This window comes from Deltaproteobacteria bacterium (assembly GCA_016208165.1).
In the GTDB taxonomy this organism is placed as follows: domain Bacteria; phylum Desulfobacterota; class Desulfarculia; order JACQYL01; family JACQYL01; genus JACQYL01.
In genome coordinates this window covers 1-57,671 of record JACQYL010000051.1, presented here as the reverse complement: position 1 = coordinate 57,671, position 57,671 = coordinate 1, and the positions used below count along the sequence as shown (strand labels likewise).

General features: G+C 55.1%; 47 protein-coding genes (1 of these 47 running past the window's edge). 30 read left to right on the top strand and 17 right to left on the bottom strand.

Annotated features, from left to right (window positions below; genetic code table 11):
- From miaB to HY788_10875, 5 genes are all read left to right on the top strand, one after another.
- Positions 1 to 491, top strand: partial view of a tRNA (N6-isopentenyl adenosine(37)-C2)-methylthiotransferase MiaB gene (miaB, locus tag HY788_10895; GenBank protein MBI4774668.1) — the 3' end only. It extends 856 nt beyond the left edge of the window; only the last 491 of its 1,347 coding nucleotides appear in the window; its start codon lies beyond the left edge, outside the window; its stop codon occupies positions 489 to 491.
- Positions 488 to 985 carry a bifunctional nuclease family protein gene (locus HY788_10890; protein MBI4774667.1) on the top strand — a complete coding sequence of 166 codons (498 nt, stop codon included), beginning with the start codon at positions 488 to 490 and terminating at the stop codon, positions 983 to 985. The genes miaB and HY788_10890 overlap by 4 nt, the downstream gene beginning before the upstream one ends.
- Positions 986 to 1,101: 116 nt before the next feature.
- On the top strand, positions 1,102 to 1,755 hold the full coding sequence (locus tag HY788_10885) for a histidinol phosphate phosphatase domain-containing protein (GenBank protein ID MBI4774666.1): 654 nt from the start codon (positions 1,102 to 1,104) through the stop codon (positions 1,753 to 1,755).
- Positions 1,756 to 1,911: 156 nt separating this feature from the next.
- On the top strand, positions 1,912 to 2,508 hold the full coding sequence (rsmD, locus tag HY788_10880; GenBank protein ID MBI4774665.1) for a 16S rRNA (guanine(966)-N(2))-methyltransferase RsmD: 597 nt from the start codon (positions 1,912 to 1,914) through the stop codon (positions 2,506 to 2,508).
- A gap of 274 nt (positions 2,509 to 2,782) precedes the next feature.
- A complete protein-coding gene (locus tag HY788_10875) occupies positions 2,783 to 3,076 on the top strand; it encodes an integration host factor subunit alpha (protein MBI4774664.1) in 294 nt (97 codons plus the stop codon).
- Between the two features lie 6 nt (positions 3,077 to 3,082).
- Here HY788_10875 and HY788_10870 read toward each other — a convergent pair whose 3' ends face one another.
- Positions 3,083 to 3,859, bottom strand: coding sequence for a septal ring lytic transglycosylase RlpA family protein (locus tag HY788_10870; protein ID MBI4774663.1), 777 nt, complete (start codon positions 3,857 to 3,859; stop codon positions 3,083 to 3,085).
- Positions 3,860 to 4,095: 236 nt separating this feature from the next.
- Here HY788_10870 and HY788_10865 point away from each other — a divergent pair, with 236 nt between their 5' ends.
- The 8 genes from HY788_10865 to HY788_10830 all read left to right on the top strand — a co-directional run bounded on the left by HY788_10865 (position 4,096) and on the right by HY788_10830 (position 12,385).
- A complete protein-coding gene (locus HY788_10865; GenBank protein ID MBI4774662.1) occupies positions 4,096 to 4,848 on the top strand; it encodes a 3-oxoacyl-ACP reductase FabG in 753 nt (250 codons plus the stop codon).
- A gap of 187 nt (positions 4,849 to 5,035) precedes the next feature.
- Positions 5,036 to 6,145 carry a 6-hydroxycyclohex-1-ene-1-carbonyl-CoA dehydrogenase gene (had, locus tag HY788_10860; GenBank protein ID MBI4774661.1) on the top strand — a complete coding sequence of 370 codons (1,110 nt, stop codon included), beginning with the start codon at positions 5,036 to 5,038 and terminating at the stop codon, positions 6,143 to 6,145.
- A gap of 28 nt (positions 6,146 to 6,173) precedes the next feature.
- Positions 6,174 to 7,304, top strand: coding sequence for a 6-oxocyclohex-1-ene-1-carbonyl-CoA hydratase (gene oah / locus HY788_10855; protein MBI4774660.1), 1,131 nt, complete (start codon positions 6,174 to 6,176; stop codon positions 7,302 to 7,304).
- A gap of 355 nt (positions 7,305 to 7,659) precedes the next feature.
- Positions 7,660 to 8,424 (top strand): enoyl-CoA hydratase/isomerase family protein, encoded by a 765-nt coding sequence (locus tag HY788_10850; GenBank protein ID MBI4774659.1) that lies wholly within the window; start codon positions 7,660 to 7,662, stop codon positions 8,422 to 8,424.
- A 251-nt stretch (positions 8,425 to 8,675) separates the two neighbouring features.
- Positions 8,676 to 9,350 carry a hypothetical protein gene (locus tag HY788_10845; protein ID MBI4774658.1) on the top strand — a complete coding sequence of 225 codons (675 nt, stop codon included), beginning with the start codon at positions 8,676 to 8,678 and terminating at the stop codon, positions 9,348 to 9,350.
- Positions 9,351 to 9,373: 23 nt separating this feature from the next.
- The gene (locus HY788_10840; protein MBI4774657.1) at positions 9,374 to 9,934 is read left to right on the top strand and encodes a flavodoxin family protein; all 561 of its coding nucleotides are present in this window, start codon (positions 9,374 to 9,376) and stop codon (positions 9,932 to 9,934) included.
- 407 nt (positions 9,935 to 10,341) lie between these two features.
- Positions 10,342 to 10,911, top strand: a complete 570-nt coding sequence (locus tag HY788_10835) for a response regulator transcription factor (GenBank protein ID MBI4774656.1) — start codon at positions 10,342 to 10,344, stop codon at positions 10,909 to 10,911.
- Complete coding sequence (locus tag HY788_10830; protein ID MBI4774655.1) at positions 10,904 to 12,385, top strand: GHKL domain-containing protein; 1,482 nt, start codon at positions 10,904 to 10,906, stop codon at positions 12,383 to 12,385. Before HY788_10835 ends, HY788_10830 begins: the two co-directional genes overlap by 8 nt.
- 23 nt (positions 12,386 to 12,408) lie before the next feature.
- On the opposite strand, the gene HY788_10825 is transcribed toward HY788_10830, so the two are convergent.
- The 5 genes from HY788_10825 to HY788_10805 all read right to left on the bottom strand — a co-directional run bounded on the left by HY788_10825 (position 12,409) and on the right by HY788_10805 (position 18,606).
- Positions 12,409 to 13,701, bottom strand: a complete 1,293-nt coding sequence (locus HY788_10825; protein ID MBI4774654.1) for a pyruvate carboxyltransferase — start codon at positions 13,699 to 13,701, stop codon at positions 12,409 to 12,411.
- A 166-nt stretch (positions 13,702 to 13,867) separates the two neighbouring features.
- Positions 13,868 to 15,601 carry a glutaconyl-CoA decarboxylase subunit alpha gene (locus tag HY788_10820; GenBank protein MBI4774653.1) on the bottom strand — a complete coding sequence of 578 codons (1,734 nt, stop codon included), beginning with the start codon at positions 15,599 to 15,601 and terminating at the stop codon, positions 13,868 to 13,870.
- A gap of 3 nt (positions 15,602 to 15,604) precedes the next feature.
- Positions 15,605 to 16,813 carry an enoyl-CoA hydratase/isomerase family protein gene (locus tag HY788_10815; GenBank protein ID MBI4774652.1) on the bottom strand — a complete coding sequence of 403 codons (1,209 nt, stop codon included), beginning with the start codon at positions 16,811 to 16,813 and terminating at the stop codon, positions 15,605 to 15,607.
- 187 nt (positions 16,814 to 17,000) lie between these two features.
- A complete protein-coding gene (locus HY788_10810) occupies positions 17,001 to 17,411 on the bottom strand; it encodes a carboxymuconolactone decarboxylase family protein (protein MBI4774651.1) in 411 nt (136 codons plus the stop codon).
- Between the two features lie 727 nt (positions 17,412 to 18,138).
- The gene (locus HY788_10805) at positions 18,139 to 18,606 is read right to left on the bottom strand and encodes a ferritin family protein (GenBank protein ID MBI4774650.1); all 468 of its coding nucleotides are present in this window, start codon (positions 18,604 to 18,606) and stop codon (positions 18,139 to 18,141) included.
- Positions 18,607 to 19,526: 920 nt separating this feature from the next.
- On the opposite strand from HY788_10805, the gene HY788_10800 reads away from it, so the two are divergent.
- Positions 19,527 to 20,324: a hypothetical protein gene (locus tag HY788_10800; GenBank protein MBI4774649.1), complete on the top strand. Its 798-nt coding sequence runs from the start codon at positions 19,527 to 19,529 to the stop codon at positions 20,322 to 20,324.
- A 310-nt stretch (positions 20,325 to 20,634) separates the two neighbouring features.
- Positions 20,635 to 21,429: a sugar phosphate isomerase/epimerase gene (locus tag HY788_10795; GenBank protein ID MBI4774648.1), complete on the top strand. Its 795-nt coding sequence runs from the start codon at positions 20,635 to 20,637 to the stop codon at positions 21,427 to 21,429.
- A gap of 14 nt (positions 21,430 to 21,443) precedes the next feature.
- Here HY788_10795 and corA read toward each other — a convergent pair whose 3' ends face one another.
- Both corA and HY788_10785 read right to left on the bottom strand, forming a co-directional pair.
- Positions 21,444 to 22,508 (bottom strand): magnesium/cobalt transporter CorA, encoded by a 1,065-nt coding sequence (corA, locus tag HY788_10790; GenBank protein MBI4774647.1) that lies wholly within the window; start codon positions 22,506 to 22,508, stop codon positions 21,444 to 21,446.
- A 94-nt stretch (positions 22,509 to 22,602) separates the two neighbouring features.
- A complete protein-coding gene (locus HY788_10785; protein MBI4774646.1) occupies positions 22,603 to 23,091 on the bottom strand; it encodes a zinc ribbon domain-containing protein in 489 nt (162 codons plus the stop codon).
- Between the two features lie 101 nt (positions 23,092 to 23,192).
- Here HY788_10785 and HY788_10780 point away from each other — a divergent pair, with 101 nt between their 5' ends.
- The gene (locus HY788_10780) at positions 23,193 to 23,498 is read left to right on the top strand and encodes a hypothetical protein (GenBank protein MBI4774645.1); all 306 of its coding nucleotides are present in this window, start codon (positions 23,193 to 23,195) and stop codon (positions 23,496 to 23,498) included.
- Between the two features lie 29 nt (positions 23,499 to 23,527).
- Here HY788_10780 and HY788_10775 read toward each other — a convergent pair whose 3' ends face one another.
- On the bottom strand, positions 23,528 to 24,055 hold the full coding sequence (locus HY788_10775) for a cob(I)yrinic acid a,c-diamide adenosyltransferase (protein MBI4774644.1): 528 nt from the start codon (positions 24,053 to 24,055) through the stop codon (positions 23,528 to 23,530).
- Between the two features lie 175 nt (positions 24,056 to 24,230).
- On the opposite strand from HY788_10775, the gene HY788_10770 reads away from it, so the two are divergent.
- The 6 genes from HY788_10770 to ligA all read left to right on the top strand — a co-directional run bounded on the left by HY788_10770 (position 24,231) and on the right by ligA (position 33,784).
- Positions 24,231 to 25,016: an SAM-dependent chlorinase/fluorinase gene (locus tag HY788_10770; protein MBI4774643.1), complete on the top strand. Its 786-nt coding sequence runs from the start codon at positions 24,231 to 24,233 to the stop codon at positions 25,014 to 25,016.
- 215 nt (positions 25,017 to 25,231) lie between these two features.
- On the top strand, positions 25,232 to 25,867 hold the full coding sequence (locus HY788_10765) for a TetR/AcrR family transcriptional regulator (protein MBI4774642.1): 636 nt from the start codon (positions 25,232 to 25,234) through the stop codon (positions 25,865 to 25,867).
- 99 nt (positions 25,868 to 25,966) lie between these two features.
- The gene (locus HY788_10760) at positions 25,967 to 29,248 is read left to right on the top strand and encodes a cobalamin B12-binding domain-containing protein (protein MBI4774641.1); all 3,282 of its coding nucleotides are present in this window, start codon (positions 25,967 to 25,969) and stop codon (positions 29,246 to 29,248) included.
- Positions 29,249 to 29,449 carry a hypothetical protein gene (locus HY788_10755; GenBank protein MBI4774640.1) on the top strand — a complete coding sequence of 67 codons (201 nt, stop codon included), beginning with the start codon at positions 29,249 to 29,251 and terminating at the stop codon, positions 29,447 to 29,449.
- 194 nt (positions 29,450 to 29,643) lie between these two features.
- Complete coding sequence (locus HY788_10750) at positions 29,644 to 31,605, top strand: DUF4445 domain-containing protein (GenBank protein ID MBI4774639.1); 1,962 nt, start codon at positions 29,644 to 29,646, stop codon at positions 31,603 to 31,605.
- Positions 31,606 to 31,777: 172 nt separating this feature from the next.
- Positions 31,778 to 33,784, top strand: a complete 2,007-nt coding sequence (gene ligA, locus HY788_10745; GenBank protein MBI4774638.1) for an NAD-dependent DNA ligase LigA — start codon at positions 31,778 to 31,780, stop codon at positions 33,782 to 33,784.
- A 263-nt stretch (positions 33,785 to 34,047) separates the two neighbouring features.
- Here ligA and aspS read toward each other — a convergent pair whose 3' ends face one another.
- Positions 34,048 to 35,820 carry an aspartate--tRNA ligase gene (aspS, locus tag HY788_10740; protein ID MBI4774637.1) on the bottom strand — a complete coding sequence of 591 codons (1,773 nt, stop codon included), beginning with the start codon at positions 35,818 to 35,820 and terminating at the stop codon, positions 34,048 to 34,050.
- A 530-nt stretch (positions 35,821 to 36,350) separates the two neighbouring features.
- Between aspS and thiS the strand changes: the two genes are divergently transcribed.
- Positions 36,351 to 36,551 carry a sulfur carrier protein ThiS gene (gene thiS, locus HY788_10735; GenBank protein MBI4774636.1) on the top strand — a complete coding sequence of 67 codons (201 nt, stop codon included), beginning with the start codon at positions 36,351 to 36,353 and terminating at the stop codon, positions 36,549 to 36,551.
- A 213-nt stretch (positions 36,552 to 36,764) separates the two neighbouring features.
- Here the strand turns inward: thiS and HY788_10730 are convergent, their stop codons facing one another.
- Positions 36,765 to 39,713 (bottom strand): S8 family serine peptidase, encoded by a 2,949-nt coding sequence (locus tag HY788_10730; GenBank protein MBI4774635.1) that lies wholly within the window; start codon positions 39,711 to 39,713, stop codon positions 36,765 to 36,767.
- A gap of 868 nt (positions 39,714 to 40,581) precedes the next feature.
- Here HY788_10730 and HY788_10725 point away from each other — a divergent pair.
- Both HY788_10725 and HY788_10720 read left to right on the top strand, forming a co-directional pair.
- Positions 40,582 to 41,190, top strand: coding sequence for a YkgJ family cysteine cluster protein (locus HY788_10725; protein ID MBI4774634.1), 609 nt, complete (start codon positions 40,582 to 40,584; stop codon positions 41,188 to 41,190).
- A 10-nt stretch (positions 41,191 to 41,200) separates the two neighbouring features.
- Positions 41,201 to 42,385, top strand: coding sequence for an MFS transporter (locus tag HY788_10720; GenBank protein ID MBI4774633.1), 1,185 nt, complete (start codon positions 41,201 to 41,203; stop codon positions 42,383 to 42,385).
- A 212-nt stretch (positions 42,386 to 42,597) separates the two neighbouring features.
- Here the strand turns inward: HY788_10720 and HY788_10715 are convergent, their stop codons facing one another.
- The 4 genes from HY788_10715 to HY788_10700 form a co-directional block, all read right to left on the bottom strand.
- Positions 42,598 to 43,212, bottom strand: coding sequence for a hypothetical protein (locus HY788_10715; protein MBI4774632.1), 615 nt, complete (start codon positions 43,210 to 43,212; stop codon positions 42,598 to 42,600).
- A gap of 41 nt (positions 43,213 to 43,253) precedes the next feature.
- Entirely contained in the window at positions 43,254 to 45,452 is a 2,199-nt protein-coding gene (locus HY788_10710; GenBank protein MBI4774631.1) for a PAS domain-containing protein, read from the bottom strand.
- 320 nt (positions 45,453 to 45,772) lie between these two features.
- A complete protein-coding gene (locus HY788_10705) occupies positions 45,773 to 47,962 on the bottom strand; it encodes a hypothetical protein (protein ID MBI4774630.1) in 2,190 nt (729 codons plus the stop codon).
- 86 nt (positions 47,963 to 48,048) lie between these two features.
- Positions 48,049 to 50,466, bottom strand: coding sequence for a PBP1A family penicillin-binding protein (locus tag HY788_10700; protein ID MBI4774629.1), 2,418 nt, complete (start codon positions 50,464 to 50,466; stop codon positions 48,049 to 48,051).
- A gap of 595 nt (positions 50,467 to 51,061) precedes the next feature.
- Between HY788_10700 and HY788_10695 the strand changes: the two genes are divergently transcribed.
- Positions 51,062 to 51,325 carry a DUF370 domain-containing protein gene (locus tag HY788_10695; protein MBI4774628.1) on the top strand — a complete coding sequence of 88 codons (264 nt, stop codon included), beginning with the start codon at positions 51,062 to 51,064 and terminating at the stop codon, positions 51,323 to 51,325.
- 217 nt (positions 51,326 to 51,542) lie between these two features.
- Here HY788_10695 and HY788_10690 read toward each other — a convergent pair whose 3' ends face one another.
- The gene (locus HY788_10690) at positions 51,543 to 53,264 is read right to left on the bottom strand and encodes a hypothetical protein (protein MBI4774627.1); all 1,722 of its coding nucleotides are present in this window, start codon (positions 53,262 to 53,264) and stop codon (positions 51,543 to 51,545) included.
- A gap of 501 nt (positions 53,265 to 53,765) precedes the next feature.
- On the opposite strand from HY788_10690, the gene HY788_10685 reads away from it, so the two are divergent.
- From HY788_10685 to HY788_10675, 3 genes are all read left to right on the top strand, one after another.
- Entirely contained in the window at positions 53,766 to 54,752 is a 987-nt protein-coding gene (locus HY788_10685) for a GDP-mannose 4,6-dehydratase (GenBank protein MBI4774626.1), read from the top strand.
- A 220-nt stretch (positions 54,753 to 54,972) separates the two neighbouring features.
- Entirely contained in the window at positions 54,973 to 55,335 is a 363-nt protein-coding gene (locus HY788_10680) for a hypothetical protein (GenBank protein ID MBI4774625.1), read from the top strand.
- 8 nt (positions 55,336 to 55,343) lie between these two features.
- The gene (locus HY788_10675) at positions 55,344 to 55,766 is read left to right on the top strand and encodes a GNAT family N-acetyltransferase (protein ID MBI4774624.1); all 423 of its coding nucleotides are present in this window, start codon (positions 55,344 to 55,346) and stop codon (positions 55,764 to 55,766) included.
- Between the two features lie 26 nt (positions 55,767 to 55,792).
- Here HY788_10675 and HY788_10670 read toward each other — a convergent pair whose 3' ends face one another.
- Positions 55,793 to 56,023, bottom strand: coding sequence for a hypothetical protein (locus HY788_10670; GenBank protein ID MBI4774623.1), 231 nt, complete (start codon positions 56,021 to 56,023; stop codon positions 55,793 to 55,795).
- Positions 56,024 to 56,092: 69 nt separating this feature from the next.
- Here HY788_10670 and HY788_10665 point away from each other — a divergent pair, with 69 nt between their 5' ends.
- Positions 56,093 to 57,100, top strand: coding sequence for an MBL fold metallo-hydrolase (locus tag HY788_10665; protein MBI4774622.1), 1,008 nt, complete (start codon positions 56,093 to 56,095; stop codon positions 57,098 to 57,100).
- Positions 57,101 to 57,671 lie beyond the last annotated feature (571 nt).

Below are 57,671 nucleotides of genomic sequence, written 5' to 3'. Positions count from 1 at the left end.
TGACCAAGATCGAGGATCTTCGAAAGGTTTGCCCTGATATCAGTATTACTACGGATCTTATCGTTGGTTTCCCAGGAGAATCGGAGGAGGATTTCCAGGAGACGCTGGATATGCTCCAAATGGTGAAGTTCGATGGCGCCTTTTCATTCAAGTATTCCGACCGCGTACCGGCCAAGGCCGTACGATTTGAGGACAAAATCTCCGAAGAAACAAAAAGCCGACGACTTCGTTCGCTTCAGGCGATCCAGAAAAAGATCACCATGGAACGCAATATGAGGTTCGAACGAAGGATCGAGTGGGTGCTGGTCGAGAGCCGCAATAAAAGAAATCCGCTTCAACTGACGGGCAGGATCGCCGGGAATCAGATCGTCAACTTTGAAGGATCCGAGGATCTCATAGGCCAAATCGTCCCAATCCGGATTGAAGAAGGGCTTCTGCACTCGCTTCGAGGGAGACCCGCATTATTCACCTGCCAAGGAGGGGCGCCATGACAGTAAGAATGAACATCAGCGGACTGACCGTTGACCCGATGACCAACAGTCCGATCCTCATTCTGAAGGAGAAGGACGGGGATAAGGTAATCCCCATCTGGATCGGCCTACTCGAAGCTACGGCCATTGCCAGCGAACTGGAAAAGGTGCGTTTTTCAAGGCCCATGACCCATGACCTGTATAAGAACACCACGGAACTGCTGGGTGCGAAAGTGTCGCGTATAGAGATATGCGACTTGAAAGACAACACCTACTATGCATTGATCCATTTTGAATTTCAGGATAAGACCCTGCAGATTGACGCGCGCCCATCGGATGCCATTGCCATTGCCCTGCGGGCCGAAGCGCCTATTTTTGTGAACGAGATCGTGTTCCAGAAATCGAAAAACATGGAACCTCATTATAAGGAATCCGTAAGCGGCGAAGAGGGCAAGAAATGGACCGAGATCCTCGAGGGGCTCGATCCCGATGATTTCGGAAAATACAAAATGTAATTCCTTCTCTCCCGGACGACGGTTTCACGCCCGGGATTCATACATCGGACGGCGTTGCGCTTGTTCTTCACGGAAGACATGGTGGGCCCCCTTAGAAAGGATCTTCCCCGACCAAAATGATAGATCTTCATACCCATTCCCTCTTTAGCGACGGTGAGTTGCTTCCTTCTGAACTGATTCGGCGTATCGACGCCATGAACTACGAGTACCTGGCCATCACCGATCACGGCGACGATTCGAATCTGGACTGGATTATACCGCGAGTGGTCAAGGTGACGCAGCGGGTCAATCGATATGCCGCCGTACAAACCATCCCCGGTGTTGAATTGACTCACGTCCCGCCTCCACTGATTTCCGAGTTGGCCGGAGAGGCGTACAAGTTGGGGGCTAAACTGGTGTTGGTCCATGGCGAGACCATCGTTGAGCCTGTGGCCGAGGGAACCAATCTTGCCGCCATTCAGGCGAAAGTGGATATCCTGGCTCACCCGGGACTGATTACCGAAGAGGAAGCCCGAATGGCTGCTGCGAACGGAGTCTGTCTGGAGATCAGCGCCCGAAAGGGACATAGCCTGGGAAATGGGAGGGTGGCGCGGATGGCGAAAAAAGCCGGCGCCAGGCTGGTTCTCAATACGGACGCCCATGCTCCCGGAGACCTGATTGGAAGCCATTTTGCCCGGCAAGTGGTGCTCGGAGCAGGCTTGACCGAGGCGGATTTCGAGGAAATGCTCTCCAATTCCAGGTCCTTGGCTCGAACAGCATTGGGCGTGTGATCCTCCGATCAAGTCGTCCTTTTCGGCGTAGTAACGGTGCTTCGACATATGCACATCCGAGCCGGTACGGCGGGATGCCGGTTAAGCAAGACCCCTCTGCGGACCGAAAGAGCTCCAGTCATCTGTTCGTTGTAACCCATCCTGGAAAGGAACCGTTTGCGAATCACCGGGGGCACGTTCAGGGGAAGGAAGATAACAGTCCCCAAAGGACTTGCTATCCGACCTACAGCCGATCTCGTCCGGGAAGCCATCTTCAACATCATCGGCCACGACCTGAGCGGTTGTTTTTTTCTGGATCTTTTCGCAGGAACCGGCGTACTCTCGCTTGAAGCATTAAGCCGTGGGTGCGAGGCGGCCGTTGTGGTGGACTTCAGCCCGAGAGCCCTGGAGTCCATTCGAAGGAATGCGGCCTCGTTGGATCTGACGGACCGGGTGCGGATCATACGGCACGACCTGCGCAAGGGATTGGGTCCGTTGGCAGGATTGGGCATGACATTCCAATTGGTTTTTATCGATCCCCCTTACGATAGCGGTCTCCTGGTTCCGACCCTCGAACGGCTCGATGCATCCGTGCTCCTGCAGCCGTCTTGTCTCGTAATCGCCGAGCATGCCGCGAAATCGGAGGCTATGCCGGCGTTTCGGAGACTCACGCAATGGACGCAGCGTAGTTACGGACAGAGCCGTATTACCATGTTCCAATACCGGCATGCGGAAGACTATCCGGGCGCAGACAAAGGACCCTTTTCACAATGACGCGCCAAACAGGCCTTTTGGGGATTAAAGGACCCAAACCGGCAATCATGTTAGATTGTTAAGATGATTTTTCGGCTTTTGGCGGCAGGTTTCAGCTGGTGAGCCTCTGTACTTCCGCATGTGCGGATCCAGAAACGGACACACCGAGACCTCGTGTTTGTGTTAAAGGCGCGTAGGTTTTCCTGACTACCAGAAAAAGCTTGACAAATTCATTACTTGTAGGGCATAGGAGCTATAGAAGGCTTTTTCAGACTCACGAAAGGAGAAGGGGTCCATGGCGTTAACCAAAGACAAAATTATCAACAACGTCTATGAGCAAGCCGGATTGAGCAAAAGCCAAGCGAGGCGGGTCGTCGAAAAGCTTCTCGAACTGGTCAAGTCTACTTTGGAAGAGGGCGACAATCTCCTTATTAGCGGGTTTGGAAAGTTCATGGTGAAAGACAAAAAAGCGCGCCGGGGACGAAACCCGCAGACCAAAGCAGACCTGCAACTACGCGCGCGCAAAGTGGTCGTATTCAAGACATCCGGAGTGCTTCGCAGAAGGATGAATCCGGATTTGGAAAGATAGGCCGCTTCAATCGGAGACAATAAACGAGTCTTCAAATCCAACTTGCTTCAATTGTCTGGCCTTTTCTTTAGCGCCGGTCAGGGTTCCGGCCTTAGCCACCCGTACCTGGTAAAAGAGTTGGTCTCCGCGATCGTATTCAACGATATGTGCGTCGCCATATGAATCCTTGAGTTTTGAAACCAATTGCTCCGCATTCTTTCTCACGGTGAAAGAGCCCACCTGGATGAAGAAGGTGCCGATACCATAGTCGGCCGCGGGCTCGTATATAGTTGTCGTCATGCCACCTTTCGTGACCGTCTTTTCTTTGCCCAAAGCCAAAACCTGAACACGCGCCGTGCCCGGTCCCACGACGCCGATCTCCTTGGCTGCTCTGAAAGAAAGATCGATCACGCGTCCTTTCACAAAAGGACCTCGATCATTGATCCTCACTTTAGCTTCTTTTCCACTCTCGAGATTTCGCACCAACACTACGGTATCGAAAGGCAGTATCGTATGGGCGGCGGTCATGGAAAACATGTTGTAATCTTCGCCGTTGGAGGTCCTCCGTCCGTGAAAATCGCTGCCATACCAGGAAGCGACGCCGATTTGCGAAAAACCGTCGGCGGTCTTCAAGGGACTGTAGCTCTGTCCGAAGACCTCGTAGGAGCCCTCGGGCACTTTGCCTTCCGGACGGACGGGGGGCTTCTTGGCGCTCAGCCACGCGCACGCCGAAAAAGACATGACCAGACACAGTACCAGAAGCTTTGACCATAACCGTAGAAATGTGAGCGCGCGTTCATTCATGTTTCGATTCCTTTTCTTTTACATGAATTATGGAACGATGGCGGGTGGAAATTCAAGGACAAACTGCCCGGAGCAGCCGTTATGCCCTTGAATCGGATGCCGTTCTGCTGCGGCGCCGACGGTGGAATCGTCTGTAATCTCGTTTTTCGTTGACAATGATCTTTGTTTTCAATAACTATGATGTAACTATATTATAATTATGATGTAACTTTCAGAGGCGTTGGAGGATGCGATTTATGAAACTGAAAGGCAAGACCGCCGTTGTCACGGGCGCCAGTCGTGGTGTTGGCCGGGCCGTGGCTATTGCCTATGCGCGAGAAGGAGCACGGGTTGTCGTCAACTACTCGAGCAACCAGGCCGCTGCCGAGGCTACGGTCAAAGAAATCGAGGCCCTTGGGAGTCAGGCGATATTGCACATGGCGGACGTGTCCGACAGAGCGGAGGCCAACAGCCTCATCTCCGCCGCCAAGGAGCGCTTCGGAAGCGTCGACATCCTGGTGAATAATGCCGGCATAACCCGCCCGAACCTGTTGATCAAAATGAGTGAAGAGGAATGGGATCGGGTTTTGGACGTGCATCTGAAAGGCGCTTTCTTCTGCACGCAGGCGGCCGCGTTGTTCATGAAAGAGCAGAATTCGGGCAAAATCATCAACGTGACCTCCGTGGCGGGAATCGTGGGCACCGTGGGCCAAGTGAACTACAGCGCCGCCAAAGGCGGAATCATCGCTTTCACCAAGAGCGTAGCCCGAGAACTGGCGCGGTTCAATGTGTGCGCAAATACGATTTCGCTGGGCATCGTTGCCACCGATATGACGGAAAAGATCCGCACCGACGAGAAACTCCGTGATATTTATATGAACCGGATACTGCTCAGGCGCTTCGCGGAACCCGATGATATTACGCCCGCGTTCGTATTCCTGGCCTCGGACGACGCCAATTACATCACCGGCCAGCTAGTTTGCGTTGACGGCGGATATGGAATGATCTGATTCGCCCGATGAAACGCCGTGCCCTGAAAAGTGGGGCCGCGGATTAGGAAGGCGCTGCCTCCCGGAAAAGCATCAGGCGCAGGCAAAGGGACGCGCCGGATACACCCATTTTCGATTAAACCAGGTAAGACTGCGCAGCGCCGTACGGTATGGACAGATAGAATTCAAGTCAGAGAGGAGGCAACGAATGGCAGGCATTCCACAGACGATCCAGACGTGGCAGATGGTGCGGCCATGGGCTAAGGATAAGGAAACGGGGCAGAAAATCCCCGGTCTTATTGAGCTGAAGAAGATTCCGGTTCCCGAGCTTAAGGAGGGTGAAGTTCTAGTTGAAGTCGCCGGTTGTGGGGTGTGCCACACTGACCTGGGATACTTCTATGACGGAGTACCTACGGTCAACAAACCTCCCTTGAGTCTGGGACACGAAGTCAGCGGGACGGTGATTGCCGGAAAATCCGACATGATCGGAAAGAATGTTCTCATACCCGCGGTCATGCCCTGCGGCCGCTGTGAAATCTGCGACAGGCATCGTGGCAATCGTTGCCTCAAACAGAGAATGCTGGGCAATTCCCACGACATATACGGCGGTTTCTCGTCCCACGTCCCCGTGCCTTCCGACGGACTTTGCGTTATCGAAGACACCCGGGGACTCCCATTGTCCCATTATGCCGTTATAGCGGACGCCGCCACCACTCCGTACCAGGCCGCGAAACGCGCCGACGTGACCAATGGCGACGTGGCTGTCGTTATCGGCGCCGGAGGAGGTATCGGCGTCTACATGGTGCAGATCGTAAAAGCCTTGGGAGCCAAGACCGTTATAGGCCTGGAGCGGGACGAAGAAAAACTGACACGGAGCCTCAAGTACGGTGCGGACCTCGCCATTCACACGGCGGACAAGGACGTCCAAGCCATTCGAAACGAATTCAAGGATGTATGTAAGGCGAACGGCGTGCAAGCCGGGTACGGCCTGAAAATATTCGAATGCAGCGGCACGCAAATCGGTCAGCAAATGGGACTGGCTCTCCTGACCTTTGTGAGCAAGCTCGTCATTATCGGTTTCGGTCTGCATTCGAGCGAATATATGTTCAGCCGCCTAATGGCCTTCGATGCGGAAATCATAGGCACTTGGGCGTGCTTGCCCGAATATTATCCCAAGGTGCTGGAACTGGTGCAATCGGGCAAAGTCCAGATCGAGCCTTTCCTTGAAACCCGCCCCATGAGCAAGATCGTGCAGGTTTTGGAAGATCAGCACGCCGGCAAATTCACTCGAAGGATCGTTTTGGAGCCCGACTTTTAAGCCTTGTCATAGACAGGAGGGAACTACAATGAGTTTGGATTGGATCGGAAAAGACGATCAGCTCAAAGACCATAGTCTGATGGGAGGCGAGTATTGGGGAACGGAAGCCCCCTGTACGGTCTACGAAAAGAAACCCGTATTAGATCCCAAGGGAAAGGAAATTGAAGGTCTGTACACCGCATGGGTGCGTCTGAACAACCCTGCCCAATATAATTCGTATACCACGGGAATGGTAAAAGGCGTTATTGCAGGATTCTCCTCCGCCTCTTTGGATCGCAGCGTGGTGGCGGTGGTGTTTACCGGGACGGGGGACAAAGCCTTTTGTACCGGCGGGAACACCAAAGAATATGCCGAATACTACAGCAAACGCCCGAACGAATATGGCGAATACATGGACCTGTTCAACGGCATGGTGGACGCCATACTGAATTGCAAGAAACCCACCATTTGCAGGGTCAACGGCATGAGGGTCGCCGGCGGCCAGGAAATCGGGATGGCCTGTGATCTGACCATTTCGTCCGACCTCGCGATCTTCGGACAGGCCGGCCCGCGTCACGGGTCCGCTCCCGATGGTGGCTCGTCGGATTTTCTGCCCTGGATGCTCTCCATTGAAGACGCTATGTGGAACTGCATTTCGTGCGAACTCTGGTCCGCCTATAAGATGAAGCTCAAGGGGCTGATTTCCAAGTCGACGCCCGTACTCAGAAAAGCCGGTCAGCTTTACCGCAACCCGCAGGTAATCACCGACACGTTTGTCGAGGACGGGGAGATTGTCTATGGAGAGTCTAAAGTAGGCGATGAACTGAAAGAGGGGAGAGAGTTCATCAAGACATGCGAAATTGACTTCTCCTTGCTGGATAAGGAAGTGGACAACATCATTTGGTCCTTTACAAACCTGTTTCCCGGATGCCTGATCAAGTCCATAGACAGCGTCAGGGCCAAAAAGAAATTCTTCTGGGATCAGATGAAGTTGCCCAATCGCCATTGGTTGGCCGCCAACATGATGGGGGAAGCCTTCCTGGGCTTCAACGCGTTTAACACCAAGAAGATCACGGGTCGGGACACCATTGATTTCGTAAGGCTGCGTCAAAAGATCGCAAACGGGGATCTATTCGACGATAACTTCTTCGAAGAGGTTTTGGGAAAACGACAGAGATAATGTCATGACCCCGGTTTCGATTCGGGACGCGTTTCAGTACTCCCAACGACGATGGGCCGTTCGCTCTCCGAGCTTTTTACAAGCGAAGGATCGTGTCGGCACGGAGCGCCTGCGCGGTGGCGGCCTCACGCAAGAGGCCATGCGGTAACCATGGGCGCTTGATCGCTCGAGGGATTCCGAACGGAGTGCAAAGACCGGTATCGGGGACCCTTGTCGGAGTTTTCCGATTCGGCCTGGTTTTTGCTTGGCGACCGGGCCGGATCGTTCCAGATCATTTCGCGAGGTTGTCACGGCCGTCTGCAGGATCCCGGGGCCGGACCGTAGCCTCAAAACCATCCCGTGTAAGGAGACCATTATGAGTTACCGGCATATTCTGACCGCTTCCAGCTACGGCGTAGCCACGATTATCCTAAATCGTCCTCCGCTCAACGTTTTGAATATCGAGATGATGAATGAAGTGAACCGGGAGCTGGAAAGGCTGAAGAGTGAACCTCCGAAGCTGCTGGTGTTCAGAGCCGAAGGGAAGGCCTTTTCCGCCGGGGTCGATGTGGGCGAGCACGTGGGTGACCTGATGCCTAAAATGATCGATGCATTTCATGGCATGTTCCGACGTATGGACGAACTCGGCGTTCCAAGCATAGCGGCCGTGCAGGGAGCCGCACTGGGTGGCGGGTGCGAATTGGCCGTCTACTGCGATATGGTCATTGCTTCAGAGAAGGCCAAATTCGGCCAACCCGAGATCAAAGTCGGAGTCTTCCCACCCATCGCCGCGCTGATCCTGCCCCGCATTATCGGCAGGAAAAAAGCCATGGAATTCATTTTGAGCGGCGATACCTGGTCCGCGGAAGCGGCCGAACGCGCGGGGATGATCAACCAAGTTGCGCCGGCGGACGAGTTCGAGTCCGCCGTGGAGTCCTTTATCGGAAGGTTCATCGGAAACAGCTCCGTTGTGATGAAACTCGCTCGCGAAAGCGCCTTGTGTGGACTCCTGGATGACCCCGGGACAGGGCTTGATCGCATAGAAGAGCTGTACATGGACAAACTCATGAAGACGCATGATGCCGCCGAAGGACTGGAAGCCTTTTTGAACAAACGCCCTCCGGCATGGAAAGATCGATAATATATAGACCACGCTGAAAAGATACCAATCGGCGGTGCTTGTCCGTGCACGCCCCCTTGCCCTTTCCCCCCTCGGCGAGGGGGCGGCGATGTCATCAGGCAGGGGCGAATCGTCATTCGCCCCTCCTCCCCCCTCCACTCCGTATCCAAAGGCAAATCAGGGGAATTTCGCTGCAGCCTCTTCACTTTATTGCTTTATTTTTGAAAACCATATGTGTAATAAAGGTGCGTCTCGGGAGAACGCAACCATTCATGAAATATCGCCACCTGATCTACCTGGCCCTCTTTTTTGGAGCTCTTTTCATCTTTCTCTGCTGGCTACTGGAAGCCTCACCGCGCAATATCGGGGAAAGGCTCGTCCAACTGAAAGAGATGATGGAAACCCGGCCGGATATTCTGTTATACGTGACAGTGGTGTATGCTGTCTGCCTCTCCATTCCCTACGTTCCGGGCGGGATAGGTCTGTTGCTGGTCATCTTCGCGGGATTTACAGGCGTGCTCTACTTCATGGCGGGAACATTCGTTTCCATGGGAGTGAATTTTCTGGTCGGACGCCGGTATCCCATCGTGATGAAGATTTTCAAGAAGCTGCTCGAAAAACGGCTGGCCAAGAAAGACTGGTGGCCCAAGGGAGAGTCCGTCAGCATTTTCCACATCATACAGCATTACCTGGAAGAAGACCGCTTCGGAACTAAAATCAATCGTCTAATATTCAAGTTGCCCTTCAAGATTCGACTTTCGGAAAAGACGATCATTTTTCTGCTGCTCATTTTGCCGATCAATGTAGTCGTCGGCGGCGGCGGGGGAGCAGCTCTGGTCTGCGGCGAAGAATCGTCGCTGCCGCTGTTGGAGTTCATGAAGGTGGTTTTTTGGGCCCATTTGTTGTACGTTTGTATTCCGTTCGCCATTTACTTCTTTGTTCCTTAGAACGATAGGCAAGGAGGTTTCAAATGAAATGCCTGGCCATACTCGGCAGTCCTCGGAAGGGAGCCAATAGTTCCATTATTGCCCAAACAATGCTCGATACGGCTTCAAAGCTCGGAGCAATAACGGAAACATTCGTTTTGAAGGATATGGATTACAGCGGGTGCATTGCCTGCAACAGCTGCAAGACAAAGACCGTCTCCTGCGTCCTGGAAGACGATCTGACCCAGGTGCTGGAATCCATCAAAAGCGCCGACATCATGATTCTGGCGACTCCCAACTATTTTGGCGAGGTTTCCGGTCAATTCAAGTGCTTCTTTGACCGTACCTATTCGTTCCTCAATCCCGACTATACGGGACGGCTCGATCCCGGCAAAAAGTCGGTGTTTATACTCACCCAGGGCAACCCGGACCCGAAGGCCTACCCCTCCATATATCCCAGGCACGAGCGGTGGTTGAAGGTGTACGGTTTCGGAGAAAACGAACTTGTCGTGGCCGCGGGAGTGCAAAAGCCCGGTCAGGTGGAAGGGAAGCAGGACTTACTGAGGCAGACGGAAGCACTGATCCGCAGGTGGATGGTATCCTAACAAGGATCCGATGGGTTTCCGGCGCCCGGCGAAGCGCCGCCGGCGCGGTTCAGGCGCGTGTTGGACGCTTACCGGAAGGCTGAGAGCGGATTTGTTAACCCCCCGCCCTGGAAACCGAACACATGTGTCCTGCTGCGAAACATCGGATTACCAGCGGAGGCTGATGAATGCTTCAGACGGTATGCCGATCAAAACCGCTCCAACAAACGAGTGTTCGTGTCGGTACAGGATTTCGTGGGAGTGTTATTTGAGCTAAGGCAGCTTGCCGGGAAGCCGTAAAGAGTGAACTCCATCTAATCTTCCGGTCCTCTTTCTCAATCTGCGAATCCGGCGGGCCGTTGCCGGCCGCGACGAGATCCTTTCCGACTTCCGCAATCATCTTAGGCTGTTTCAGGTATGATCGCGTCATGTCAAAAGCCATATTGATCGTCGAGGACAACCGGGACCTTTGCGGGCTGCTGGACATTCATCTTCGTGATATGAATTTTCAGGTCGATTTGGCCTATGATGGTCTTGCGGGCCTATCCAAGGCATTAACCCGCACATATGATCTAATTATTCTCGATCTGATGCTCCCGGGGCTGGATGGTTTGGAACTATGCAAACGATTGCGGCGCGAGAAATCGTACACTCCCATCCTCATGCTCACCGCAAAGTCTTCTGAAGTAGATCGAGTGGTAGGACTCGAAATCGGAGCAGACGATTACGTAACCAAGCCGTTCAGTGTTCCGGAACTGCTCGCAAGGGTCAAAGCTATTTTGAGACGGGTCGAAGAATTGAAACAATCCGGGACATCGGATGTTCAGACGGAGTTACGAGTCGGCGACCTTACGCTCGATGTTGAAAAGAGAACGGCCCTCCTGAAAGAAAAGCCCATCGATCTTACGGCAAAGGAATTCGACCTATTGCTCCATTTTGTTCGAACGGTGCGGGGGGTCGGCTACAAGTTCGCCGACATCGAAGCATCCGATGTTTAAGACATTATATTCTAAACTCGCCATCGTGCTGCTCCTCCTGTTCGGCTTAATCGGCCTGTCGGTTCTCATCGTAACGCAGTACTCCACGGAGATGTATCAGCAGGAGGTGAATCAGAAGCTGAATCGCGATCTGGCAAGGCAGATCGCCGAAAATACGGATCTGATCAAGGACGGCCGCATCAATGGGGACGCCTTGAAAGAGATCTTCCACATGCTGATGCTGGTCAATCCCAGCATCGAGCTGTATCTCCTCGATCCCGACGGAAACGTTTTGGCGTTTTCGGCCCCTTCCGGCAGAGTCAAGCGCCGGGTTGTCGATATTCAGCCGATAATGCAATGGATACATGGTAGGACAAGAGCGCCTCTGTTAGGCGACGACCCGCGCAGCCTGAAAGGGAAAAAAGCCTTCAGCGCGGCGCGCGTTACGAAGAACGACCAACTTCTCGGATACTTATACGTTATTCTGAGTGGAGAGGGTTACGACAGCGTCGTAGAGAAACTGAAAGGAAGCTACATACTCAAATTGACGGCCTGGTGGATCCTCGCCAGTCTGTTGTTTACCTTTGCAGCAGGCCTGTTGTTTTTTGGATTGTTGACCCGAAGACTCAGGCGTTTGGCGGCCGCGATGGATTCCTACGGCGAGGGACCTGCGGAAGATCATACCACAGCGGTTCCCATGCAAGGTAAACGGAGCGGTGATGAAATCGACCGACTGGATGCGGATTTCAGACGGATGGTGGCCCGGATCGAGTACCAAATCGGAAAGATCACCCGATTGGACGCAAAGCGAAGAGAGCTGATCGCCAATGTTTCCCACGATCTTCGAACTCCCCTCGCAAACCTGCAGGGGTATATCGAGACTCTGTTGCTCAAGGATCAGCAGCTCGATCCAAAAGAGCGCAAGCGATATCTCGAAATCGCAAATAAGCATTGCCACTGGCTGAGCACATTGGTCAAGGAGCTTTTCGAACTCGCGAAGCTAGAAGCCGACGAAGCCGTCATGCACCGGGAACCTTTCAATATTATGGAACTCGCGCATGACGTCATTCAGAAATTCGATCTGACCGCCAAGGAAAAGCAGATTCGATTGCAGGTGGAGATCGAACAAGATCTCCCTGTCGTCGACGCCGATATTGCGCTTATCGAACGTGTGTTGGAAAACCTTTTGGAGAACGCCATTCGGTGCACCCCGGAAAAGGGGCTGATTCAACTCATGCTGACCCGAGAGCAAGACAAAGTCGCCATCAGGGTTCAGGACTCGGGCTACGGAATTTCCGAAGAAGATTTACCCCACATCTTTGACCGGTTCCATCATCGAAGTCATTGTGCCGACGTCAAAGAGGGAAGGGTCGGCCTTGGGCTGGCCATAACCAAACGCATCGTGGAACTTCACGGAGGATCCATCTCCGTGGAAAGCACCACCGGCCGGGGAACCACCTTCCGTTTTCAACTCCCCCTCCACCAGGCCACCTGAGCCGAGCCCTTCTACTCCTTCTGTTACAGCAAGTGAGCTAACGGGGGAGCCGGAGGTACTCCGGACACGAGCGTTTCCGCCCGGGAAACACCCCAGCTTCCCGTGCGAACATAGATATCCAGAGAGTGAAAAAGCAATTCCAGATTATCTTTCACCAGCTGCACGTCCTCTTCCGGCTGCGCCACGTGCTTCAGAGCCTCCTCCGCCAGTCCGTCCACCGATTCTTTGCCCTCTCCGAGGCCCAGGAGACGTTCCCTTGGGATTCCGCTGAAGGTTTGGACCGTCTGAAGCATTTGGTCCATCTGTTTCGGAGTTATGCGGAGATACTCGTCACGAAACACCCGACCTGTTTCCAGCAGCTTCTTTACGTCTATGCCGGTTTTGACCCCCATACTCTCGAGCATCACGACCACGTCTTCGGTACCGACCAGACCGCTGAGAAGGTGTTCCTTATGATAGTACTTGCCGGTTCCCCGGATCAGGGATCCGTCGACCAGATTCGCGGGCTGCCCGCCAATGCCGCTCAATGTGGACTCGAATCGATAGATCCCCGCCATCAGGGCGGCGAGCACATTCGAGAGCCCCATGCCGCGGCTCGTGTGAAAATGCGCCAGGTGATACTTGGGATCCGCCCACTTTCCCATGAGCGCGGGATCCAAGATCATGGTGAAGTACTCGTAGACCCTCTGAGGATCTCCGGAACCGTCGTGATCCGCCTGTTCGATGTAGGACGCCCCTAGATCGAGATAGATCTTCGAAAACTCGACGCCCGTCCGGAGGTCGGTCACCCGGCTTCCCTCGATGGGACTGCCCCAGATAGTGCTCACCGTTCCGCACATTCCTATGCCCTGTTCGGCGGCCATCTTGGTGCATCTTTCGGTCATCTTCCAATAATCATCCAGAGCCATCCCGGAGTTCGTCTGGTGATGGGCCGGATCCGTGGACACCATCTGGAGAAGGTAATCCACACCCACGCCGTGCTTGGCCTTGAAGTCCAGGGCCCTCACCACGGCCTTCTCATTAATGGTCACCGCGGTAACCCAAACGTCGCCTCCATTGGCCCGAAGCATGGGACCGATTTTCTCGCTGTTGAACATGCCCAGCAACAGGTCTTCGGCATCCTTGAACTGGGGCAGGAACTTGGGATGTCCGAAATTGGTAACCTCGATGTGTTTGAGTCCGGCCGACACGAGCATTTCCGTCAGACGTACTTTTTCCTCGACGGAAAAATAGTGTTCAAGAGATTGAAAGCCATCGCGAACCGTAATGTCCCCGATCTCGACGGATTTGGGGAGCTGTAATCGTTTACCTGGCATTCTCCTACTCCTTTTGGTTTGCCGAAAGTCGTCCCGCAGCAGCGAACGACTTCCGACTCGCCCCTCCGAAACGCTCTTCGAAGCGGGGTTTGAGTCAACGAATCCGAGGAGGCCTTTTCGACAGCGTTTCCCGCGGCGCCCGGAACAACCTCGGCCGCTGAATCCCTCAGCCGCGTATAGAGCGGGGAAGCAGCATCTGGTGGTGCGGACACACGCTGAGAGGATTCTGGTACGCACTTCTGACAAAACCCACTGCGTAATCCCTCATCCCGGCGAGGGGAACGATCTCGTCGACGAATCCTCGCTGGGCGCAGTACACGGGTCGAGACTGATCATAGTACTGCTGAGCCAATGCGTTCATTTTATCTATGACCGGCTTCAGATCCTTTCCAGCGTCCTTTTCCTTGACAAGCCGGCGGGCAAATGCGGCCACCGAAGCGGTCTCGCCGTGCATTACGTAGATTTCGGTGGTGGGCGCGCCCAGTGTAAAGGCGTTGTTCCGAGTAGCCTGCGGGCCTCCCATGATGTAGTGGGCTGCTGCCGTACCTTTGCGGAGAACGACACACATCATGGGAACCAGCGAATGTTCGATGGAATAGATGAGAGACTGTCCCAGCCCCAAAAGTTCGGCTTTCTCGGCAATATCGCCGACATCGATGCCCGATGTGTCCTGGAGCCAGATCATGGGGATTCGATCGCGACCGCAGAGAGTGACCAGTTCGTTCATCTTGATCAGTCCCTGTCGGTAAAGCTTGCCGCCTACGCCGGGATAGGGTGCATACTCGGGATAGCCCTTGGGCAGGAAGCCCTGCCGGTTGGCAATCACGCCCACCGGAAAACCATCCATTTTAGCCAACCCGCAGTACACTTCGGGACCAAAGTCGGGTCGATATTCCATGTGGTCGCTGTTGTCCAGGAAGCGCGCCAGAACCTGCTCGATGGAATAGGTCATCTTCTGGTTGAACGCCACCACATAATCGAGTTCCCCGGGCGCGTATTTGGGAGACCGCGGCTCGTCAACACGGAAATATTCGGCATCGTACTGCGGCATGCCTTGCATGCATTGCTTGATGGCGTTCAGTACGCCTTCTTCCGTGTCAAATTTCTTTCTGAAAAACCCCGTATGATCGTAATGGATTTTGACTCCTCCCGGAGGTTCCTCCTTGAAGGCGCGTGTGGCTTGGATGATCTGCTCCGCCCCCTCGAGGTCGAAGGACCCTTTCGGGCTCATTCCACTTACGATCCCGCCTCCTCCCACGGCCATGTTGGCTTTCTCATGGGCGAAAATAATGGACGGACTGATGCCGTGGTACCCGCCGCCGGCCGGATTGGTTCCAAAAATGCCGCAGATGACCGGAATTCCTTTCTGAATCAGTTCATCGTGGCGGAAAAAGGTGCGGCCTCCGGATCGTCTTCCGGCATAGACCTCCTCCTGCTCCGTCAGTTTGACGCCTGAACAGTTCAAAACCCACACCAGAGGGATGTGCAGTTGTTCGGCCATGTCTTGCGCCCGAAAAATGTTTTCCATTTGGCCGGGAACCCAGGCGCCCGCCAGCACTTTGTTGTCGGAAGCAATGATGGAAGCATAACGTCCTGAAATCCGTCCCAGACCGTTGATGACGCCGGTGCTGCCCTCCTGGTTGAATTCGGGATCGTAGAGTGAGTTCATAGGCAGCCAGGTGCCGGGATCCACCAGTTGCTCGAGGCGTTCGAACGCCGTTTGTTCGCCGCGCTGCCTGATCTTTTCGGCGGGGAGACCCGCATTCCGGACCTTCTCAATGGCTTCGTTTACCTGGGCCTCGACCTCCTTGATCCGGGCCGCGTTCGCTTCCATTTTCCGGATTTCTTTTTCTTTGAGGGGCTTGCCTATAGGCGCCATATTCTGAAAATACTGCCGCATGAATCATACCTCCCTGAAGTCCGCCACTTTTTGTTCCAACGTGGCTACTATGCCTGAAAGAAGACGAGGATCTCTATATAAGGCCGCGTCAGCGAGCATCTCTTTCTCGACGAACGCATCTTCTTCGAAAGCAGCCTGGTCCACTGCGCTCATCAACTCCTCCATCGCCTCGATGGATTGGGGAGCGAGCGGGCGACCGAGTGTCTCCAATTGAGACGCAGCCTCTTTGAGCGTTTTACCCCACGAGTTGGAATACTGGAGGGGGTCCTTGCGCCGGTTCACTTCCTTCCTTATGTCGGCATCCGATGCCAGGATCTTGCGTTGTCCGGGAGCCGGCAAAGGAATATGCTCGCCGGAAATAACGGCCAACTCGAAAGCCCGGGGCAGCAACTTCCCGCCTGTGGAATCGTCGTTGGCCTGGAGCGCTTCCATGTAGTCCTGCTTGTCTCTTGCGCGGTCGCCCGTGTTCTTCATACGCGGCAGGGGATCCGATACGTCCACGACTTCGTTATAGATACCAATGGCCAGTAGGTCCCGGGAGGATGTTTCTCGCGCCGTGAGCGCCATGGCTTCGGCATTACCCGTTCCGGCCTTCGTTATGACGCGACCCATGCCCGCCCAACCCGGAATCAATCCGATTTGAGCTTCGCTAAAGCACATCGCCGAACGTGAATCGCCGACGATCACGTCCGCCATTAGCGCTATCTCGGCCGATCCGCCATACCGGGAACCCCCTCCGCAAACGGCCACGATTCTCATGCCCTCCGCCAGGCTGCGCATGCCCCTGTATAGGGCCAGTCCCTTCTTAAGACGGTCGTCCGCCCATTTAAAAAGAAGTTCGATTTGCTCCGCAGGCGCGTTCCGCGCCTCGAGTTCCCTTCTGTGCTCCAGGGTCGTTTCCAGGCGGCGTAGCGACTCTTTCAAGTCGCCCCCGGCATGCACCGGATCATTGGCGCCATAGAGAAGAAGGAAATCCATTTCCGCCCGATCCATGGACAGGTCTTCCAGGGCGCTCAAATAGGCATCAAGGCCCGGATTGCCGACCTGGTGCACCGGAGGATTCGAGTAACAAATCAGAGTTCCATTCTTTCCCCGAAAACGGAGCGGTATACGATAGAGATAGGACGCGCCATCTTCCCAGTGGCATATCTCTTGCCCCAGGTCCAGTCCATCCAAGCACAACTGCCGTACAGATCGCATGGGTCCTTGCATGCGGGGAGCCTCCATGAAAAAACGCGGTTTGCGTTCAAAGGATCAAACCGAACCCCCGGCGAAAGCTCGTCTCCTGAGCCTCCCGTGGAAGCGCGTTCGCTCCCGAGCGGCCGGAGACCATGTCCGCTTCTCCGAACAGATCCGGTTTCATGGTAATCGCGGAGTATACCCGAAGCGTTAAAAGGACTCAGTCCTCTTCGGATAAAGGCCATTCACCTCGCTCTTCGAGAAGGGACTTCAGCGTTTTCAAACCGGCGTTCACAACGGGCATACCTGCATAGACGCCAACCTGAAAAATAACTTCAGCCAATTCTCGGGGCGAACAGCCCACGTTCAGGGCGGCATGCAAGTGCAGCCGCAACTCTTCAGTGCGTTCGAGAGCCGTCAGCGCGGCCACCGCAACCATCTGGCGCGTCTGATGTGGAATGCGCTCACGCGCGTACATCTGCCCCGTGATGAACAAAGACAGATCCATACCCAAACCCTTGTCGAACGAGGACCACAAATCAAAGGGCCGTTCGCCTGTGTAACCCTCAAAATAGGTTTGGGCCGTGCGGGCGGTTTTCTTTTTCAACGCCTTCAAATAGTCTTCGGACATGATGCTCGATTCTTTGACATTTCTGGTTAAGATCATACGAAATCGGGCGGGAAACGCAACGTTTTTGTATACAATATCCTTGTACTTTATGCGGAATGTAGCTGAGTTTCAAGTGAAAAACGAAAAAGGGAAATCCTCTGAAAGCAGGGTCAACGGGGTCTGGGAAAGACCGTTCTATACTTCAAGAAAAGCGCCTCGAAGGATTCCTGAGAGGCGCCCGGCCGGGCGTCGGTACGATAGTGACGGCATCGCCTGGAAGGCTCCAGATCGCTCCTTCTGTAATAGGCGCACCCGGCTCCTTTCCGATACGTACAACCGTGACACGTCAGCATGGAAGCCCTTGCATCATTTGGAGGACTCCATTTGGGTCCCTAAGCGCCTTCGAAGACCAGTCTGCCAGGCCTTCTTTCCCTGGAACACGATGCCATGGGCTCCAGGCGCCCGCCTTCGCCGGCCCGCGGGCAAACATCCGGGCCTCTTCCGACGCCTCGGGCAAGGCTTCCTGCAGAGAAACGGCGCTGTCCGCTTCTTCAAGTTGATGGATTCCTGCTTCCCTGAATAGCCGTATTCCTATTCACCACGGGGAACCTTCAAGAACGATCCGTCCAACGACCTCAACGTCCCCGGACATTCGGCCGCTCCGATCACAGAGGACAGGCCGGAGGCCCTTATGTAACGCTCGATGGAACAACCCATCCCGCATTTCGCGAACGTATGGTGCTCAGGGCTAGTTGTCGGTCAAGATGTGCTCGTCGTATTCGATCTCGAAGAACAGTTTGTGTTTGGCCTCTTCTTGCGCCAGCGACAGGAAGAGTTCTTTCAAATCGGCATCTTCGGTTGTGGTGGACAGGTCCTTGTACAGTTTGAACGCCGATTTTTCCCGTTTCATGGCTATGATCAGCGCATCCTGATAGTCGATTTCCGCCGCCCCTGCTGCGCCGGCCACATCCGCGTCCGGCAAATAGTCCGCTATCTTCAGGTCCATCACCTTCTTGGGCACAAAAAGGTGGATGCCGCCCTTCTTGACTTCCTGAAGCTTGGCCTTATGGCGCTGCTCTTCCTTTGCGAAGCTGCGCAGCAGGTCACGCATATGCTGGGCAGCCACTTTCCCTGCCAGTTCCGTATAGAAATCAACGGCGTCCTGTTCTTTTTCAATAGCGAAATCAAGGATTCCTTCAGCTGAATTCAAGGTCATTTCGCTCTACCTCCAAGAGTGGTAATGTTCAAAGTCACACCCGGGATGGGTCCTTGTCTACGAAGGTGCTCAGTGTGCCATAACTCGAGTCGATTTGAAAGCGTTTTTGCCGGGAGGATCTCACTTCCCTGACTTTCCGACCCTTCGAACGCAAGCGCTGGTGATGCTTCGTTAAAAGTTAGCCGCGGGGGGAAACGGACCCGTACAGGGATCTCACTCGTCCGGGCGGTACGGCTGTTTCTTGGATGCCAGAGGCGGTCGGATTCGGCCACTGTTCGCCGCAATTCGGCCGATATCGCACACACGGAAAAGCTTCTGATTCTAGTTAAAAAAACTATGCGTATTATCAATAGGTTGCAGATAGCATCGATGGCACAAAAAATGCACTTTTAACGGTCGGCCTGGCGATTCGGCTCGGCAAATGTCTCGACTGACCGTGCATCTCTTCTTGCGGCCTCCCTTCAAAACAAAATTACTGGAGGTTGGGGCTGGATTAGACAACGGCAGGATGGGTCCTCCAAGCTCCGCGTCTCAGGTCCGAATGAGTAACCGTGACGCCCGTCGGTGGCTGGGGCGTCACGGACGTTAACCGTTTTCTCCTGGCTAAGGCCGGCGGATGAAGGCACAAAACATCCGTCGGCTTCTTTTTGGCCGCTAACAGGACTTGCCGAACATCCTATCGAGAATTGCACCTCCGCGAGCGACACTCATTTGGTATGGCCTGTCTTTCACGGCATATCCAACGCCGTGATTCCCGGGACGGTACTACTCGGCTTCCGAGGGGGCATGTTGGAAAGCCACCCCGGGCAGTCGAACGGGTTGACAGGTCTCCCGCATATTACTACTAGTAGAAAAAGAGGCTTTGTGAATTCTGTGAATCGGCGAAATGGAACTCCTACGAAACATTCGAGGACGGCAGCATGGCGTCACCCATATTCCATCGCTCAAAAAGCACGATGCCACACATCGGAAGAGGGGTGTTGCTCGTGTTTTCTGTCGCCGCGCTGCTCTCGTTTGTCAATGTCAGTCTCACGGGAGTCGACCGGGTTTCAGCAGCCGTTGACTTGCCTCTGACCGTCTCGTCCCCTGTTCTCGAACTCAGTTGGGACGCATCTCACCTGGCGACCAAGTTCCGCATCGAAATCAACACTCGGTCGGACTGGGATCAGGAGGGCCGGTTCGCCTTTTTTGAAGATTTTGGAGCAACATCCTATGTTCGAGTAGGTCCTTTCCCTCCGGGCGAGACGGTATACTACTGGAGAGTCTGGGCGGGCAATGACGCCGGCTGGTCCCCCCCGGCAAACGGTGACCCGTTTGTCGTTCTCCGGGAATCGGATTCCGGGGGTGCGGACGAGGATCCGAACGACGGCGTTACTCCGGGAACTCCGGACAACGGCTCCGACCAGGTGGGAATCGGGGAACCGCTTCCCGTGCCCCAAAATGGACTCTGGAGCGACCCCCATAGGGTCATAAAGGTATTTGTCCAGAAACATATGACAGGATCCTGTCTCATCATCGCGAGCACGGACGGGACCGATATGGTCGCATTTTTGGACGAGAACTACCGGAACGGCATCTATGTATCCAACGATGTGGACAGTCAAAACTATGCTGTCCGGTTGCTGCTGACGGACTCGTTCAATGGCTCTTTATCCATCACATTGCCTTCCGGATCGATGACAACGGCCGTTTCCTGCATATTCGATGAAGTCGATTGACGGCCGAACCCGAGGCCTGCACCCATTTTCACAGGGCCTCAGCCTCCCTCATCCGCGTTTGACACACAGGCGGTTCGCGTTTGACGGTCTCAACGGGAAGCTCTTTTCATATGGGTGCGCCCCGAGAGCGGAAGCGGTTTATCCGGTCTCCGCATACACCGGATTTCCGAAAGGAAAGATGAGAACACCAGGCTCTCGAAGTCCCCGAAAAGACCGGGCGTCGCGTCGAACGCCTTGACCGACATCCCCTTCCGGCCACGACAGCGACAGATCGTGCAGTGACAGCTCATACAAGGAGAACTCGTCCCCCATGGAAAGACAATTGAACCGAATTCAGATAGCGGTCCCTTATGCGGACCTTGTCGAGTTATACCTGGACCTCATCCTGAAGAATCATGTCCATCCGGAAATCGGCCTATCGGCACAAGCTCTGGATCGATTTACCCTCGAGGATTTCGCCGGTGTGGCGCGAAAACTGGAAGATACCGGGCTTCACACAACGATCCACGCGCCCTTCACGGACTTGTGCCCGGCTTCAGAGGATCCGCTCATTCGCGACGCCTCACGGCGCCGAATCTTTCAGGTTTTGGAATTGATCGAGGTGTTCCGGCCGCGGTCCATTGTCGCCCATCTCGGGTTTGAACCCAGATTGCATCTCGAAGAAATGGAAGCCTGGGTCGAACGATGGACCGGATTCTGGGAAGAATGCAGCCCCATATTAGCGACCTATGGCGTCCCTCTGATGATCGAAAACGTGTTTGAATGGGATCCCGAGGTCTTTGAACGTATTTTCGCCGTGCTGCCCTCGCCCTTATTGAAGTTCTGTTTCGACACGGGACATTGCCTGGCGTTCAGTCACGCCTCTTGGGAGGAATGGGTAGGGCGGCTTCACACTCGCCTCGGCCAACTTCATATCCACGACAATCTCGGAGGTTTTGACGAACACCGCGCCGTGGGAGAAGGGTCGTTTCCTTTCCATGCTTTCTTTCAGGATCTGGCGCAAAGAGGCCTTCGCCCCATTGTCACACTGGAAGCCCATAAAGAAGAGTGGGTCTGGACAAGCCTTCGGAATCTGGCCGTCATCTGGCCGTGGGAGGAAGTATAGGCGCGGACTAAAGGCTATAACCATCTTTTCCTTTTGAAATAGATCAGCATACAGACGCCTGTAACCAGTATGACTCCCCAAAGAGCGGGGTAGCTCCACCGCCATTCAAGTTCAGGCATGTATTTGAAATTCATTCCATAAATGCCCGCGACGAAGGTAAACGGAATGAAGATGCTGGCAAAAATGGTCAGCACCTTCATTACCTCGTTCATCCGGTTGCTCACGGCGGAAAGGTAAATGTCCTGCATGCCGGCAATCATGTCCCGGAAGGTCTCGATGATATCGACGAGCTGCACGGCATGGTCGGTCAAATCCCTTAAATAGAGCCTTGTGGAATCCCGGATCACCGGAGTGTCGGATCGTTCCAGACTGGCCGCAAGTTCACGCATGGGCCATACCGATTTTCTCAAGAAGAGAACGGTTCTTCTCAATCGATGGATCTCTTGCATCGTCTCCACCGACGGATCGAGCATGAGCTCTTCTTCCACGGCTTCGATCCAGCCGCCCAAGGACTCCAGCGCGATGAAATAGTGATCGACCAGGGCGTCGATCAGCGAGTAAGCCAAATAGTCCGCCTGCGTGGTTCGGAGGCGTCCGCCGGACTTCATCAGGCGTTTTCTGATCGGCTCAAACGCGTCCGGGTCACCCTCCTGAAACGAAATGACCGTGTCGCTGTTGAAAACCACACTCACCTGTTCCGCTGAGGCCCCACGGGTCTCTTCGTCAATATAGTACACCTTCAAAACAACGAAGATACTCCCGTCATATTCTTCGATTTTGGCTCTCTGGCCCGTATTCAGCACATCTTCCACCAAAAGCGGATGGAGCCCGAAGTTATGACCGATCTTGCCTATGGCCTCCGTATCGTGAAGACCCACAATATCGATCCAGGTAGTGATCCCGCGTTCTTCCGGAGGGAAGCACTCATCAGCTCGTTCCACCACATTTTCTCGAAGCTCGGTTTCATTGTACTCTGTTACCGTAATCCGTACTTTATCCATTTTGAGGGTGCCGACGTGGACCAGAGAACCGGGCGGAAGCCCCGCCTTCTTAGCCTGTCTTTTCAGATGCAGTTCCATCTGGATGCTATCCTTCCCTTTTGATTTGGGCTTATCGCTGAAACGTCCGCCGCTTTAGCCACCGCCCCTCGGCGGCGCCGGGTGAACCGAGTGTTCAAAGGAAATAGAGCTTCTCGTCCACGGAGGGTGGCCGGCGTTTGGGCTTTCTTCCGGCTCCACCACTCTCTCCGCCCGCAAAAGGATCCTGGTCAAGCAGGTCTCCCATCTCTTCTTCAATGGCCTCAGGATCTTCACCCTTCTCGAGGCGGTGCAACGCTTCCTCGAACTGGGGGCCCAAGTTCATCCCCGTGACTTCAGAGAATTTGCGCATCAATTTGGCCGCCTGTCTGGGATCGTTCTCGTCTATAGACTCCGCGTCCCGAGAAAGCTCTCCCATGGCTCTCTCTAACCGGCTCTCGTCCAGGTCAGGCAAATCGCTCTCGTCGCGTTCGCCACGGCGTATGGTCGAAAATCGGCTCATCATTCTTTCGAGCTCAACCACGTTACACTTAGGGCAACGGGGCCTCGTGTCCGTATTCACGGAACCGGAGAAAAAGCTGAAGATCCGGTTGCAGTCTTTGCAATAGAACTCATAAATAGGCATAATGTGCTCCCTAAAAGATCCGAAAATCGGGATTTCGGTATCAGACGAACTCAAGCAGAGTCGACATTTCCGCATTTTTCAGGCATTTCGGAGAGGAATACATGTGCATCAAATGCACGGCTCCCAACGACCGTTACTACGTATTGGACATCGCAACCGGACTCCTGGTATGCGAAGAATGCGGGTTTGCCGTGAGGAACCTGACCGCCGAAGCCAAAGACGACGGAGACTATATCTGGGTTCTCAATCCTCGATGGCCCCGATTTCAATCCTTCCCGCACTTGCTGAGCATGACCCTCGAAGGCGGCATATCCATTCCTGAATGCATCCAGTACGGTTTTATCCCCTCACGCTTGTTGACCGCCGCATTGGATTTCCTGTACGAATCCGGCTCGAGATCGAGTTGAGAACGACTGCTTTAAGCCGACGGCGCCGGTCAGAACTCGATGCCCTGTCGGGCTCTGATTCCCCGCCTATAATAGTGCTTGATTTCCCGTAGTTCGACGATTTGATGGGCCTGATCGGCGATTTTCGGATGCAAATTTCGTCCCGTCAGAATCAGATTCGTCGCCGGAGGCTTTCTTTGAATAAATCTGAGAACTTCTTCAGGGGGTATGAGACCGAACCATACGGCCATATTGATCTCATCCAGAATGATTAAGTGGTATACTCCGCGAAGCATGACTTCACTGACCAGATTGAGCGCTCTTAACGCCATGATCGAATCCAGTGGGTCCTGACCTTTTTGCTGGAGGATGAACCCCGTTCGCCCCACGGGAAGAAACACCAGATTCAGGGGGAATCGGTGCATGAGCAGCTGTTCGCCCTTTCCGAGGGAGGGCTTCATGAACTGCATAATAAATACGCGCCGCTCGTCGACGAGAGCCGAAAGGGCCTCCCCTAAGGCCGTAGTGGTTTTTCCCTTTCCGCTTCCAGTATAGACTCGAATGAATCCTTCAGACATCGTTCGCTTCTTCCTGCTCCAAGTGCGTGAACATGGGCGCGGAGGCTCTTCGGCTCAGAGGTTTCCATCATCGGATTCCCGGTGTCGCCCTGTTGTTATTATATACCTCAAATGGATCGCAAACGGATGAAAAAAGTATCGCCATGATCCGGTGATATAGATTGTGGAGGACCCCGTGAACAACCCGATAGTCACCCTGACCACGGATTTTGGCACATCCGACGGATATGTCGGGGCCATGAAGGGCGTCATTCTATCTATCCATGCGCGCGTAAATGTGGTCGATATCACGCATGAAATACCTCCTCAGGACATCATGTGCGGCGCAATGGCGATCGAGACCGCCTCCGCTTTCTTCCCGGAACACGCCGTACACGTTGCCGTGGTCGACCCCGGAGTAGGGTCCGAACGCAAGCCTATCGGCATTCGAACGGAATCCGGGATTTTTGTCGGGCCGGACAACGGCCTGTTCACTCTAGCGGTTCGAGCGTGTGACAGTGTCGAGATCTTTCAACTTCGTGAGAAACGTTTTTTCCTGAACGAGGTGAGTTCGACCTTTCACGGACGGGACGTGTTTGCCCCCGTGGGGGCCCATCTGGCTATGGGCGCACCTCTCGAGGAAATGGGGAGTCCTCTGAAGTCCATGGTGTATCTGGATATACCGGAGCCTGCCGTGCGAGAGGGGTGTATTCGAGGATCGATCATCCACATAGACCGTTTCGGAAATCTGATCACGAATATTTCGGGTATGCATCTGGAGAAGGCCCACTTGCGTGAGCCGTTTCAAGTTCATTGGGGAGAGCATACGCTCGAAGGCTTAAAGACGTCTTATTCGAGTGCGCCGCCGGGATCTCTGGCAGCTTTGTTCGGAAGCAGCGGACGCCTCGAGATATCGAGGAATTCAGGTCGAGCGGACGTGATGGGAGACCCGAGTCTGGAGGTGCGGATATCCAGGTGCTGACAGCAACGGATGCGATGTCGCCGGATTGCCGCCAAGCGATGGTTGGACCCGTCCGTTCCCGATCGCCAAACGAGGGCATCGGTTGCACACCCCGCCCGGTGAAGAGCTTTTTACATCATTGCGCGCTTCCTTCGGCAAGAAAGCATTGACTCCGGAATCCTCAGCAGGTAAACTGGTTTTGATCTGAGCGAGCGTTCAGTCAGAATCGAGGACCCATGCAAGACCAGCCGGCGCACAAGAGAGACATCCCCACCCTCGTCAAGGACCCCAGCCTTGTGGAAAAACGTCGTCGCCAAATCGTCGACGCGGCCGTCCGACTTTTCGTTGATAAAGGATTCCACAAAACCACTACAAGAGAAATCGCCCGCGTTTCCGGTCTGAGCATCGGAAGCCTGTACGAATACATTCAATCCAAAGAAGACGTGCTGTACCTCGTCTGTGAAACGATCCACGCCGCCATCCGCGAGCGGCTCGAGAAGAACATTCACACTCAAAGCAACGGCAGAACCCAACTCGAACAGGCCATCAACGAGTACTTCCAGGTTTGCGACGAGATGGCCGATATGATCCTCCTCATCTACCAGGAAACCAATTCGTTGCCTCCCGATTCGCTGCGATACGTGCTGCAAGACGAGGAGCGCATTACCCACATTTTCCGAGACATCCTGGAGCAGGGCGTTGAAACCGGCGCCATTAAGATCAGGGACGGAAAGACGCTAACCATCATAGCGCATACCATAGCCGTCTTAGGGCACATGTGGACCTTCCGGAGATGGTCCTTACATCGGAATTTTACACTGGGAGAATATACCAAGACCCAGACTGAGATGATACTGAATTTCATTGACTGAACGACACCCCTATGGACATTGCCGTGCCCCTTTGTTCGTGGTCCGTCGTCTACCCGTCATGATCCGGTATCGACTCATTGGAAAGCGGAGGAACACCCAATGCCTCAAAATCCACAGACGTACACGCTCAGGAACCCCGTCCGCATAGTAACCGCCGCATCCCTGTTCGACGGCCACGACGCCTCGATCAACATCATGCGCCGGATTATGCAGGCCAGCGGCGGCGAAGTCATCCACCTGGGACACAACCGTTCGGTTGACGACATTGTCACTGCGGCCATCGACGAAGATGCCGGGGCCGTAGCCGCGAGCTGCTATCAGGGCGGCCACATCGAATTTTTCAAGTACATGAGGGACCTTTTGAACGAACGTGGCGCTAAGCACATCCAGATCTTCGGCGGCGGCGGAGGCGTCATCGTACCCGAAGAGATCAAGGAACTGGAGGCGTATGGCGTCAGTAAAATATACTCTCCGGACCACGGCCGGAAAATGGGTCTCCAGGGAATGATCAACCACCTTCTCAAGTCGATTGACAAGCCCGTGAAAGAGGACATTCCGGGCCTGAGTGTCGACAGCCTCTCCCCTGACAGAAAACTCCACGTGGCTCGTACGATTACCTTGATGGAGCAGACTCTGATGGGCGAAGACGGCCACCTGACGGCGCTCCGAAACCGGTTACGCGAGAAAGCCGAACAGGCTGCGGTTCCCGTACTGGGAATCACCGGCACCGGGGGCTCGGGAAAGTCATCATTGACGGACGAGCTGGTCCTTCGCTTTTTATATGATTTCCCGGATAAGACCGTGGGCATTCTCGCCGTGGATCCGACTCGGAGGAAAAGCGGGGGAGCTCTGCTGGGGGACCGCATCCGCATGAACGCCATCAACAACCCGCGCGTGTACCTTCGATCTCTGGCTACTCGGCAGTCCCAAAACGAGCTTTCCGAGGTATTGCGTGAAGGAATTTGGGTTCTGAAGGCCGCGGGATACGACCTGGTCATCGTGGAAACGGCGGGGATCGGTCAAGGTGACGCCGCCGTTGCCGAATTGGTGGATATTGCCCTGTATGTGATGACATCCGAGTTCGGAGCCGCCTCGCAGCTTGAAAAGATCGACATGCTCGATTTTGCGGATCTGGTGGCCATCAACAAATTCGAACGCAAGGGTTCGGAGGATGCCCTACGTGACGTACGCAAACAATACCAACGGAATCATGAACTCTGGGATCAGTCCCCGGACACCATGCCGGTATACGGGACCATTGCCGCCAAATTCAACGACGACGGCGTCACGGCCCTATACCACGGCATTCTGGATACGGCGAGACGCAAACTCGGAGTTGAATGGAAGACCCGGATGCCCCGATCCGGTTACAAAGTCTCCTCCAGCAAGTCCATCATCATCCCCGCGGAACGAACGCGGTACTTATCCGAGATCGGCGAAAACGTCCGGGCGTATCACCGTGAAACAGAAGAACAGTCCGATCTGGCCCGCAAGGCATGGGCTCTCAAGGAAGCGCTGAAACAGGTGGAACAGGCTCTGGCCGAAACCGGCCAGAGCGCCCTGGATCTGTTGAAGAAAGAGATCGCAAAAGCGGAACAAGGCCTTTCTCCGGAATCCGTGAAGCTTTTAGAGGATTGGCCTCGTCTGGTTGAGAGGTATTCCGCGGAGGAGTTCGCTTATTTGGTTCGGGGCAAAGAAGTCAAGGTCCCGTTGAATACCGTCAGCCTCGCCGGAAAGAAGATCCCAAAGGTCTCTCTGCCCAAGTTCAGCGATCCGGGAGAAATCATCCGCTGGCTTCGGGAAGAGAACGTACCCGGGAAATTTCCTTTCACGGCCGGCGTGTTCCCCTTCAAGAGAGTAGACGAGGACCCCACCCGAATGTTCGCCGGTGAAGGCGATCCCGTTCGTACGAATCGCAGGTTCAAATATCTTTCGAGGAACAGCGAGGCCAAGCGACTCAGCACGGCCTTCGATTCCGTCACGTTATACGGACAGGACCCGGATACCCGACCGGATATCTATGGAAAAGTGGGCAATTCCGGTGTCAGCGTCTGCACGCTTGACGATGTCAGAGTCCTGTACGGCGGTTTCGATCTTTGCGCTCCCAACACCAGCGTCTCCATGACCATTAACGGGCCCGCTCCCATCATGTTGGCCATGTTTTTCAACGCGGCCTTAGACCAGCAGGTGGCCGCATTCCAGAGCGAACAAGGACGGACTCCCACACCCGAAGAACTCGAAAAAATGAAGGCATCGGTACTTCAAAACATCCGGGGTACGGTCCAGGCCGATGTTCTCAAGGAAGATCAGGGCCAAAACACCTGCATCTTTTCCATCGAGTTCGCACTGCGCATGATGGGCGATATTCAGCAGTACTTCATCGATCACAACGTGCGAAACTACTATTCGGTTTCCATTTCCGGATACCATATCGCCGAGGCGGGGGCCAATCCCATCACCCAACTGGCGTTCACAATGGCCAACGGATTCACCTACGTTGAGTACTACTTGAGCCGCGGCATGCACATCGACTCCTTTGCCCCGAATCTGTCCTTCTTCTTCTCCAACGGAATGGACGCCGAATACACCGTTATCGGGCGCGTTGCCCGGCGAATATGGGCTATTGCCATGAAGAAGAAGTACGGAGGGGCGGAACGTTCCCAGATGCTGAAGTATCATATCCAAACGTCCGGCCGTTCGTTGCATTCCCTGGAGGTGAATTTCAACGATATTCGGACCACTCTTCAGGCATTGTGCGCCATTTACGACAACTGCAATTCGTTGCATACGAACGCCTACGATGAAGCGATTACGACCCCCTCGGAGGAGTCCGTCCGAAGGGCGCTCGCCATTCAATTGATCATCAATCGGGAGTGGGGGCTGGCCAAAAACGAAAACCCCTATCAGGGCAGTTTCATCGTGGAAGAATTGACGAAGCTGGTGGAAGAGGCCGTGCTTGAGGAATTCGACCGGCTCACCGAGCGCGGCGGTGTCCTTGGAGCCATGGAGACCGGTTACCAGCGCAGCAAGATCCAGGAAGAATCCCTGGTGTACGAGGCGCGAAAGCATACGGGAGAACTGCCGATCATCGGCGTGAATACATTCCTGAGTCCACACGCTACCGAGGGTGAAGAGGAATTCTGTCTCGTGGAACTGACCCGCGCTACGGAAGAGGAAAAACAAAATCAACTCAAGCGATTACATGAATTTCACTCAATGCACGCGGAGGAAACCCCTCCGGCCCTCGAACGGCTCAAGGAGACGGCCCTCACCGGAGGCAACATCTTCGAAGAATTGATGAAGACCACGCGCATCTGTTCCTTGGGTCAGATCACCAAAGCATTGTATGAGGTCGGGGGGCAGTATCGGAGGGCCATGTAGATGGCGGGTTGCAGAAATCACCCGGACAGGGATGCTTTCGTGTCGTGCCAGAAACATCAGACCGGGCTGTGCCGGGAGTGCCTGCATTCGGACCCGTCTTGCATGGACCCCGAATTGTATTGCAAATTCCGGACCCAATGCGTAATCAATGAACTCATGAAAGAACGGTTGCGGGAAAGAAGACGCGCCGTCGAAGCCTAGTCTCCTTTCCGAGTCTGAACCTGCCGCCGGGGGCGTCTCATCCCAACGGAAGGGTGAACCCATATGCATCATTCCAGCCGAGGGGGGATGGAATCCATTTTGTTCACGACTTCGATGGAATGCCGTCAGCTCAGGCGCCCTGAAACCATTTAAAACCGGGCAAGACCCCGTGTCCTTATGAAAAGAGAATCTGCATGACGGTCTCTGTACGCTTTTTACCCGTCGATATCTCAGTCGATGTCCGGAAAGGCCAGACCATTCTCGATGCCGCTATTCAGGCCGGAATCCACCTGAACGCCTCTTGCGGCGGGGCGGGAGTTTGCGGAAAGTGCCGGATTATTTTGGACGAAGGAGAGGTGGAGTCTCCCAAGACTCAATTCATCTCGGATTCAGAGTACGCGGCCGGAGTACGTCAGGCTTGTATCTCGACAGTACAGAGCAACGTCACGGTTCACCTGCCGCCGGAAGCCGCACTGGATAGCAAGACACTGAATCTGTTGGCGACCTCGAAGAATGCCTACCGGACCATTCAGGATTTCGGCCTGGCAAAACTGATCGAGGAAAACCGACTTAATCCGCCCACTCAAAAACTGCGGGTTAAAGTAACGCCGCCGTCGATCCAGGATCAGTCCAGCGACGTCTCACGACTGCTTCGAGCCCTTGCCGAACAGCACAACGTACACAATGTGCTGGTGGACATCGAGGTGATCCGTAAGCTGCCTCAAACCTTGCGAAAAAACGATTTTGAAGTAACGGCCGTAGTGGCTTTCGCGCCTCGTCTCGAACATCAGCGGGTTCATCTGGTGAGTGTGGAATCCGGCGACCGCTCCGACCACAACTACCACGTGGCTGTTGACGTGGGCACCACCACGGTTTGGGGGGCGCTCATGAACGTGACGACCGGCGAAGTTATGGCCGAGCACGGAGAGTACAATTCTCAGATCGGATACGGCGAGGATGTGATTTCCAGAATCAACTACGCCTCCCGTCCGGGCGGGCTCCAGAAGATGCAGGAACTCGTGGTATCCAACATCAACTCCATCATCGAAGTGCTTCTGCGCAAGAGTAAAGTATCCATTCATGACATTACCCGGATCAATCTGGCGGGGAACACCACGATGACCCAACTGCTGCTCGGCGTGGACCCGCAGTACATACGGCTCCGGCCGTACGTTCCCACGGCTAACTATTTCCCACCGGTCCGGGCGGCCAACCTCGGCATCGGTGTCCCGCGTGACGTGCTGGCCGTGGTTTTTCCCGCCATCGCCTCTTATGTGGGCGGGGACATTGTGTCCGGGGTCGTAGGATCGGGAGTCCACAGATCGGAAAAGCTCACGTTGTTCATCGACCTGGGCACCAACGGAGAGATTGTGGTGGGTAACAAGGACTGGATGGTCTGCGCCGCATGTTCGGCGGGTCCGGCTTTCGAGGGCGGAGGAATCAAGCACGGCATGCGCGCGAGTCTGGGCGCCATCGAGGAAATCCTGATCCACCCGCAGACCTATGAACCCATGCTGGTAACCGTTGGCAAGAGCAAGCCCCGAGGTATTTGCGGCTCCGGTCTCATCAACACGGTGGCCGCCATGTTGAGGACGGGCATTATCAATGAAAAAGGCAAGTTCGACCCCGACCTGCCCACGGATCGAATCAGAAAGAACGACGTGTGTTTCGAATTCGTTCTCGCGTCGGGGCAAAACACACAAACGGGTGAGGATATCGTACTTACTGAAATCGATATCGATAACCTCATTCGAGCCAAAGGCGCCATGTTTGCGGGCTATCTGACGCTTCTCGAGGGGGTGGGTCTGACCATGGAAGACTTGGAACAGGTCGTCATTGCAGGGGGGTTCGGATACCACATCAACCTCGAAAACGCGATTACCATAGGTCTGTTGCCCGAACTCGACCTGGACCGTTTTGTGTTCGTCGGCAATGGCGCCCTGTTGGGCGCCAAGATGGCCTCCCTCAGCAACGAAGTTCGTATTGACGTGAAAGAGACGGTATCACGGATCACCAATTTCGAGCTGAGCGAAACACCCCGGTATATGGACCACTACGTAGCAAGCATGTTTCTGCCCCATACCGAGCAAAAGTACTTTCCCAAGGTCTACAAGATGCTTGGGGAACGGCCTCAAACAGCACATGTGCAGCCCTGAGGAATCGGGCCTTTGCAATGGCGCCGGGGGACTCAAACTCCATCCCCTCTTTTCGAGTTTTATTATTGATTCCAGAAGGAACGGGGCACACCGACCGATGAAGCAATTCCACAACTTCTCTTGACGATCCGTCATCGATAGGCATTTCAAGCTCAACATCCCGAGGATCCACATGAACGAGTCGATCTCGACCGAAAGGGCGAAGGAAAAAGTCGAACAGCTGAGAAGTACGATCCGACGGCATGACTATCTATATTACGTTTTTAACCGTCCGGAGATCTCGGATCAGCAGTACGATCTTCTGATGAAGGAACTTGAAGATCTCGAGGATCGTTTTCACCTCGTAACACCGGATTCTCCCACTCAACGGGTGGGAGAACGTCCCAAGGACGAGTTCCGAAAACTGACCCACCTGGCGCCCATGCTCAGCTTGGATACGGCGCTCCGGGAAGCGGACCTGATTCGATTCGTCGAACGGGTCGAAAAGGCTGTTGGGCGGGACTCGAGCTATGTGGTGGAGCCCAAATTCGACGGACTTTCCGTGGAAATCGTTTTCGAAAACGGCCGCTTTGTCAGGGGCGGGACCCGGGGCGACGGGTTGGTGGGAGAAGACGTAACAGAGAACCTTAGAACGATTCGCAGCATACCGCTCCGACTCTTATCAGAAGCTACGATCCCCCCTTTGGTCTCCGTGCGCGGCGAAGTCATCATGCCCCTCGAGGGTTTCAATCGTCTGAACAAGTCTCTTCTGGAACAGGGCAAAGAACCGTTCGCCAACCCCCGGAATGCCGCAGCCGGATCATTGCGCCAATTGGACTCCCGGCTCACCGCCTCCAGACCGCTGGATATATTCTGCTACGACATTCTTCGGGCGGAAGGACGGCAACCGGCGACACATACGGAAGAGTTCGAATGGCTTATGGCCTGGGGACTGCGGACCGACCCCCATCGCAGACTTTGCCGTTCTCTGGAGGACGTGCTGGAATACTACCGGGAAATGGTGGAAGTCCGCGACTCTTTGCCCTATGAGGTCGACGGGATCGTTGTCAAAGTGGACCTCAAGGAACACCAGCGGGCTCTCGGTTCCCGCACCAGAAGCCCGCGATGGGCCGTGGCCTACAAATTCGAGCCTCGAAAAGAAGAAACGTTCATCGAGGATATCGCCGTCAGCGTCGGCCGAACGGGCGTACTTACCCCGGTGGCGTTGCTCAAACCGGTGGACGTCGGCGGGGTCACCATCAGCCGGGCCACGCTTCATAACCTCGCCGAAGTCCATAGAAAGGACGTTCGGAAACACGATTGCGTTCGCGTTGCCCGGGCGGGCGATGTGATTCCCGAGGTCATCGAGCGGATACCGGCGCCGGGTGAGCGGCGTTCAGACCCGTTTCGCATGCCTGAGAGTTGCCCGGTATGCGGCGGTGCGGTCGTGATTCGGGGGGCCTATCACGTATGCGCCAACGAGCTTTCCTGTCCCGCACAATTGAAGGGCGCCATACGGCATTTTGCCTCCCGCGACGCCATGGACATCGAAGGCCTGGGCGAAAGAACAGTGGAAGCCATGGTTGATTTGGGCATGATCAAGGACGTTTCCGACCTGTATCGCCTTACCGGGGACCAACTACTTACCCTCGATGGATTTGCGGAGAAGTCCAGCAGGAACCTCCTCGAAGCCGTCGAGCGGTCCAAGAGCACCACACTGGACAGGTTCCTGTACGCCCTGGGCATACCCGGTGTGGGCGTCCACGTAGCCGGCGTATTGTCCCGTGAGTTTCACACCTTGGACAACATCGCCGAATTGACCCGGGAAGAACTCCTTTCCATTCGAGAAATAGGACCTGAAATATCGGAATCGGTGACCGCTTTCTTTTCAAACGCGAGAAACAGGCTCGTGATCGACCGGCTCCTCGATGCCGGGATACGATTTGAAACTAAAGAAGCGGCAGTTCGGGAGGACCTCGAGGGGAAAACGTTCGTATTCACGGGAGGCCTTACTCGCATGACCCGATCTCAGGCCAAGGCCGGAGTAGAATCTCTGGGAGGCCGCGTATCCTCTTCCGTAAGCGCCAAAACCGATTACGTGGTGGCCGGAGAAAATCCCGGATCCAAATTTGACAAGGCGAGAGAGTTGGGCGTCAGGATCATTACGGAAGAGGACTTTCTCGCCATGGTGGAACAATGAAAGGAAGATCCTTGATGTCGATTCCAAAGCAGCCCGGTGGATCGCTCGGGACGCGCTTCGTGAATTGACGGACATAAAACTACGGTTGAGATCGGGTGGTGAAGTTCGGCCGTGAGTTCTCCCTCCGTGGAACTTGCGAACGGCTCTCTCCTCATCTTCCGAGCCGGCCGGCGGACGCGGCGCCTTCCCTCGAATACGCCCCATGATCGCCGGCTAAGACGTCGGCCTTCTTCAACACAACCTTTTGAACACGGCCCTTCCGGTCATTTCTTCTTCTGGCTCACTTCAAGCCGCAGCCCCAGTTCAGTCAGCTGCATGACTTCAACCTCGGCGGGGGCTGAAGTCACCAGGCATGCGCCTCTCTGCGTCTTGGGAAACGCAATCACTTCTCGAATCGTCTTCCCACCCAGCATGAGCATCACCAGCCGATCGAGACCCAGTGCGATGCCCCCATGGGGTGGTGCGCCGTATCGGAATGCTTCCAACAGAAAACTGAACTTTTTGTGGGCCTCTTCTCTCGATATGGAAAGGGCTTCGAACATGCGCTCCTGCAGCTCGCAATCATGAATTCGGATACTCCCTCCGCCGATCTCGATTCCATTGAGGACCACGTCGTACGCCCGCGATCTCACACGTTCCGGGTTTTCCTCCAGTAGGTCCAGGTCCTCCAGGATCGGGGCCGTGAACGGATGATGGACCGCCACGTATCGCTGATCGTTCGCGTCGTATTTGAGCAGGGGGAACTCAGTGATCCATAAGAAGTTCAGACGGTCGGAATCGATCAAGCCCATACGCTCACCCACTGCCAATCGAACCTGACTCAGCGAATCGTTGACGACTTTTGCATGATCCGCCCCGAACAGAACGAGATCCCCATCCTCCATCTCCACCGCCTCTCTGAGGCCCGATTTTTCTTCTTTGCTGAAAAATTTTACGATGGGGGAGAGCCATTCCGATCCTTCCACCTTGATCCACGCCATGCCTTTGGCCCCGAACCGTCCCGCCAGTTGGGTCAGTTCATCCAGTTCCTTCCGGGAAAGCTCGTGACCTTGCTTAACGTTTATGGCCTTTACAATCCCCCCTTCAGCAATGGCCTTTCGGAAGACATTGACTCCGGTCTCCCGGAACAGATGCGACACGTCCGTCAATTCAAGTCCGAAACGCGTGTCCGGACAATCGGTGCCGTACTTCAACATGGCTTCATCATAAGAAATCCGAGGAAACGGTGTCTTGATTTCCCGGCCCAGCGTCTCCCGGAACAGTCGAACCAGAAGCGTCTCGATCACGTCCATAATATCCGATTCGTCGATGAAAGATAGCTCAAGGTCCAACTGGGTAAACTCCGGCTGGCGGTCCGCACGGAGGTCTTCATCCCGGAAACATCGGACGATCTGGTAATAGCGGTCCAGTCCGGCTGCCATCAGAAGCTGTTTGAACAATTGGGGCGACTGAGGCAGGGCGTAGAACGTTCCGGGATTCAAACGGCTCGGAACGAGAAAGTCACGGGCGCCTTCGGGAGTGCTTCGTGTCAGAATCGGAGTCTCCACCTCCACAAACCCACGTTCATTGAGAAATCCGCGAATGGTTTCATTTACTTTGTGCCGGAACAGCAGATTGCGCATCATGGCAGGACGACGTATGTCCAGATAGCGATATTTCAGCCTTACCGCGTCGCTGACATCGTCTTCGTCGAGGCTGAAGGGAGGCGTATCGGAACGATTCAGAATCTCCAACCAAGTGGCCAAAACTTCCACTGTGCCCGTGGGCAGTGCAGGGTTGACCGTATCCTCGGATCGAATCCGAACCGCACCACGAACCGCGATCACATATTCCGACCGCAACGATTCCCCTGCGCGATGAACATCATCGGAAACCTCCGGATTACAGACGATCTGCACCACTCCGCTGCGATCCCTCAAGTCAAGAAAGATAACGCCGCCATGGTCTCTTATGGTTTGAGTCCAACCGCAGAGACATACCTCATGCCCCACCAGCGGCTCCCCGATTTCCCCGCAATAGTGCGTTCTTTTTGCCATCAGACGCGTTCCATTCCCTTCAGAAGAAACTCGATCCCCGCATTCCGCCGGGCTCTAAAGAATTGGTTACTATAAAAAACCTTACGGTGTTTTGTAAAGCAAAACATTGCTTCAAAGGCCATCCGCATGGGCCTTGCACTTCCCTCGCCCATGCCTCCGATGTTTGCCAAGTCCGTTCTGTCCTGCAACTGCGTTCGAGCCTCGCCGGGCGAGAATAGGGTGGACAGGGCGACCAATCCAGCCGCTTTTCGCGATAGGTTTATCTTGACAGAGTAGCTACAATTTAGCTATCAATAAGCATTCCGTGGAAACGGATCTCAACATCGAACATGTGATTTCCGGAGCCTCTCCACCCCCCGAGGACGCGCTGACTTACCAACGGATCGGCCCCGGTTCGCTCCGGTTGGTTTTGGATGATACGCCATCACGGTATCAACAGAGGGAGTTCCTTCAGGGGCAAGGCGCCACGTCCGCAGCCCGTACCGTGAGCGGACGGTCACGTATCCGACTGGAAGAAAGATGAACAACGGATGCAGATTTTGCTGAATGGATGGCCGGAAGATACCCAACCCGATCAGTCGCTGGCCGATTTGATCGACCGATTGGGTGAATTTGACCCGGCTCTTATCGTGGAACTGAACGGACGCTTCGTATACCCGGACAAATACGGCTCTACCAAAGTTCAGGAAGGCGACAAGGTAGAGTTGATCCATGCGGCGTTCGGAGGATAGAAGACACCCCGGTCCTCGATATCGCGGGATCCAAACAATCCGTGACGATCCCCCAGACTGCGCTTTAGAATCCCTGACGCTCCCCAGGCACGTGAACCTGCTCCGGATCCGTCAAGACAGACGGCTTCCTCAGCTCCTGTCCTTGACCTCGAATCCTACCGTCCCCCTTCCTCCATCCGGGCCGGCAGCGGCGTGCGGCCGGGTGGATGCCGCTCATGGCGCGGTCGGGCTGTAGAGCAGAAAATAGTTCCACGGCATCGGGTTCGCTCCAATGGAAACTTTCACCCGTACGGAAGCTTCGTCCGATTGGCCACAGGAGGATGCCTGCAGCGTATAGTCGGTGGTGGTCGTGGGAAAGACGTCCAGCGTGCCGGAAGTGGGATTCACCTGGATTCCACCAGGATTGATCCACGCCGTGTCCGCTCCCGCGATGGACCAGCTCAACACGCTCTTTCCTCCGAGCTTCCAAATCACTTTAGGACTTGCATTGAAAGAGAGGACATTCGGGGTTGTGCATAGTTTCGTCAGCGAAAGTGTAAAATCCGCCGCCACAAAAGACCACCACGTCGTGGCTTCTATCGTATAGGAGCCGGGATTCAGCCATGTAATGATGCGTGAATTCAGGCCGTCTCCGCCATCGTCGTCGTACGTAATGACGCTGCCGTCCATGCCTGCGCCTTGGAGCAGAAACATGACGGTGTCCGCCGTGGACATCAGGTCTATTTGAACTTGCGTGGCCACAGACAGGGAAAAAGCGTAGTATTGGCCGTAGCTGGAAATCCGATTTCGGGAATAGCACGTGTCGGCCCATGATCCATTCACTGTCTGATCCAGCGAAATGGTACCGACTCCGGTTACCTGAACGGCCGGTCCGTCTCTCCATTCGCCGGGACCGCAACTATCCTGGGCCCGTACCCGATAGTAGTAGACGCCCACCCCCAGGCCGTTTTCGTCGTAAGTGGTCGCTGCTCCACTGTAAACCTGCGTGGCCACGGAGAACGACTCTTCTTCAGCCCGCTCCAGTACGTATCCGGTCGCTTCCGCCGCCGATGACCACGTCACCGTGAATGCGCCTTCACAGCTTTCGGAAGGATATAGGATGCTCTCGGGCATGGCCGAGGGGATGCCTACTTCCACGGGTCCCGCCGTCGTCCAATCACTGTCGCCGCAGGAGCTGCCCGCCTTCACGCGGTAATAGTAGGCGCCGTCGTCCAGTCCGCTTTCGTTATGCGAAGTCGACGCACCGCTGTAGACCTCGCTCGCATCAGAGAAAGAGGCATCGGTAGCCCGTTCTACGGTGTAGCTTTCTGCTCCTGCTACCGATGACCAGGTCACAAGAAACGATCCGTCGCAATCGCCGGAGGGAACGGTCAGGGTCGAAGGCGCTTGCGGAGAGCTCACCGTTAAGGATCCGCCCGCAGTCCAGGCGCTGTTGACTCCGTCCACAACGGCCCTTACGCGATACCAGTAAGTACCTTCCGATAATCCGGACTCGTCGTAGGAAGTGGAAGCCCCGCTGTACACTTCCTGAGCGTCGGAAAACGACTCGTTCTGAGCCCGTTCGAGGGTGTAGTTCGTGGCGCCGGTCGCGGCGTCCCAACTCACTGTAAACTCCCCGTCGCAATCCACGGCCGGGTAATCGATGGATGCGGGAGCCGTGCCGATAATCGAGTTGACGGCGTTGCCCAGGTTAATCCTCGGCCTGACGACTGAAGGTATTTTGGCGTCCGTTATCAGATCCCCGGTATCGTATAAGGTGGATCTGACCTCGGAGGCGCTCAGAAAAGAGCCCAGGAGTACTTTGGAGGCACTCTGAAGACACGCGGCGGCGCCGGCCGCATAAGGAGACGCCGCCGAGGTTCCTCCAAAGGCCCAATAGTAATCGCCCGTTGAATATCCGCCTGCCGCCAGAATATCCGTGGTATATGCTGCGTTGGAGGGCGCAAACACGCCCAGAAAAGATGCGCTGTTGGAATAGGAGGTAACCATGTCGCCTGTGGTGTCGTCTATGACGTACCATCCTGAAGAGCAACCGCTGGTAGGTAGCTTGTTTGCACACGAGTCGATCGATACGCACGGAGTATATAGTCCGAAATCGGCGTCGTACACGGCGCCCACCGATATGACGTGTGAAATGCACGCGGGCCACCCCATGGCCCCGCAATAACCGTCGTTGCCGGATGAAACAAAGATTGTAATGCCGGCGGCCGTCGCGTTGGCCGCGGCGGTTGTCATTCCCGGAGAATCACCGTCGCAGTATCCGCTATACTTGGAGCCGCCGAAACTGGTGCTGATGATCATGATGGGATTATTGGGATCATCGTTTTGATGGGTAATGCACCATTCCCATCCCTCGATCATATCGGAGGTAAAAGCAGTGCCACTGGTCCCAAATGCGATTTTTACCGCATACAACTTGGCGTTATGCGCCACTCCGCCTATATAATCTCCGGACGTTCCCAAATCCCCGGCGGCGATTCCCGCGCAGGCCGTGCCGTGTCCCTGGGCGTCCATGGGGTTGCTGTCATCATCGCCGCAATCATACCCTCCAATGACCTTGCTGTTCGGGAAACCACCTCCGCCCAAGCGGGGATGCCGGTAGTCGATTCCCGTGTCGCAGATGGCTATGGCTACACCGGACCCATTGTAGGTGCTTCGGGCAGTGATAGCGTTCATCAGGGGAATGCCCTGACCGAGATGGGCATGGAGGATTGCATCCTCTTCAATGGAAACCACCTCTGGCGCGGCTTCCAGTTGGCGGAGCCCGTCAAGGCTCAGTTCCGCAGAGAATCCGAAAAGGTACGTAAAGCGATTGGTCAAATGTACTTCTTTGGTGTTCAGCCCCGGCAGGAATCGATTCTGGACATCACGAACCGCCCCCGAAAGCTTCGTTCGCTCTTCCTCGCGACGGAGGTCTTGACTGCGCCGAAAACCGGCAGGCTCCCGCAGGGTTACGATAACACGGGCTTTTGTCTTTCCCGCGAGAAAGGGAGCCGTAATCGCCTCGGGCGCGATCAGCTTTTCACTTTGCAACAGGACCTCTATCGCACTGCGCACCGTCGAATCCTGACAAAAAGCGTCCGTGGCAGGAATCAATACGCAACCGCATGCGACAAAGCATGCGGCCAACACAATCCCGGCAAACACTCTTCTATGGAACATGATTTTCTCCGCTTCGAACTCTCAGAAAGCGACCTGCATCTGCTACAGCTTCAAAATCGACCGGGTTTGTTTGAAATTTTTCCAATCTCGGTCTGTTTATCACCCAACCCGGCGTCATGGTTTTCTGACGCCGTCTGAACATGTGTAATCAAAGGTTCAGGTTTAAGCGCCCTCATCGAGCGGTTCCTCAAGCCTCGCTCACCGAGGAGGGAACCAATGCACGGCCGTGAACGCCGGGAAAGACGGAGGCCGTTTCACAGGATACAGAGATTGACTTATATTGAATTGCAGACGCACACACGGCATTGGTATCGTCCATTTTACCCATTTCTTTAGGGTCGAAGCGACCCTCCCCCATAGCCGGGCGCCGTCATGTGTGTCCATGATTCAATCCATGTGGGACTGCCGGAGGAATGAGAGACGAGAGGAATGCGAGAGAAGGAGGACTGATCGGCGCTATGGCGGACATTTTTGTCAAGTTTAAACGCTTACCATGATCCGGATCCTATATTATTAATTATGATCTGTACTTATATCATAACTCGTGCAAACGATCAATCAATAAAGGGAAACGGTCATTTGACTTGACCGAGTTTTTGTCCTATTTTTAAGCGGATGCGTCGAGGGTGATGCATCTCGGTAAGCGAGAAAGGCCCATCCTGGACTCAGCCCTTGCCGATGCACCAAGTTCGAGAAACCTTGCTTCGGCGCCAATCGTCTGAAGGTCAACGCCGAAACCGCTCCAGCGGGTCGCTGCGGCTACGATCCAGAGGCGTGAAGCGAGTCCGAGGGAGGAGGGCCGCTCGTTTCCCTCGACACAATGGAATTACGCTGGTTTCATCACAAACAAGGGACTGGAAAAGACCTGTTGGACCCAAACCTGGATTTCGAACCTTATGTAACACTACGGACCGAGGTGGATCGGCTTTTCGAAACCGTCCGTTCCCGGCACGCCGACCTCGTCCGATGTCGTCTGGGATGTGACGACTGTTGCAATGCGGTATTCGAGCTGACACTCGTCGAAGCGGCCTATGTGCACTTCGCTTTTCAGTCGGAGGCGCCGCGGACGGAACGAAGGAAGGCGCTCCGAAAGGCGGACAGATCCCAGGAGCAACTCCGCACCCTGTATCTGAAGACTCGCGAAAGACCTATTTCAAAAAGCGAGCTGTGTCTGGAAATCGCCCGGGCCCGGGTGGAGTGTCCGTTGCACCACGAACATCGATGCCTGTTACATGAGCACCGCCCCGTCACCTGCCGCGTGTACGGTATTCCCACTGTGGTCCACGGGAAAGGGGTCACCTGTGGCAAGTCGGGATTCGAGCCGGGTGTGGCCTACCCTACGGTGAATCTGGACGGCATCCAGAATAAACTGTTTATCCTCTCGCGTGACCTGATAGCCGGTGCCGGCCGACCGGTTCCGGCCGATATCACGTATTCCATGGCCCAGGCCCTCCACGGCGAAATCGGGTGCGGATGATTTGAACCCGATCCCGCAACACACGCGCCGTAAAATCTTTGTTGTCCTGTTTCTGGCGATCTTTCTTGTCACCCTGGGCGTTGGAATTATCGCTCCCTTACTGCCCGTATATGCACGGGACCTCGGTGCAAGCGCCTTTCTGATCGGCCTTATATTCGGTTCCTTTTCGGTGACCCGGACCCTGTTTCTGCCCGTTTTCGGATCCTTGTCGGACCGATACGGGAAAAGAGGCTTTCTTGTAACAGGCCTTTTTCTCTATTTTGTGGTCTCTCTTCTGTTCGCCTTCACCACGGAAGTGGTCTCCCTGGTGTGGATCCGACTGGGACAGGGGTTTGCTTCCGCCATGATTCTTCCCGTGGCGCAGGCCTACATAGGGGAGCTTTCCCCGGAAAGCAAAGAAGGCCGCGTCATGGGCCTCTTCAACCTGTCCCTGTTCGCCGGGCTGGCCGCCGGCCCCCTCTTCGGCGGGATCGTAATGGACCTGTTCGGCATCCGGGCCTCCTTTCTAAGCATGGGAATACTTACGTTGATCGGAAGCTTTCTGTGCCTGGTTCTCCTTCCCAAGGAACCCGCAAAACCACAGGAGGCAACGTCCTCCAAGAGGACGACGTACAGGGATTTCATGAAAAATCCCACTGTAGTGGCTCTGACCCTGTTCCGTTTCTCCTTTACCACGTGCGTGGGTATCGTATGGGCCTTTCTGCCCATATGGGCCATTGACCAGGGACGGCTCAGCGGTTCTTCCATAGGCCTGATCGTAAGTCTGAACGTGGCCGTATCGGGCGCTTTGATGATCCCCATGGGAGCCCTGGCCGATCGTGTCTCCAAGGCGCTTCTGATTGTTCTTGGAGGTTTTCTGTCCGTGTTTGCTTTGCTGTGGCTCTCCGTCAGCGCCTCTTTCGGGTCTCTAATGGCAGCCAATGGTTTGTTCGGACTGGCCGGCGGAATATCGTTACCCGCCATCATGGCCGCGGCCGTGATCGCCGGGAGAGGCACCCAGGCCATGGGAGCCCTCATGGGCCTTCTGGCCATGGCCCACAGCGCGGGCATGTTCTTCGGACCGCTCGTCGCCGGTTACATGTTGGACCGGGTTCCCTTCGAGCGGGCGTTCCAACTCGGCGCCCTGGTGATGTTGCTGGGTACGGTATTTTTCGTTATTGTCGGACGAAGGAAAAAAGTTAAGGGACATCCGTGACAGATTGACATTCGGATGCAGTTCTTTCTTTTCTGTCTGTCTACCTGCTAGGCCACAGTCGCTTGTTGCTCCGCGCCCCGCGAAGCAGTAGGCGGCTCCGCCTCAAGTGTCGAATCACGCAACTTCACATACGAAAATTACAGAGGCATAAACTCTGGTGCTCGGCGCACACCCCATATCCGCATCCACAGAGCGACAACGCCCCACGGAGCCTATTGGGAAGGCTTCTCCTCTACAGCGGAGCCCGCGTCTTCCTGTACCTCCTCCGTCCCCTCCCCGGATTCTTCATCCCCTTCTTCCGTTTTCAGTTCCGCGAGCCGGGCTTCGAGTTTCTCGAGTTCCGCCTGTTTTTCTACGATGGATCCCAGGAGGTCTTTCAGTTTAGGATCGTTCAGGACATCCTTAGCCCCGTCCCGGTAGAGCGCGAAGAACACGCGGCCCAGCTCCTGATAATCCTTGTCGATCTTACCCCGTAGTTTGCGCATGTCATACTTGATGGAAAGTTTGTCCTTTTTTATGCCGGCCTTATGACCCCAGGACGAGAAAACGCCTTTCACGGAGTCAAACGTGCTCTTCTCTTTTTCAGCGGGGGCGGACGTTTCCGCGGCTTCATCCTGCGCCTCGGCCGCATCGTTTGGCGCTTCTCCGGCCTCGCTCTGAACTTCCACCGCTTCCTTCTGCGTCTCGACTGCAACGCTTTTCGACGCCCAACCCAACAAGAACGCCCCGCCGGCGAAGGCCAGGAAGAGCGCAAGCAACAGGACGCTCGCGCCTCGTTTCGGTCTCTCCCATCCGCTGTGACTCCTTATGATGTCCCCGCAGATCATCGTTCCGACTCCTTTTGTCCTAGACGACTCCCCATGTCCAATCACGCCCTGGGAAGATCTATGGTGATTAGGATGCTTCCATTGTGGTCCTCGGCCACTTCGATCAAGCCTCCATGTTTGTACACGATCATCTTTGCCTTGGGAAGATCCAAATCGTAAAAATCCCTCTCCTTCCCGACAAACGGAAAGAAGAAGTGTTCGATATCCTCCTGTGTCACTCTCTCCATGGGGTATTCTATAGAGACGTGGCACGTTTCCGGCAGATGCTGCGTGGAGACCAGCAGGGTCCCGCCCCCATTCATACGCATCACCGCGTTCCCGATCAGCGCGTGGAGCGCCGCGGTCATCAGCGCGGGGTCCACCGACACCGGTTCCAACTCAGGGTCCAGGTTCGTTTTAAGGGACACACCCCGATCGCGGCTTACGCTTTCCTGCTTCTCGAGCACTGCTGCAACCAGGCGGTTCAAATCCGTGGGGTGGGGGTGCAGTTCCAGTGGCTCGATATACGATAGGATCATCTTTAGAATAGACTCGAGACGGGCCACTTCCTGAACGATGATTTCGAGCGCAGAGCGATTTGAATCCTCTCTTGGGACGGCTTTCAACAACCTGCGGGCAAATCCGCCCACGGTTGTCAAAGGATTACGAATCTCGTGCGCCAATTGCATGGAAACGTCGTGGAGCGTTTTCAACTCCTCCGCCTTAAGTGTCTTCTCCCGCAAGGCATGATGTTCCGTGTCGTCCACCATGATCCCATCTATGAATACGATGTTTCCTTCCTCGTCCTTTTCCGGAATCGCCTGGTCCACTATATACAACAGATCTCCCGCCGTGTTTTTGCAGCGGTAGTCCACTCGCATGGGGAGCCCCTTTTCGAGCATATTTTGCAAAGCCTTCTCCATTCGGCTCGCATCATCCTGCAGGACAAAGTCCCTCCTCCATTGCTCACGCCCGATCACTTGCTCGACGCGTATGTCCAGCAGAGTCTCGAAATATTGGTTGATGAATATCAGCCTGCCGTCCGACGCCAACCGATAGACGACCAGCGGGACGTTTTCCACCAGGGTCCGATATTTCACCTCTGAAGCGATCAGATCGCTGGTTCGTTCTTCAACTGTCCCCTTGAGGTGTTTCGCGTATCGTTCAAGCTGTTCCCTCGATTTGTTGATCGCGTCCAACATCTGATTGAGCGATTGGGTCAGCAGACCCATTTCATCCAGGGGACGGTCGGGCAAACGCCTATGCCGCTTGCCGGAAGCGATCTCTCCGGCGAGACGGACCATCTCGTGAACCGGACGCAGAAAGACTCCGACGATCCAATACACCAGCACGGCGGCCAGCAAGATCGTAATCAGCCCCACGGCCAGCATCATGTTCCGGGTGTAGCCCATTTCCCGCTTGATGTCGGAGCGATCGAGGACCACGGTTACGAGCAGGATGGGAAGCCCCGAATAGTCCGACAGGGTTCCAAGGAGTACGGACTTGCTCGGCTCACTCGGAGGTTCGATCAGAATCAGGGGAACGGGTGATGCAAGGGCTTCCGCGAATGTCCGGATCTGGAGAGGCAGCTCGCGATTCAAAGTGGAGACCACGACACCGAACAAGCCGTTTTCCTGCAGTTCGTAGATACTGAAGTCCACATCCAGCTCGGATTTCAGGAATCCCAGGAACCGTGCATCCAGGTTCCAGCCGACCTCTACGGTCCCAATGATGACGTCGTTCCGTCGGATCGGCGCCACGCCGCGCAACCCCAGCCCAAACGCGCCGTGTTCCAGTCCGCAAACTACTCGCCCTGTCTTGTAAGCTTCCAGAATGGTGCCCCGGTACAGAGACATATCATCCCCGTACTGAGTGGGCCTGTGCATCCTCAAGAATGAGCGGGCCATCGGAACGTGGAAATGAACCTGGTGGACTCCGAAACTTTTTTCCAGTTTCTTATAGAGGGGAAGCATCAGGTCGTAGAGCTTGTCGCGATCTCTTTCGGCGAAAATGTTGGCCGCTTCCTGGTCATTGGCAATACTGGATGCGAGAGACCCCATCATCTCGCTTCTGACTTGCATCTGAATAAGCAGATTGTTGTAGTGTCCCAACAGGACGCGGCGTTCCTGAGATGTGATGGTTGAAAGGAGAGAGTCCACACTGAAATAAACGGTGATCCCGATACCTACGATGCACAAAGCGACAAACGGGAAAATCAGTTTCCATTTCAGACTTATGCTTTTTACGCTGATGGATTTCACCTGTTCAACTCGTGGCTCGTTCCTTTTGAAATGGGGTGAGAACCTTCCACCAGTGACGGATAGTTGGACACCCGGCTCGGAACAGGACGAACCGGGATCCTTGCTCGAGGGTTCCGGACGGTCGTCCCGACTTTCGATGCAACCGAATTCCGCTCGAAATGACGAGCTATCACTCAAATCCGCAAGCCGGGCGTTTTCGATCATACCCGGGGATCATCTTCGGGGCTTGAAGGCCCCCGTCCCTGGACCGGCGCCAACGCCTCGTCTCCGGTTTCTCAATCCAGTCCACGAGCGATGGGTCTGTTCCCCGCTGATCCGTTTCATATCTGAAATACCTGTTCCGCCCGCTCGAGGTTCTTTTTCAACCGGCTGTCGTAATTATTCCTGGCGTACAAAGGGCCGTTATACGTTCGACTGATTTCACTCAGAGACGAATTCCGATCGATCCCGTTGGCTTTTAAAAACTTAACGATGAGGGGAATATTGAGATGCGGCAAGGCCAGTTCGCCGGGTGACCCTCGGAAACCCAGCCTCCACGCATTCTCGTAAAGTATGTGCCCCGGTCCCCACGAACCGGCCAGAAGATAAGAGAACTTACCGTAAATCTCTTCAAAACGCTGACGCTCCGAACCCGACAACCGTTCGCTCAACTCCATCACCTTGTCAAGCCGATTCGGTTCGAATCGAAAAAAGTTATCCCTTCCGGCTCTGCACTCGTTCCAGACGATAGCGAAGACCAACTCCGGGTAGTCGTAGTCGTGGGCCGAACACGCTTCGAGAATCATTCCCTTGAGCTCCTGATTGGACAACTTGCGTTTGTCCGGATGGCTGGGGATCGGGAGCAGCATTCCCGCCTGAATGTGCTTGTCCTGAAAACCGCTGAAGACAAGCTTGTACGTATAGGTCTGAGGGAAACGGGAGCGAAGTTTTTCTCGAATGACATTCAACGGTTCTTTCGTTTTCAGGTCCGATTCCTCCACAACGTAATACACGAAATCAGCGTCTCGAATGAAGGTCATCCCTTTTTCGGTGAACCGGGTCAGTTGCCATTCGGTCTGTCGATGCTTGGGAGGCTGTTCGGGCTGGACCAGGGCTTGTACTTCTTCGGGCGATTCCTTGTCCAATTTTGCCAGGAAAGTGGAAATGTCCGCCTCGTCGATCTTGAGTTGAAACACGACGGAATCGATCCGCACTTTTTGTTCTTGGAAATAGGCCCCGATGCGCTTCATATCACGAATGGTGTGATCGAATACCGGTCGGTCCCCTGTCTTGCCGTCGGCTATGCGGGCTTTGGCCTTGTTGATGGCAAATACCTCCATGAATAATTTTTCATTTCGTGCGTGCCAAAGATCGGGAAGCCAGGTCCCGAAATTGAAACTCGCCTCCTCGGCGCGGGCCACCATACCGGCGTCGACCCAACCCGAATCGTACACTCGATCCAATGTCTGAGGCGTAAGAAACACCAGCCTGCGTTGACTCCCATCGAAGTGCAGGCGAATCAGCGTTCGGCTATATTCCTGTTCGTCCACCTCGGCTCGGATGCCTCCGGGGAAGCCTACGCGTTTCAAGCCGCGTAGGAACTCTTCCTCCTTCGAATCGGCTAAGATTTCGAAGAACCTCGCCACACGGTCGCGTTCCGAGGCTTCGGGCTTGAACAGGCCGACTTCGTAGTAAAGTCGCCTCACATCCCTAGCCAGGCTGCGAAACACGGTTCGATCGGAGACCTGAATAGAGTTGTCGAGTTTTTTCAAGTCCGCATCGATCTGTCTTACCGGCAGCGCGTAAGAGCGATAAAATACCGCTTCTTTAGGATTCTCGGATGAAAAACAGCGGTACCGGGTCTGAGCGCTGCCGTCAGGAGCCGTAAACTGCACCCGAATCGTCTCCAATTCATTCAGATAGGAAAACATGTCGTTTATGAGAACACGAAATTTCTTGAAGGAACCAATCGTAAATTCCGGAGGCTCATAGGCAATGTAGCCCTTTTCGAGGTGAGTCACCTTCACCTTTGCGGAGTCTTTATCCGGCCGGTGAATCAGAAGTATGCGAGATAGATAATCTTCCTGCTCTTCGAAACGAAACTCTGCGTGAAGCCGGTTGCCTTCGCCCAAGTCCCAGAAAGCGGACCGGAGGTCAATATCGCCGCTCCGTGTAATTCGATCCAGAAGGCCTTCAGCGACAAAATCCGAAATGGCCTGATCGAAAGCCTCTATGAAAGCGGGGTTGGTTATGGAGAGCGGAGTTTTGGCGGTACGATTCCGGCGGACAACTTCTTCCTTTAGCGATCGTTTGAACCGTTCCGCGAAACGTTGCTCGAGCAGGTTGTCCTTGCCCCAGTCAAAATCCACCTCGAGGAGGTTCAAATCATCGTCCAGGATCTTCAGGAATTCGGCCTGCGTGGTGGGTCGCTTAGGCGGACCCGCGCATGTGGTCAGCACGAATACGCAGACGGCTGCTGCTACACAGGACCTAAGAACATGGAAGGGAAAACCGTGCTCTCGATGGATCATCAAACGTTCTCCCGTGTTCCGAGATGGAGCATACGGCCGGCCCGGCCGTGGATTCAACCAAGTAACGGATATGCGGTGGGTTTAATTCACAGATTGGTTTTAAAGAAATCAACCGAGAGGTCCTTCTCCTCTTTCTTGTCCGCCCGCTCCGTAGGCTCGGTCCCGACTTTGAAGCACTCGAACACCGGATTCCTGGTGTCGGCCGATGCCAGTTTTCCTGATTCGGGATCGATTTTGGCAAACGTGACGCCACCCGGAGGACTGAATGGAGTTACGCTCCGGTTCTTGAGCGCTTCCTTCATAAAATCCAGCCATATGGGACTGGCGGCCCTGGACCCGGTTTCAAACCGGCCCATGGATTGAAATTGATCGAATCCGACCCACACGCCCGTGATCAGTTCCGGGGTATACCCGATGAACCAGGCATCCTTCAAATCGTTCGTGGTGCCCGTCTTTCCCGCAGCCGGTCGTTCCAGGGGCTGAACGCTCCGTCCCGTTCCATACTTCACCACTTCCGTCATAAGGTGTGTCATGATGAATGCGGTCTCGTCACTGATCACACGTCTTTTTTCAGGCAAGTTCTTTTCGACCGTCTCCCCTTTCCGGTTAACGATCTTATCGATGAACATGGGTTTCAGGAGAAGGCCCCCGCTGGCGAACACCCCATAGGATTTCACCAGTTCCAACAATGTCACCTCCGAAGAACCCAGCCCGAGAGAAAGGTTGGATCCCAATTCGGATTCGATCCCCATGTTTTTGGCGTAGTTGATGACATAGTCCACCCCAACGGCCTGGAGCAGTTTTACAGTCACTACGTTGCGGGAATGAATCAGCGCTTCCCGGAACAGTGTGGGGCCGAAAAACTTCATTTCGTAATTCATCGGCTTCCATTTTTCCTTCTGCACCGGGTCATCGAACACAATAGGAGAATCTATGATGACGGAAACCGGTGTGAATCCCTTGTCGATTGCCGCGGCGTAAATAAATGGCTTGAAAGCGGAACCGGGCTGCCTTTTTGCCTGTGTTGCCCGGTTAAACTGGGATTTCCTGAAATCCGTTCCACCCACCATGGCCCGAATCTCACCCGTATACCCGTCCATGCAGAGCAAGGCGGCTTGCGGTTCCGGCTCTTGCTCCAGCGCCAAGATCAGCGGCTTTGGGGCCGCCCCTTGCTGTGCAGGGGTTTCTTTGTCCGGAATCGCCAGCACTTTGACGAGAATGTGGTCTCCCGACTTCAACGCTTGTGAAGGTTTCTTGATCGCGGCATAGTCGGAAGCGATTTCAGGGTTTGGTTTACGGGCCCACTTCATGCGTTCCATTTCAATGATGCCGGTGGCTTGTCCGAGGCACACCGTGACGCGCTGGTTCTTATCATCCACGCCCGTCACTAACCCGTGAACAATCTCCCCTTCCTTGAGGTCCTGTTTTAGCAGTTCACTGCAAAATTCATCTCGTCGGTTTTTTGCTACGGACTCTATGGGGCCGCGATAGCCGATGCGTTTATCCAGGGCGTCAACCCCTCTTTGAATCGCCTCCTGAGCCACTTCCTGAAGACGCAGATCCAACGTCGTATACACTCTGAGCCCGCCCTCGAACAGCTGAGTGGCTCCGTATACCTCTTCGAGATGCCGGCGGACGTACTCCGTAAAATAAGGAGCCTGGTCGAACGGAGCCTCTCCATTCGCGGCCGGACGCAAGGGTCCGGCTTTTGCTGCGTCAGCCTGCGCCTGAGTGATATACCCCTCTTCCACCATGCGTCTCAGTACGTATGCCTGTCGCTCTCCGGCCTTTTCCGGATCCCGTATCGGCGAGTATCGGTTGGGCGCACGCGGCAGGCCTGCCAGCAGAGCGCATTCAGCCAGGTTGAGATCTCCTACGGATTTTCCAAAATAGACATGGCTGGCCGCCTCCACACCATACGCACCGTGTCCGAGGTAGATCTGATTCAAGTAAATATATAGAATATCCTCCTTGCTCAGACGATTCTCGATTCTGTAGGCGAGTATGAGTTCTTTGATCTTACGGGTGTAGCTTTTCTCCGGCGAAAGCAATAATGAACGGGTCACCTGCTGGGTGATCGTGCTGCCTCCCTGAATCTTCCGGCCCGCCACGATATTCTTAATCACCGCTCTCAGAATCCCGGTCAAATCAATGCCCGGATGCTGAAAGAATCGATCGTCCTCCGCAGCCACAAAAGCCTTGATCAACAGATCCGGCATCTTGGACAAGGGCGCCAAATCACGCATCTCTCTGTAGAACTCTCCGACCAGTCGCTGGTTCACGTCGTATACCCGACTGATTACAGGGGGATTATAATCCTCCACCGTAAATAGTTTGGGCAGGTCATGCGTAAAATAGAAATAACCCATCGTCAGAGTTCCGGCGCAAAGCACCAACACCGTCAAAAAGATATACAGGAGCCTCCACCCCCATCTGCCTGACGCTCGCCGCTTTTTGATGCCCTGGACCGTTTTGGGCCCTTCCTTCGGGCCGTTGCCTTGCATCGTACTCATTTTGTCATTGCCGCGTTCAGCTTTATACATATTCGTTTCGAATTCACCCGGCCCCGCCGGTTCCTTTCTTCTCTCGACTCATCCGGACGGCCGGAATCATAATCGAAATCGCCGATCCCGAACAAACCGGGACACTCAATATATGCTAAACCAACACTTCGCCGGTTGCAACCAGACTTCGCTTCTCCCTCGGAAACCCGTCCCGGCAAGATCGGATATGTTCGGGTACATCCACTTCCTCCAATAGGACCTATCGAATGCAACCGGTTTCCACTTCTTGCTCTTGATCGTGCTGAAATCCGCTCCGGATGCCTCATGCATCCGCCGGCCCAACATAGGACCAAGATCCGGAGGGGGATCCGGCAGGCGCATCGGGAAAATGGCTTCGATCGCCCCGCCCCTCTTGACCGTAGCAACTGTTTACGTCTACTATGTATGGAAACCGATATGTATGGAAACCGAACGATTCAATCTTTGTCCTTCCGCCATGGGCTTGCGGTCGTTCGGCGCCGGTCACGCTCCGATCCCTATATCCAAAGCATGCAAACCACTGCTGGCGCATCATCAAACTATCAGAGGAATTGGAATGAAAAATCCCTTGCTAAATCTGGAACCCGGCAATTATGTGGTTTCCGGACGAGTGATCAAGATCGTTCCGATAACCGATGGGCGACCTTCGATAGCCAGGAAGATGCGAGCGCAGGCCAAGCGGGAAGGCAAATTGTTAAATACGGGACAGGGAAAGGCGTCTCAGAGCATCTTGATTATGAATTCCGGTCACGTGATTTTGACGGGCAAGTCTCCCGAGCCTTTAACACAGTCGTTGGCGCCCGATTCCGCAAATCGCTGACGCCGGCGTGTCCGCCGGACGTCGCCGTTTTCGCCGGAATCCTTCCGGCATGGTTCCGATCGAAACGCACAGGACGGAGTCCGCGGTCCGGGACGCACGAGAGGATGAGAACGTGCTCAAGGGATCGTCGGTTCCTGCGTAACGAAATCCAAACGCGGTCAATGACCGCGTTCGTTTCACGTCGAAGGGTATGATCGGGCCTGTCAACGCCGCGGAATCAATTCTCCTCATCGAGGAGGTCGAGTAAAATCATCAGAATCTTATTTAGAGCAATCCCCCCGTCTCCTGCCGGGCCACCCGACTTGACCGTGAAGGAGGTATCGAAACTCCAGGGCCCGTATCCAAACGAGTTCCACGTCTGAATTTTCCAGGTGTAGTCGCCCGCAACCAGAGCCGCCGCGGGAGTGACGGAACACGTGTCTTCGAAGCACACCTCCTCGGAAGTGTAACTCGTTTGCAGTACACTGCCCCCGGTCCCGGTTACGGCCAGGTAATACGTCGTGCTGTCCGACGCCGAACTCCAGATATAGGTAGGAGTGGTGTCATTAACGATTCCAGTGGGAGACATCGGTACGGCGGCAGCCGGAGGCGAACCGGCGCAGCTCTGTCGGAAGTTTGCAACGGTGAAGGCGGTCGTGTTGAGTGTCTTGCGATTGTCCGCGGCGCCGGCCTCACCTTCAGGCACACCCGTGGGCGCTCCCCCATAAGTGACGTCGGGATTCGACCAGTACGGTATTCGCGTACAATTGAACCCGTTACTGCTGCATGCATCGTTATAGGCCATCACCGTGCGCCATCGGTCCACGGTATTGACGTAGCCGTGGCTGTATGGATAGGGCAGGGTGGCCGAGCTGACGAACCAATCGTGCTGAGCTCCCATGTTGTGCCCCAGTTCGTGGCCGAAGCTGAAGTATCCTGCAGCGCAGTTGCTCAGCACCACCGCAAAGGCGTGTGACTCGAAACCGGCGGAAACGTAGCTCATGACCCACGAAATACCGCAGTAGGCCCCGGTGGCCACAATCAACACCACCTCATCCGCGCAATAGGTGTTGCGCAGGGAGTGAACCTCGTCCATGATGCCGTCCGTGGTGCTTGTGAGCTGGTACAAGGCATTCGTCATGTCTCCTTCCGTATAATTGACTTCAGCCGTGTGAACCAGGTTCAAACGCTGATCGATCCCGCTATTTTGGTACGTCGAATTGGTCTCGCTCACAGCCAATGCAATCAGGGCTTGGATGGCGTCCGCGGTTTCGCCGGCAGCGACTCGCGCAAGAGGCGTATACACCACCAAAACATCTATGGTGGAACCACTGTCCGCCGCCACCGCGGAAGAGCTCATCCCGGGCTCCTGAACGCTCGGCCTCAGTGCCGCCGGAATCGGCTCGGCTTCGGGAGGAAACATGCTTTGATCTATCTCTCGCACCGCGTGAACACCGTTCCCCGCGTAACGCACCTGATACATGACACCGCCGGGCAGTGCGATGTTGCCCATAACGATGTCGTTCTCGACGACAAGCGTGACCAGGCTTCGGTCCACATTTTCAAGCCGGCCGACCCAGGTAAAACCGCCCGAAGCAAGGGGGTCTAATCTCTCCAGTACGGCTGGAAACTCCACGTCATCGAAGAGGTTCAAGTCGACAACGGCCCCTGCGGGGAGCGCTGCAGCCCCCCTGGTTTCGGCGCCCGAAAGCAGGGCCGTCTTCACATCCACGAATCGACTGCGATTAACCGTGAGATCGTCACTCCAGTCCAGGGTTCCCCGTCGGCCGGGCGCGGCAAACAAGGCGCTTTTTATCCGATCGGCTCCCAACCCCGGGGCTGAAATCGCTTTCGGATTGTCTTCAGCCCGAGCAGGGCCAACGGAAACACCCGAAGATATCAGTACGAATACGAGGAAGGCCGCCAGGCCCATCCAAGTCGGACGGCGAGCATACATCACAATCTAAACCTCACATCCCTCTGTGCCGGGCGGTATCTAAAGCCGGCCCATCTGCAATAACAAGAACGGGGCCATGGCTCGTTTTAGGTCTCTAACGCTTCAGTCAACAGGAATTACAAGCAAGCTTCGTACCAATCGGATGTCAGGAGCCGGCATGAGGTAGTTTCTTGGATTCCCGTGACTTATGCCACATACCCGGATTTTGCGGACCTTCAGCGCCGGGATCGGCCGAACGGGGGCGGCGGAATTTGTCACTCAGGTTACGATCTTTGTCTGTCGCACCGAACAAGATTGAAAAAACCAAAATTTGCCCCTCGCGTAACTTTAAATGAGCCCGATTTTGTGCCAAAATGGGGCTGCTTTCGACGGGTGTCAAGTCCATCCGTGCGTCCGACCGAATTCCGAAGTCCGGAAGGGTGTCGCTTTTTTTGTCATTTGCCCTTTAACGGCATTCAACCGGAGCCGGCGCATTCCGCATTAGCTCCGGCAAGCGAAACTACTATGAAACGAGCATTGATCACCGGAATCACCGGCCAGGACGGATCCTATCTGGCCGAACTGCTGTTGAACAAAGGGTACGAGGTCCACGGAACGCTGCGAAGGATAGCGCTCTTGGACCCGGAACACAGGTTATGGCGGATTCGACACCTCAGGGATCGCCTGAAACTTCACGCCGCCTCTGTGGACAATTTCGCCAGCATTTTCAACGTCATCGAATCGGTCCGGCCCGACGAATGCTACCACCTGGCGGCCCAGAGCTTCGTCAGCTATTCCTTCGAGGACGAGTTTTCCACCCTGAACACCAACATCAACGGGACCCATTATGTTCTGGCGGCCCTGCGGAAAATAGCGCCGTCCTGCAGATTCTTTTTTGCCGCGTCCAGCGAAATGTACGGAAACACCACTCAGACTCCGCAGAACGAGGATTCGCCGTTCAGACCCAGATCCGCTTATGGTATTTCCAAGGTGGCCGGATATCACCTGACCACCCATTACAGAGACGCTCATAATATGTATGCCGTGAGCGGTATCTCGTTCAACCACGAGTCTCCCAGACGAGGGTTCGAATTCGTAACGCGAAAGGTGACCAGAACACTGGCCCGCATACGATTGGGTCTGACCGATGAACTGAGACTGGGTAATCTCGAAGCCAAACGGGATTGGGGCTTTGCGGGGGAATACGTGGAGGCCATGTGGCTGATGCTGCAACAGGACCAGCCTGAAGACTTCGTCATCGCCACGGGGAAAACGCATTCCGTTCGGGAGCTGCTCAAGTACGCGTTCAACTGCGCCGGCCTGGACTGGGGAAAATACGTGGTCGTGGACGAGCGGTTCCTCCGGCCTGCGGATATACTCGAGTTGAGGGGAGACTACTCCAAAGCGAAAAAAAGGTTGGGCTGGAAGCCTAAAGTCCGGTTCGAGGAACTGATCCAAACCATGGTGGAATCGGACCTGGAGTCCCTGAAGGCTTCTCTCCCGCGAAAATGAAAGCCCCCATGGAGCAGCGCGCACGCGGGAAAAAATTGAACCGGCCGGACTCTTCAAATGCAAAAAAAATCGTCTTATGGCCCAAATGGGCGATTCCTTTTCCACTGGAATCTGATTGGATAATCCCGGCCGACGCAGCGGACGACCGTTTCGTCTCGCACGGTGACAGCCCTTACCGGTTTCCATGGAAACCGTCCAGTCAGAGACAAGGAGTAATCGGATGAATTGCCAAAAATGCGGCGCTGAAATGGAGAGCGGAGAAGAGAGAGACCTCTTCGGTCAAATGGTATGCGAAGACTGTTACATGGATCACCTTTCACCATCCCGTACGTGCGACCCTTGGGCCGTCCACAGCGCCAAGTCATTCCCTCGGACCGGAACGGCCGATACTCAGCTCACGCAGTTGCAGACGCGGATCCTCGAAATCCTCGAGCAAACCGGCGGGGCGGAACCCGCGGAAGTGGCTCGAAGGTTGAACATCAGACCCGAGCAATTGCAGCGGGAAGTAGCCACCCTCCGGCACATGGAAAAGCTCCGGGGCAAAATGTTGGAGGATGGTAAACGGGTTCTGGTTCTCTGGTGATACGTCCCATGGAATACTCGACGGACCGAACCCGGGTGGACTGGAACGAAGCGGCCACCGTTTTTGAACGCGCACCCCTTGGTAAGAACAAGCGGGATCCTGAAAAGCTGAGGAGGGCTTTCGAGGCAAGCGCCGCCGCCGTGTTCGTGTTTGATTCGACGAGACTTGTAGGGCTTGGGAGGGCCCTCAGCGACGGGGAATATCAGGCGGCGGTGTACGACGTCGTGCTGCTTCCCGAATATCAGGGCAAGGGCATGGGCAAGGAAATCATGCGCCGTTTGGTCGAGCAACTGCCCGTGGACAATATCATATTATACGCGGTTCCGGGCCGGGAAGGGTTTTACGAAAAATGCGGCTTCAGGAGAATGCGTACGGCCATGGCGGTGTTGAATCCCTTCATGTCCGATCCGGAGAGCGGCTACCTGGACTAACACGGACGGCAGGGCCGGCTCGCGTTTCAGGTTTCCAATGGGGAACCCTTCGTCCATCCCCAAATCCCTCCGGATCCGGCCGGATTTCCTACGGTTCCATTTCGTACCTTACTGTAGGGTGAATTGGTTGCATTCGAAAAGATGCCCAAAGACCCCTGCACGGATGCGGCTTCTTTTTCTGGATAAATGGCTCCGAGGGGTGTACACCAGTAGATCGCATCCTGCACCTGATTCATAAACCCGACATCCGTACCCATGCGAACCTTCATCCATGTTCATACGCTTACGGTCTTTGTCCGCTGAGGCCGTTTTAGAGGAACCGTATCATGTCGAGAAACTCGATTGAAGTTATTCAAAAAGGAGATGACCGGGGAAACAACATGGCCTTTCGGGTGGACCTCCCGTCGGGCGTGAAGATCTTCGCCCTGGGCACGGAGAATGATTACGGCGGCGACTGGGACCTCGGGCCCACGTGGAACTACATCGTGCTCGCGGACACCCCTTTCATGGTGGACACGGGCAACAAAGGCATGGGCGCTAAACTCCTCGGGCTCATGGATCGCTTGGGCCTGGCCGTCAAAGACCTCGAGTGCATCCTTTTGAGCCACGGGCATGAAGATCATGACGGAGGCCTCGCCGAGATCGCCCGCGTGGCCCCTGTAAACATCAGGGCTCATGAAAATTACGATCGCCTGATACGCTTCTATCCCACGAAAACACCTCCCCGCGCCGCCCGGGGATTTCCCGCTTCCTGCTGGCACTGTCCCATGCCCAAAGCCTTTTCCGACACTCATTGCGTTCAGTACCACAAAACCAGAAGCAGCTTGCGGATCCAAACCATTCCGGGCGCTGACAGCACCCTCGACGGCGCGACCCACGTGTATTACGTTCCGGGCCACAGCCCCGACTCCCTGGCCGTCCGAATCGGTGAAGAAGCCATCCTGGTGGGCGACACCGTGCTGCCGGATATCACCCCACATCCCACCCGGGAGGAGTTTCACAACCTGACGAAGGGCATTCTTCCGCCCGGCTATGAACAGGGCGATCGGATCTATGGCCTCAGGGCGTATATACGCTCGCTGAAAAAGCTCGGACGGATCGCTCAAGCCCACCCCGGCATGATCGTGCTTCCGGCGCACCGCCTGTACTACAAATCCGTGTGGAACTGGATGAGCCTGGACGAACGGGTGGACGAGCTGATCGGGCATCACATCCAGCGCTGCGGGGAACTTCGAAGAATCCCTGCTGAGAGGACACGGCAGCCTGCTGGCCGTACACGAAATCCTCAGCCATCTCGAGTTGCTCCTCTCGAGCGGAGACGTCGTCCTACGTGAATCCGATACCTTCCTCGCTACCGGGACCGACCATATCGAATCCGTCATCCGCGCCATTCAGCCCGGCGATTAGGAGATTCGCGGCGATCGAACGCCTTGTAATGTCTTGCGGGGGAAGACTTTCGAGAAAGTCTTCCCCCGCACCCCTTTTCAAAGCTTTTCAGGCAGGCCTCGCCGCCTTCGGCGGAGAGGCTGCGAAAGGCATGGGTTTGTAGATTGGGTTAGCGAGCGCAACGAGCGTAACCCAACATATGTGCATATTCCAAGTCAGTTACGGGTATTTCTCGGAGAGGCGCGCCAGTTCGGCTCCGACCCGCCCCGGCGGGGCGGAGCCCGCATCAGGGGGTCCGGGGGAACGTCGTTCCCCCGTGCCTTCCATCCCGATCGGCAAGCCTTTGCGACAGGGACCGAAATTATGATAAGAATGGTTTCGGTAACAGCCGAAACAGGATCACGGATCCTCCATCTTTTACACGGTAAGGAGCGAAACGCATGAACGAGAAGCTCAGAATCGAACTCTGCAACAATCTCAACAACCGAGGCGGCGCGGTGCTCGCGTTTCCCATTCCCC

Bases quoted from the DNA above. Each gene is read 5' to 3' on its own strand.
- HY788_10835 (MBI4774656.1), top strand. From the start codon at position 10,342: ATGTCAAAAGCCATATTGATCGTCGAGGACAACCGGGACCTTTGCGGG.
- HY788_10890 (MBI4774667.1), top strand. From the start codon at position 488: ATGACAGTAAGAATGAACATCAGCGGACTGACCGTTGACCCGATGACC.
- HY788_10830 (MBI4774655.1), top strand. From the start codon at position 10,904: ATGTTTAAGACATTATATTCTAAACTCGCCATCGTGCTGCTCCTCCTG.
- HY788_10875 (MBI4774664.1), top strand. From the start codon at position 2,783: ATGGCGTTAACCAAAGACAAAATTATCAACAACGTCTATGAGCAAGCC.
- HY788_10810 (MBI4774651.1), bottom strand. From the start codon at position 17,411: ATGTCCGAAGACTATTTGAAGGCGTTGAAAAAGAAAACCGCCCGCACG.
- HY788_10665 (MBI4774622.1), top strand. From the start codon at position 56,093: ATGTCGAGAAACTCGATTGAAGTTATTCAAAAAGGAGATGACCGGGGA.
- ligA (MBI4774638.1), top strand. From the start codon at position 31,778: ATGAACGAGTCGATCTCGACCGAAAGGGCGAAGGAAAAAGTCGAACAG.
- HY788_10670 (MBI4774623.1), bottom strand. From the start codon at position 56,023: ATGGGTACGGATGTCGGGTTTATGAATCAGGTGCAGGATGCGATCTAC.
- HY788_10815 (MBI4774652.1), bottom strand. From the start codon at position 16,813: ATGCAAGGACCCATGCGATCTGTACGGCAGTTGTGCTTGGATGGACTG.
- HY788_10750 (MBI4774639.1), top strand. From the start codon at position 29,644: ATGACGGTCTCTGTACGCTTTTTACCCGTCGATATCTCAGTCGATGTC.
- HY788_10795 (MBI4774648.1), top strand. From the start codon at position 20,635: ATGGAAAGACAATTGAACCGAATTCAGATAGCGGTCCCTTATGCGGAC.
- HY788_10865 (MBI4774662.1), top strand. From the start codon at position 4,096: ATGAAACTGAAAGGCAAGACCGCCGTTGTCACGGGCGCCAGTCGTGGT.
- HY788_10685 (MBI4774626.1), top strand. From the start codon at position 53,766: ATGAAACGAGCATTGATCACCGGAATCACCGGCCAGGACGGATCCTAT.
- HY788_10805 (MBI4774650.1), bottom strand. From the start codon at position 18,606: ATGACCTTGAATTCAGCTGAAGGAATCCTTGATTTCGCTATTGAAAAA.
- HY788_10755 (MBI4774640.1), top strand. From the start codon at position 29,249: ATGGCGGGTTGCAGAAATCACCCGGACAGGGATGCTTTCGTGTCGTGC.
- HY788_10885 (MBI4774666.1), top strand. From the start codon at position 1,102: ATGATAGATCTTCATACCCATTCCCTCTTTAGCGACGGTGAGTTGCTT.
- had (MBI4774661.1), top strand. From the start codon at position 5,036: ATGGCAGGCATTCCACAGACGATCCAGACGTGGCAGATGGTGCGGCCA.
- corA (MBI4774647.1), bottom strand. From the start codon at position 22,508: ATGGAACTGCATCTGAAAAGACAGGCTAAGAAGGCGGGGCTTCCGCCC.
- thiS (MBI4774636.1), top strand. From the start codon at position 36,351: ATGCAGATTTTGCTGAATGGATGGCCGGAAGATACCCAACCCGATCAG.
- HY788_10705 (MBI4774630.1), bottom strand. From the start codon at position 47,962: ATGATCCATCGAGAGCACGGTTTTCCCTTCCATGTTCTTAGGTCCTGT.
- HY788_10785 (MBI4774646.1), bottom strand. From the start codon at position 23,091: ATGCCTATTTATGAGTTCTATTGCAAAGACTGCAACCGGATCTTCAGC.
- HY788_10840 (MBI4774657.1), top strand. From the start codon at position 9,374: ATGAAATGCCTGGCCATACTCGGCAGTCCTCGGAAGGGAGCCAATAGT.
- HY788_10870 (MBI4774663.1), bottom strand. From the start codon at position 3,859: ATGAATGAACGCGCGCTCACATTTCTACGGTTATGGTCAAAGCTTCTG.
- HY788_10695 (MBI4774628.1), top strand. From the start codon at position 51,062: ATGAAAAATCCCTTGCTAAATCTGGAACCCGGCAATTATGTGGTTTCC.
- HY788_10775 (MBI4774644.1), bottom strand. From the start codon at position 24,055: ATGTCTGAAGGATTCATTCGAGTCTATACTGGAAGCGGAAAGGGAAAA.
- oah (MBI4774660.1), top strand. From the start codon at position 6,174: ATGAGTTTGGATTGGATCGGAAAAGACGATCAGCTCAAAGACCATAGT.
- HY788_10780 (MBI4774645.1), top strand. From the start codon at position 23,193: ATGTGCATCAAATGCACGGCTCCCAACGACCGTTACTACGTATTGGAC.
- HY788_10760 (MBI4774641.1), top strand. From the start codon at position 25,967: ATGCCTCAAAATCCACAGACGTACACGCTCAGGAACCCCGTCCGCATA.
- HY788_10715 (MBI4774632.1), bottom strand. From the start codon at position 43,212: ATGATCTGCGGGGACATCATAAGGAGTCACAGCGGATGGGAGAGACCG.
- HY788_10675 (MBI4774624.1), top strand. From the start codon at position 55,344: ATGGAATACTCGACGGACCGAACCCGGGTGGACTGGAACGAAGCGGCC.
- HY788_10850 (MBI4774659.1), top strand. From the start codon at position 7,660: ATGAGTTACCGGCATATTCTGACCGCTTCCAGCTACGGCGTAGCCACG.
- HY788_10730 (MBI4774635.1), bottom strand. From the start codon at position 39,713: ATGTTCCATAGAAGAGTGTTTGCCGGGATTGTGTTGGCCGCATGCTTT.
- HY788_10680 (MBI4774625.1), top strand. From the start codon at position 54,973: ATGAATTGCCAAAAATGCGGCGCTGAAATGGAGAGCGGAGAAGAGAGA.
- HY788_10800 (MBI4774649.1), top strand. From the start codon at position 19,527: ATGGCGTCACCCATATTCCATCGCTCAAAAAGCACGATGCCACACATC.
- HY788_10845 (MBI4774658.1), top strand. From the start codon at position 8,676: ATGAAATATCGCCACCTGATCTACCTGGCCCTCTTTTTTGGAGCTCTT.
- HY788_10825 (MBI4774654.1), bottom strand. From the start codon at position 13,701: ATGCCAGGTAAACGATTACAGCTCCCCAAATCCGTCGAGATCGGGGAC.
- HY788_10700 (MBI4774629.1), bottom strand. From the start codon at position 50,466: ATGCAAGGCAACGGCCCGAAGGAAGGGCCCAAAACGGTCCAGGGCATC.
- HY788_10765 (MBI4774642.1), top strand. From the start codon at position 25,232: ATGCAAGACCAGCCGGCGCACAAGAGAGACATCCCCACCCTCGTCAAG.
- HY788_10820 (MBI4774653.1), bottom strand. From the start codon at position 15,601: ATGCGGCAGTATTTTCAGAATATGGCGCCTATAGGCAAGCCCCTCAAA.
- aspS (MBI4774637.1), bottom strand. From the start codon at position 35,820: ATGGCAAAAAGAACGCACTATTGCGGGGAAATCGGGGAGCCGCTGGTG.